The organism is Marinobacterium rhizophilum DSM 18822 (genome assembly GCF_000378045.1).
GTDB lineage: Bacteria > Pseudomonadota > Gammaproteobacteria > Pseudomonadales > Balneatricaceae > Marinobacterium_A > Marinobacterium_A rhizophilum.
This window is the reverse complement of record NZ_KB899118.1, coordinates 1-56881: the sequence shown is the minus strand read 5'-3', so window position 1 is coordinate 56881 and position 56881 is coordinate 1. Positions and strand designations below refer to the sequence as shown.

Genomic DNA, 56881 nt, shown 5'->3' with positions numbered 1-56881 from the left:
TTCCAGGCCACACCGGCGATATCCAGGTGAGCCCAGCGCAGGTTTTTGGTGAAACGGGACAGGAAGCAGGCCGCCGTAATGGTGCCGGCAGGCGGACCGCCAATGTTGGCGATGTCGGCAAAGTTGGAATCCAGCTGTTCCTGGTACTCATCCCACAGCGGCAGGCGCCAGGCACGGTCGGCGGCAAACTCGCCGGCTTCCAGCAGCTCGTTGGCCAGGTCGTCATCGTTGGCCAGCAGGCCCGAGGCGTGGTTGCCCAGTGCAACGATGCAGGCGCCGGTCAGGGTGGCGATATCCACCACGGTTTTGGGCTTGAAGCGCTCGGAGTAGGTCAGCGCATCGCACAGCACCAGGCGGCCTTCGGCGTCGGTGTTGAGCACCTCGACTGTCTGTCCCGACATGGTGGTGATGACGTCGCCCGGCTTGGTGGCACGCCCACTGGGCATGTTCTCGGCCGCGGCGATGATGCCGACCACGTTGATCGGCAGTGCCATCTCGGCCACCGCGTTCATGGTACCCAGCACGCTGGCAGCACCGCACATGTCGAATTTCATTTCATCCATGCCGGCGCCGGGTTTCAGGCTGATGCCGCCGGTGTCGAAGGTGATGCCCTTGCCCACCAGGGCGTAAGGCTGGGCGTCGGGATCGGCGGCGCCCTTGTATTCCATCACAATCAGCTTGGACGGCTGATCGCTGCCATGGCCGACCGACAGCAGCGAGTGCATGCCGAGCTTTTCCATTTCCGACTCGTCCAGCACCTGGGTGCTGACGCTGTCGTACTCGTCGCCCAGGCGAATGGCCTGCTGGGCCAGGTAGGTGGGGGTGCAGATATTGCCCGGCAGGTTGCCGACATCCCGTGCTACCGATACGCCATTGGCGATGGCGACGCCGTCGACCAGGGCATGTTCACCGGTCTCGACATCATCGTCGGCCAGCAGGATATGCAGGTGATCCAGTTGCAGCGGATCGGCCTTCTTGCTCTTGGTTTCGTCGTACTGGTAGAGCTCGGCGGTGCCCCATTCCACCAGTTGGCGGGTCTGGCGATACAGGTCGTTTTGTTGCGTGGCCGGGACATCCAGGGCGAACAGGACGCTGGTCGCGCGGATGCTCTTGATGCTGGCGAAGGCAGCCTTGACGAGCTTGCGGTAGCTGCGTTCGTTGCGCTCATCGCTCTTGCCCAGGCCCAGCAACAGCACGCGCTTGGCGGCAACACCCGGTACCCTGTGCAGCAACAGGCTTTCGGCCAGCTTGCCCTGGATATCGCCACCGCCAAGAATGTCGCTCAGGTAGCCGTTACTGGCGCTGTCCAGACTGGCAGCGGCAGGGGTCAGGACGTTGTCGGCTTCGACACCGACGATCAGCAGTTCCGTTTCCAGCGCCGCGATGGCGCCACTTACAATCTCGAAATCCATGATGGCTCCAAACAAGACTTTAAAGTCGTATTTATGGATAATGCCGCAGCACCCCAAAGTGCATTGCACTATAAACTATTTAAAACTATTTGAATTCATTGAACTTAGGAACCGCTGACTTATTCGCCGGCGGAGCCCGTCACGCCAACGGATCTGCCTGCGTCTGAACGCGCGACCCCTGGCTTGCATCGGACCCTGCGAATGCACCAGCCTTTCCTGTGACCGACAGGGTAAAGCGTCTTGATCGTTTTCCGATACCTGACCCGCGAAGTACTGATCAGCACCTCTGCGGTAAGCATAATCCTGCTGATGATCATCGTAAGCGGGCGCTTTATCAAGTACCTCGGCGATGCGGCGGCGGGCAAGCTGGCGCCTGAATTGCTGAGCCAGATGCTGCTTTATCGCCTGCCGGGCTTTCTGGAACTGATCCTGCCCCTGGGCCTCTTTCTGGGGGTGCTGCTGGCCTTTGGCCGCCTGTATCTGGAAAGCGAAATGGTGGTGTTGCGGGCCTGTGGCATCAGCCAGCGGCGACTGGTGCTCTATGCAATGGGGCCGGCGGCGCTGGTGGCGCTGGTGGTGGGGCTGCTGAGCACGCAGTTGTCGCCACTGGGCGCACAGCGCACGGCGGACCTGTACGTGCAGCGGGACAACGTCAACGCCTTCGATATCCTGGTGCCGGGGCGCTTCCAGCCGTTGCCGGGCGGTAACCGCGTCACCTATACCGAGTCGCTGAATGCGGCAGCCGGCGGTCTGGAGCGGCTGTTTATTTCCGACAGCACTGCAGGCGGAGCGCCGGTGGTGGTGCTGGCTGAACACGGCTATCGCTACGATTCCCCGGACAACGAGCGCTTCCTGGTGTTGCAGAATGGCGTGCGCTATGAAGGCGTGCCCGGGGATGCCAATTACCGTCGTATCGAGTACGGCGAGTACGGTGTGCGCCTGCCGGACACCGGTGCCCAGGGGCGCAAGTCCAATCTTGAGGCGACGTCGACGCTGGGGTTGCTGGCCGATGGCAGCAACGCGGCCATGGCCCAGTTCCACTGGAGACTGTCGCTGCCGGTGCTGGCGCTGGTGGTGACGTTGCTGGCGGTACCGATGAGCCGTACCAATCCGCGCCAGGGCCGCTTTGCCAAGCTGATTCCCTCCATCCTGCTGTATCTGCTGTATCTGACGCTGCTGGGAGCGGCCCGCGGCGCGGTGGAAGATGGCAAGGCACCGGGCATCAGTCTGTGGCTGGTGCACGGTGGCTTTCTGGCACTGGCCCTGAATCTGATTTTTGCCGAACACTTCTGGGAGCGGGTGGGACAACGCTTGCCGAGTCTGTCGAGTCTTACGCGGGGGCGCACATGAAAAAGCTCGACTGGTATATCGCCCAGCACGTGGTGGGCGCGATTATGGTGGTGATGCTGGTTGTGGTGGGGCTCGACCTGCTGTTCTCGCTGGTGGATGAGATGGACTCCTTTAACGAGCGCTACGATATGCTCGAGGCCCTCATTTACCTGGGCATGACGACACCGCGACGGATCTATGAATTTCTGCCGCTGAGTTGCCTGGTGGGCTGCCTGATCGGGCTGGGCATGCTGGCCTCCCACAGTGAGCTGACGGTCATGCGTGCCTCGGGTGTATCCACCGGTCGTATCGTTGGCACCGTGATGAAGCCGGTGCTGGTGCTGGTGCTGACGGCACTGCTGCTGGGCGAATATGTAGTACCCAAAACCGAGCAGATCGCCCAGAGCCGCAGGGCCCTGGTGCAGTCCGGTGGCGAGGCGCTGCAGTCGCGTTTCGGGGTCTGGCACCGCGAGGGTGACAGCTTCATCCATATCAACGCCGTACAGCCGGGTGGCGTGATCTTCGGTGTGACGCGCTACGGGCTGGACGGGAATCGCGACCTGGTCAGTGCCAGCTATGCGCGCCGCGGCGAGTTCATAGACAATGCCTGGCAGCTGGAAGACATCCGTGAAACCCGCTTTCTGGGTGACCATACCGAGGTGCAGGAGCGCGCGAGTGAAGTCTGGACCACCGGTCTGACGCCCACCCTGCTGTCGGTAATCGTGGTGGAACCGGTGGATCTCTCCATTACCGGCCTGAAGGCATTTTCGACCTACCTGAGCGAGCAGGGGCTGAGCAACGCGGACTATCAGCTGGCGTTCTGGAGCAAGGTGCTGCAGCCGCTGTCGATACTGGCACTGGTGCTGATCGGAATTTCGTTTATCTTCGGGCCGCTGCGCAGCGTGACGGTGGGTCAGCGCCTGATCGTGGGCATCCTGGTGGGCCTTACCTTCAAGTTCGCCCAGGATATGATGGGGCCGGCCAGCAGCGTGTACGGCTTTGCGCCCTGGCTGGCTGTCCTGGTGCCCATCCTGATATGCGCAGGGTTGGGCGGCTGGATGTTGCAGCGGGCAAAATAGATCTTCAGGTACAAGGTGAAAGGGGCAGGATGAAAAATGTCCTTTCACCTTTCACCTTTCACCTTGCTGCTTAATCTCTTTTACGTCTTCTTCAGCTTTTCCAGCTGTACCACGCGGGTGTCCGAGATGCGGTCATTCCAGCTGAGTTTTTCATCGTTCAGCAGTATCCACCAGTAACCGGCACCGAGCAGCAGTAAAGAGGGGATGGCAACCAGGAAGCGAATCAGCGCTTGGGTCCAGTTGATGCGCCCGCCGGCGGTGGTTTCGACGCGCAGGTTCCACGCCATCATGCCAAGGGTCTGGCCACTGCGGGTCCAGAAGTAGGCAAAGAACAGATAGCAGGAAACAAACAGCACCGAATTGAACAGCGGACCTTCTACCGCTTCGCCGTGATTGATTGCCACGGCGATGCCGCCCAATACCATCCAGAGTGCGATGACCAGCAGGCTGTCATACAGCATGGCCAGCAGCCGGCGTACCAGCGGCGCGGGCCGAATGGCCGTGCGGTTGTTGGAAAAGGGGATATGCATGACGTCTCCGGGAAAGTTCCTGCCGGCCGACACCGGGTCGCATCGCTGGGCAATGCGGCCTGATGCCGGACAGGAGCCTGGGGGCAGGTTACTTGAAAGGGCGCACGTACTGGTCGAGGTACTTCTCGGCCAGCGTCTTGGCGGCCTGGGTCTGTGTCTCGTCAAGTTTCATCAGCAGGCGTTTTTCGATGGCCGCAGCGGTGGCGTTGCCCAGCTGTGCGGAGTTGTGCATCCAGGCGTACGCAATCACGTTGGTATCGGTACTGTGATCCAGGCCGTGGTCGTTGGAGTACAGGGTGCCGAGAAAAAACATCGCATCCATGTGCCCCTGTTTGGCGGCTTCGCGATACCAGAGTTCTGCTTCGGTAAAGTTCTGCTCCACGCCGGTGCCGAAGTTGTAGCAGCGGCCGATGTTATGCTGCGCCGCCACCAGCTTCTGCTCGGCCGCACGCAGGTACCAGCTGTAGGCCATGCTGGGGTCGCGCTCAATGCCGTAACCGAACTCGTACATTTCGCCAAGGCGGTTCTGGGCAGTGGCGTCGCCGGCTTCGGCGTTTTTCTGCACGGTTTCCAGTTCCTTGCGGTATTCGAGGTTTTTCAGCCTGCGCAGGCCGTTCACGCTTTCCAGGTGACCCTGGTTGGCACCGCGCTTGAACAGGGCGGCGGCCTTGTCGAGATCCTTGTTCACGCCCCAGCCGTTTTCATACATCTGCCCAAGCATGTTCAGTGCGTCCGGCACACCTTCCTTGCTCAGGGGTTCCAGGGCGTCGAGCGCTGCACTGTAATCCTTGTTTTCAAAGGCGCGGCTGGCCTGGCCCAGGTCTGCCGCCAACAGTGGTGTGTTGTACAGGCCCAGTATCAGGCCGGCGGCTGCAAGGAGTGTTCGTTTACTCATTGGAAAGGGTGCTCCCTAGGATCGCTGGGGTACTTCAAAATTCAGAATGGCGGCCATTATAGCGGCGCACAGCCGTGGATAAAACGTGCACAGGCGAAGCTGGGTCAATGTCGCCAGCAATGAACCCTGAAACACGGAGGGGAAACAAGGTAAAAAGACCGGTGCACAGGGCTGCGCACCGGTGTTCGGTGGCTAGCGTTAGACGTTAGTCCAGGCGCTTGCGGTCCAGCAGCTCGATCATGTAGCCGTCCGGGTCCTTGACGAAGGCCAGTATGCTGTTGCCGCCTTTCATGGGGCCGGCTTCGCGTACCACCTGGCCACCCTTGGTCTTGATGCTGTCACAGGCCTCATAGACATCATCGACTTCAATGGCGATGTGACCGTAGGCGGTACCCAGCTCGTAGCTGGTGATGTCCCAGTTGTGCGTCAGCTCGAGTGCAGTCGTTTCGGATTCATCGCCGTAGCCGAGGAAGGCCAGGGTGAACTTGCCTTCCGGGTAGTCCTTGCGACGCAGCAGTCGCATGCCCATCAGCTCGGTATAGAAGGAGATTGACTTCTGCAGGTCGGTGACCCGCAACATGGTGTGTAATATACGCATAACCACTCCTGATTGGTCGGCTGGGTCTGACGCTAATGCCACACTGAGCTTGCCCAATGCCGATTCGAGTGCTGTATTATAGAGACTTGTGAGGATTCATCGTATTAATTCCTCAGCGAGCATCTTCCAGGCTTCCAGTATTATTGTTCCTGTCTCACATAGGGTGACCGTTATGTTTCAAGAATTTACCAAGCAATTCGGCTCGTCAATGGAACCGTTCAAGGATCTTGTCAATATCCAGACCAAAATGCTTGAGGAACTGACCCGCCAGCAGATGGAGTGCACCAAGTCCTGCATCGAGGCGACGATTCAGCAGACGCGGGAAATGCAGAAATGCCAGAACGCGACGGATCTGCTGGAACTGCAGAAAGCCTACGCCAAGGAACTGGAAGATACCCTGCGCAGCGTGGGCGAACAGAACCTCAAAGCGCTGCAGGAAGCACGCACCGCCATCGAAAAGATTACCCAGAGCAGCCTCGAGGCCTTTAACCAAAGCCAATCGAAGTAAGGCGCACTGTGCTCTGACCCTGTCGCAGCCCCTGGGCTGCGGCATCGCTGCTGTTGTTTTTCCCGCCTGTATTCTTGATCCGGATTTTGATGATTGCACCTATTGGGCTGTTCTACGGCTCCACGACGGGTAACACGGCGTCTGTTGCCGAGCGTATCGCGCAGCTTGCAGGCCCCGGCCTGATTGACCTGCACGATATTGCCGCTACGGCTCTGGCCGGGCTGGATGAATACGATTACCTGATTTTCGGTATTTCCACCTGGGACTTTGGCGAGCAGCAGCTGGACTGGCAAGAGTTTTGGCCCGAGCTGGACGCGCTTAATTTGCGCGGGCGTCACTGTGCGCTGTTCGGACTGGGAGACCAGCTGGGGTATTCGCAATGGTATCTCGATGCCATGGGCTTGCTGCATGAGCGGCTGCAGCGCTGCGGTGCCCGCTTTGTCGGCACCTGGCCCAATAGCGATGAGTACGACTTCGAGGCTTCGCTGGCGCTGAACGCCGATGGCCGCAGTTTTGTCGGGCTGGCGCTGGATGAAGACAGCCAGCGCAGCGAAACGGATGCCCGGCTTGCGACCTGGCTGCCTCAGGTGCTGGCCGAGTTTGGCTTGGCGGGCCTGTCCGTCTGAGGGCGCCACACGCCCAGGCCATACCAGAGCAGCCCCGCGGCTGGAATCAGGGCGGCGATGCCAAAGGCAACCCTGTAGGCCTCGGCCGGATACTGGCCGGCGTCATTTGCGGGCCACAGCTGAATAATGCCCCCCAGACCCCATTGCATGACAAAGGCGCAGATAAAAATGCCCAGGTTCAGGCTGGTGCTCACACGGCCGCTCTGGCTGGGTGGAAACTGCTGTGTCAGGCTCGCGAACATCAGGGTTCCGGAGGTTCCAAAAAAGCCCAGCAAGGTCCAGAGCAGCAGGTTGGGTGCGCCGCGATCAAACTGTATCAGCACCAGCAGGCATACAAAGGCGCCGATGCCACTGAGGCTCAGGTTGCGCGGCGTCACGCCGAGGTGCTGCAGGCGGTCGGCGATAAGCCCCAGCAGCAGGAAGCCTGCCACCATGCCGGCGGCACAGACAAAGAGCACGTCGGCAGTATCGTTGCTGGACAGCAGCATCACATCCCGCAGCCAGGCGCCGATCCAGAGTGACTGCAAGGCGATGAAGCTGGACTGGGCCAGTACGCTGGCAGGCGCCACGCGGTAGAAACGCGGGTCTAGCATGATCTGCCCTACGGATAGCCTGGCCGGCGCGGGCTGGGCTGAGTCCGGCGTGACTGGCCTTTTGGGTACCAGCAGCCAGAGCAGCGCGGACACCAGCAGGCATAGCAACGCCATGCCAAGAAAAAGCCCCCGCCAGCTGGTGTAGCCCAGCAACCATTCCACCGGTGAGGTCGCTGCCAGGGCGCCCAGCCCGCCACAGGCCAGTTGCAGGCCGTTGACCAGTGGCAGACGTGCCGGCGGCAGCCAGATGACATAAGCCTTGAACGCGGCCATCAGGCAGGCCGATACGCCGATGCCGATCAGGCCGCGTCCAATCAGCAGCTCAAGCGCCGAGTCCGCCCGGGCGAAAACCAGGCTGCCGGCCGCGGCAAAAAGCAGCAGTGCGGCGGCGAGCTTGCGCACTTCGATGCGATCGAGCAGCACGCCCAGGGGAACCTGGCAGGCGGCAAAGGTTAGAAAGTAACTGCTGGAAATCAGTCCCAGGGTGGCGGCATCCAGCTGCAGTTCTGCGGTCAGGGCCGGGGCCACGACGGCACTGATGACCCGGAACAGGTAGGACAGGAAATAGCCCAGGGCGAAGGGTACGAACAGCCGGACAAGTGTCTGCATCAGATGCCGCTTATCCACAGGTGACACAGCACGCTCAGGCCGTAGCCCAGGGCGATGGCCCAGCACCAGCGCAGGTGGCTCATGAAGGTATAGACGCCGTGGGCCTGACCCATCAGGGCAATGCCTGCGGCCGAGCCGATCGACAGCAGCGAACCGCCGACACCGGCGGTGAGGGTCACCAGCAGCCACTGGGCCAGGTCCATGTCCGGCGCCATGCGCAGTACCGCCAGCATGACCGGAATGTTGTCGATCACCGCCGAGAGTACCCCGACAGCAATATTGGCCAGCGTGGGCCCCAGGGTGCCATAGACATGCTCGGAGGCCAGGCTCAGGTAACCCAGTTGTGCCAGGCCACCCACGGCGAGCACCACGCCGTAGAAGAACATCAGTGTGTCCCAGGAGGCGCGCTCCACCACGTGGAAGATGTCAAAGCGGCGCACCACGTCGGTGTGATCGCCCTGCGAGGGTTCCATGCTGGCGATGTTTTCCGCCTGGTGCTGGCTCAGGTGGCCGGCATCGCGCAGCGCAGGCTCGCGCCGGGCCAGCCAGTAGCCGTAGAGTTTCAGGATGCCAAGACCGGTCATCATGCCCAGTGCTGGGCTCAGGTGCAGGCGGCTGTTGATCAGCACCGAGCTGATGATGGTGCACAGGAAGATGCCGATAATGGGCAGGGCGCCACGGCGCATATATGTATGGCCGTTCTGGTCGGAGGCCGGCGGTGCCTGTTCTACCACCCGGTACATGAGCAGCGCCGGCACCAGCCAGTTGACCAGCGAGGGCAGAAACAGCCGGCCAAATTCGTTGAACGGCACCAGGCCCTCCTGCCAGACCATCAGCGTCGTGATGTCGCCAAATGGGCTGAAGGCGCCGCCGGCATTGGCGGCAATCACGATGTTGATGCTGCCCACCGTCACGAATTGGCGATTGCCGTTGCCCACGGCCAGCACGACGGCGCCCATCAGCAGGGCGGTGGACAGGTTGTCGGCCACCGGTGAGAGTGCGAAGGCCAGGGCACCGGTAATCCAGTACACCTGGCGCAGGCTGAACTGGCGCACAATCAGCCAGGTGCGCAGTGCGCCGAAAACCTGGCGTTCCTCCAGCGTGGTGACAAAGGTCATCGCCGCCAGCAGGAAGAGAAACATCTCGGCGTATTCGAGAATGTTGTGCTGCAGCGCCGGGCCGGCTGTTTCGGTGTCGCCATGCACGGCATAGGCGACGCCTGTCAGCAGCCAGATCAGGCCGGCCGCGGCAATCATGGGCTTGGATTTGCGCAGCAGAAAAAACTCTTCGCCGATGACAAAGATGTAGGCCAGTACAAAGATCAGGATGGCCAGTACGCCGTACAGGCTGGTGGTGAGATCAGGCACCGCGCCCGCAGAAACGGTGGAGGCCAGCGCAGGCGCAGCACCCAGCAGGCTGCACAGGCCCACTAACCCCAGCAACAACCCCAGCGGCGTTGCCCGCAGGCTCGCCGGACCCGCTGACACCTGCGCAGAGGCGAAATCACGCGGGCGCAAGGCGGTGGTTTTTTTTGTGTTGCTCGGTTCCATCTGGCGCTCCCGTCCACTGGTACTGTCATTGCCGCGCTGTGTCGCAAGCCCGTGTCGCTCACATGGGTGGAAAGTATACTTCCAAAATAAGCAGTTAGCTGTGTTTAGACGTGCCGCAGATCCCGCTCGGGGCATCGCTTTAGGGGGCTGCCGCCCGAGAATATCCCACATCGCTATCGCGCTGCGGGACCCTTTTGAGGGCCAGATTGGCTGTGCGGTTGCCTGCGACCGTAAAGATCATTTAAAGCCACCGGCGGATCGGTTAAAATACCGCCCTTTTCTAATCTGCGAGTATCGAACGCAAGCGATGGAAATCAACCCGATCATCAACGCCCTGAAGGATATCGGCGAGCGCGCCGGCTCCCTGCGTGTATATCTCGACTATGACGTCAAGAAAGAACGTCTGGAAGAGGTGGAGCGCGAACTTGAATCTCCCTCTGTGTGGGATGATCCTGCCAACGCCCAGAAACTGGGCCGCGAGCGCGCGCAGCTCGAAGACGTGGTGCAGACCCTGGATGCGCTGAAAAGCGGCGCGGCCGATGCCCGCGAACTGCTGGACATGGCCGTAGAGGAAGACGACGAAGACACCGTCGCCGAGGTCGAGAAGGAAGTGGCTGCGCTGGTTGCGCGCCTGGAAACCCTCGAGTTCCGTCGCATGTTCTCCGGCGAAGCCGATATCAACAACGCGTTTCTGGATATCCAGTCCGGCTCCGGCGGCACCGAGGCGCAGGACTGGGCCAACATCATGCTGCGCATGTTCCTGCGCTGGGGTGAAGACAAGGGCTTCAAGACCGAGCTGGTCGAAGTCTCCGAAGGTGACGTGGCGGGTATCAAGAGTGCCACTATCCGTTTCGAGGGCGAGTACGCCTTTGGCTGGCTGCGTACCGAAACCGGCGTACACCGCCTGGTGCGCAAGTCGCCGTTCGATTCCGGCGGTCGCCGCCATACGTCCTTTGCGTCCGTTTTCGTGTCGCCTGAAATCGACGACAACGTCGAGATCGACATCAACCCGGCCGACCTGCGCGTGGATGTGTACCGTGCCTCGGGTGCCGGTGGTCAGCACGTCAACCGGACCGAGTCGGCGGTGCGTATCACCCATGTGCCGACCAACACGGTCGTGCAGTGCCAGAGCCAGCGCTCGCAGCACCAGAACAAGGATTTCTGTATGAAGCAGCTGCGCTCCAAGCTGTATGAGCTCGAAATGCTCAAACGCTCGGAAGCGGCGCAGGCGCTGGAAGACTCCAAGGCCGATATCGGCTGGGGCAGCCAGATCCGCTCCTACGTGCTGGATGACAGCCGCATCAAGGATCTGCGTACCGGTGTGCAAACATCGAACTGCGACCGTGTGCTGGATGGCGATCTGGACATGTTTATTGAAGCCAGCCTCAAGGCCGGTTTATAACGCAGGCCCAGGGCCCGCTCCCCGCGGGCCGGCCCGATAGACCCGTATTCAACGTTTTACAGACCAAGGTTCCCCGATGTCCGAGACTACCCCAGCCGCCGCGCAAGACGAAAACCGCCTGATTGCCGAGCGCCGCGAAAAACTCAATGGCCTGCGCGAACAGGGCAATGCCTTCCCCAACGACTTCCGCCGCGACAGCTATGCGCAGGACCTGCAGCAGGCCTACGGCGAGAAGACCAAGGAAGAGCTGGAAGCGCTGGGATATCGGGTGTCGGTTGCCGGGCGCGTGATGCTCAACCGCGGTGCCTTTATCGTGCTGCAGGACATGACCGGCCGCATCCAGCTGTACGTCAACAAGGCGGCACGGCCGTTTGCCAAAACGCTGGATCTGGGCGACATCGTTGCCATCAACGGCGTGTTGCACAAGTCCGGCAAGGGCGACCTGTTTGTCGACATGGAAAACTGCCAGCTGCTGACCAAGAGCCTGCGTCCGCTGCCCGACAAGCACAAGGGGCTGCAGGACACCGAAATGCGCTACCGTCAGCGCTATGTCGACCTGATCACCAACGAGCAGTCGCGCCGGGTGTTCGAAGTGCGCTCGGGCATCGTGTCCGGTATTCGCCGCTTCCTGACCGAGCGCCGCTTCCTGGAAGTCGAGACGCCGATGCTGCAGGCCATTCCCGGCGGCGCGTCGGCCCGTCCGTTCGTGACGCACCACAATGCACTGGATATCGGCATGTACCTGCGTATCGCGCCGGAGCTGTACCTCAAGCGGCTGGTGGTGGGCGGCTTCGAGCGGGTGTTCGAGATCAACCGCAACTTCCGCAACGAAGGGCTGTCCACGCGGCACAACCCCGAGTTCACCATGATCGAGTTCTACCAGGCCTATGCCGACTACAAGGACCTGATGGACCTGACCGAAGACATGCTGCGCAGCGTTGCGCAGGAAGTGCTCGGCACCACGACCCTGGTGAATACCGTACGCAACGAAGACGGCGAGGTGCTGGAGCGCTTCGAATACGACCTGTCCAAGCCGTTCACCCGGCTGTCGGTGTTCGACTCCATCCTGCACTACAACCCGGATATCACCGCTGCCGCCCTGGCCGATGACTTTGCCGCGCGCCAGATCGCGCAGCGTCTGGACATCAACGTCAAGGACAGCTGGGGTCTGGGCAAGGTGCAGATCGAGATCTTTGAAAAGACGGTCGAGCACCGCCTGGATCAGCCGACCTTCATTACCGAGTATCCGACCGAAGTCAGCCCGCTGGCGCGTCGCAACGATGCAAACCCCTTCGTCACCGACCGCTTCGAGTTCTTCGTCGGCGGCCGCGAGCTGGCCAACGGCTTCTCCGAGTTGAACGATGCGGAAGACCAGGCCGAGCGCTTCCGCGCCCAGGTGGCCGAGAAGGACGCCGGGGATGACGAAGCCATGCATTACGATGCCGACTACATCAATGCGCTGGAATACGGCCTGCCGCCGACCGCGGGCGAGGGCATCGGTATCGACCGCCTGGTGATGCTGTTCACCGATTCGCCGTCGATCCGCGATGTCATCCTGTTCCCGGCCATGCGCCCGCGTCTGTAAATACAGCCGCGTTTTCGCCTGAATATGGCTGCATCGAGCCTGCTGTTCCCGTCGCCCTCGCGCAGGGTGCCGGGCAAGCGCTACCTCAACATCGCGCTGCGCAGCCTGCACCTGGTGGGGGTTGCGGGCCTTGCGGGCCACTTCCTCTATCAGTTGCCAACAGCGCAATGGCTCGGCTTTCTATGGCTGGGCTTTGGTGCAGGGCTGGCCATGGTGCTGATCGAGCTCTACTGCGATGGCATCTGGCTGCTGCAGCTGCGGGGTCAGGCCATCATGCTGAAAGTGCTGCTGCTGGGGCTCGTACTGCCCTGGCCTGCACTGCTGGCGCCGGTGTTTGTGCTGGCCATTTTGATATCGGGCTTTTTCGCCCATGCCCCCGGTCATTTGCGTTACTACTCGATCTACCATGGTCGCGTGGTGAAGGCCTTGCGCGATGCCAATGGCGCCATCAAGGATAGTGGACAACTCTGATATGCCCATGCAATGGCTCACCCCCGACAACAGGCAGATGCAACTGTCGCTGCAGCCAGACTGGCAGGCATTGCTCGGCCCTGAGCTGGAAAAGCCCTACATGCAGGCGCTGCAGCGCTTTCTGCAGACTGAGCTGCAACAGGGGAAAGTTATCTATCCGGCGCCCGCGAACTGGCTGCATGCACTCCAGGCCACCTCGCTGGACCAGGTGAAAGTGGTGATTCTGGGGCAGGACCCCTACCATCAGCCGGGTCAGGCGCACGGCCTCAGTTTCTCAGTACAGCCCGGCGTGAAGCTGCCGCCGTCCCTGCGTAACATCTACAAGGAATTGCAGGCGGATCTTGGCATCACGCCGGCACAGCATGGCTGCCTCGAAAGCTGGGCACGCCAGGGCGTGCTGTTGCTCAATGCTGTACTCACGGTGGAGCAGGGGCTGGCGGCTTCCCATCAAGGCCGGGGCTGGGAGGTATTTACCGATCGGGTGATTCACGCCATCAATGAGCACTGCCGTGATGTGGTGTTCATGTTATGGGGTAGTTATGCCCAGAAGAAGGGTGCTTTTATCGATACCGAGCGTCACCTTGTGCTGAAGGCGCCGCACCCATCGCCGCTGGCGGCGCATCGGGGGTTCTTTGGCTGTCGGCATTTTAGCCAGGCCAACGCTTTCCTGAAGGCGCGGGGCCGTACGCCGATTAACTGGCAGCTACCCGAGTCAGACGCGGACTGAAACCGGCTTCTGTTCAGAGCCTGCTGGCAAAGCTGTGCGATAATGCAAAGCAGAGATTGTGTTACAGCATGATTCTCGGGCATTGTTGAATATTGTGTAGACTCATAATGTCACCGCTATCGTGCAATGACTGCCGGTGGCGTACTTGCTTCAAGACCTTTGAAAAGAGCCATGACCAAAACCAGCATTCGTAAAAATGATACCAAGCCCGGCGCAGACGCAGTATACGATCGTATCTGGTCTGCCATCATGGAGCGCAAGCTTCAGCCGGGTACCCGCCTCAAGGAAGAGGACCTGTGTGAGGTTTTCCAGACCAGTCGTGGCGGTATTCGTAAGGTGCTGCAGCGTCTTGCGCACCATAACCTGGTCAATCTGGTTCCCAACAGCGGGGCCTATGTCGCCAAGGCGACGGTGAAAGAGGCGCGGGAGGTTTTTCAGGCCCGGCGCCTGATTGAGACCGAGCTGGTGCGCGAGCTGGCGTTGAATTTCTCCAGCGACAAGCAGCGCGCCCTGGACGAGCATGTCGAGCTGGAAGAGCAGGCACACCGCGAGGGTAACCTGAATCGGCGTATTCGCCTGTCCGGCGAGTTCCACCTGAAGATCGGTGAGCTGGCAGACAAGCCCGTATTGAACCAGTTTTTGCGCGAAATCATTTCCCGAACCTCACTGATTATTGCCCAGTACCAGCGAGCCAGTGCCCGCCACGCTGAGCAGACCGCGGCCCATCCCTGCTGCGAGCACCGGGGCTTGATCGAGGCATTCGCCCAGCAGGATGCAGCGCGGGCGGTGGAGCTGATGATCGAGCACCTTGACCACCTGGAAGAGCAGCTCGACCTTACCTCCGGCAGCCACAGCGCTATCGACCTGCAAAGCATTTTCAGCTGATCCGTCTGCGCCACGTCTTGTGGCGTCTGCTGTTGTTTTGTCGTCTGCCGGTATGGGAATACTCGAAGGGGAAAGGCGCCAGGAGCAAGAGACTGAATCTCTCGCTCCTGAACGGGGTTTAACCCGTGAGTTTATGCGGTAACCACAGGGCGATTTCCGGAAAAATACTCACCAGAAGTGCGGCAACGCACATCAGCAAAAAGAACGGAATGGCGGAATAGGCAACACGGCCAATACGCTCCCCGGTCAATCCCTGCAGGACGAAGAGGTTGAAGCCAACCGGTGGTGTGATTTGGCCCAGTTCGACCATTATGACCAGGAAGACCCCGAACCATAGTGGATCAAAACCCCCCAGGATAACGATGGGCAGCGTGATCGGCAGGCTCATGACCGTAATCGATATACCATCCAGAAACAGTCCCAGCACAATATAGAACAGTGCCAGAGCCAGAAGCAGCATGGCGGGCGACAGCTCAAGGCTGGCGATATAGCTGGCCAGCTCGCGCGGCAGGTGCAGATATCCCATTGCGGTTGATAGCAACGCTGCGGCTACCAGAATACTGCACACCATGGTGGCACTCAGTACGGTACCCGCCAAGGCTTCGCGAAACATGTTCCAGCTGAGTTGCCGCTCACAGCCTAGCAATACCAGGGTCGCGGCCACACCCACCGCTGCCGCTTCCGACGGGGTGGCGACCCCGCTGTAGATGGATCCCATCACCAGCGCAATCAGCAGCAGTACCGGGCTAAGCAGCCACAGGCTTTGCAAAAACGTAGCCGTGACATCGACACTGCGAGGTGCCTTGTGCGGTTGCTTCAGGGTAATCGCCACGATGTAGCCGGAGTACAGCAGGGCGATCAGAATGCCAGGAAGTACGCCCGCCATGAACAACTGGCTGATAGAAACCTCTGCCTGCACCCCGTATACGATCATCACGATGGACGGCGGAATCAGCAGCCCCAAACTGCCGGCACCGGCCAGCGAGCCGATGGACAGGTTGCGATCATAGCCGCGTCGAGCCAGCTCCGTCGTTGTAATCTTCCCAATGGTGGCCGTCGTGGCGGCGCTTGAACCACTGACCGCTGCAAAGAGGGCGCAGCCCACAACATTGGTGTGCAAAATTCCGCCGGGCACTCGATTTGTCCAGGGTTCCAGCCCGCGAAACAGTCGCTCGGAAATATTGGAGCGAAAAATAAGTTCCCCCATAAAAATAAACAGTGGAATGGCCGACAGCTCCCACGAGCTGCCGGCGCGGAACAGAATACGGCTCAGAATCAGTCCGGCGCGATCCAGGCTGAAATCCCCGAGCCAGACAAGTGATCCCAGGGCAACAATGACCAGCCCTGCAAACACCCAGGTACCCAGCCCCAGTACAAGCAGGATCAGGCTTATAACCCCGACAGCAACCATCACGGTATCCATCAGTTCACTCCTGAATGGGTGGGCAGGGAGCGCTCCGTAACCAGGTGTAACGCGCGGGACAGCAGCGTGAGGCAAAGCAGCAGCATGCCTATCAGCACCATTCCCTCTGGAATCCAGAGGGGGGTTTCAGCGAGTGTTTCACTCATCGTTCCGCGTTGATAACTGCGCCAGACATTCTGACCCCAGAACCAGGCAAGCCAGGCAAAGGCCGCCAATGCCGCCAGGGTCGACGCCAGGTCCGGCAGCCAGTGCCACCGGACCGGCATGCGGTCCAGTAACACATTCACGCGTACCAGCGAGCCGCGCTCAAGTGCATACCCCAGCCCCAGGAACGTCATGGTCGCCACGGCATAACCGATGAACTCATCCAGCACAAAGGTCGAGGTGCCGAACAGGCGCATAACGATTTCGAGCAGGATGTGTCCGGTGATGTAGACAATCAGCAACATCGCCAGCAGTCCCGCCAGCCGGTTGACCGGGCGAATACAGCGACAGAGCCGGCGGATCATTGTGTGTTGCCGCTTTTCTCAAACTGGGTCAGGATGATTTGTCCGCGTTCACCGACCGCTTCCAGCCATTGGGCAATGGCAGGTTTGGCCGCGATTTTGAGCGATGCTGAAAGTTCGTCAGAGACCGGATTCTGGATCGTTACGCCATGCTCGTTGAGGTCCTTGTAGTTTTCGCTCACACGAGAACGCACCTCCAGCCAGTTATGTTCATCTGTTTGTTTGGCTGCTTGCAAAACGGCTTGCTGCTGCGCCTGATCGAGGGCGTCGAACTCGTCCTTGTTCATGTGCACCATATTGAGCGGTACGGCGTACTGAATGGCGCTGTAGTTGTTCAGATGTTCCCAAAAACTTCCATTAGCGCCGGCTTCTGCCGATGTCAGGACGGCTTCAATACCGCCTGTCGATAGCTGTGGCACCACATCGGCCCATGAAAGCTTAACCGGTGAAGCGCCTGCTTCACGCAGCGTAATGGTGCCGTTCTTGTCATAGGTGCGAATTTTCAGATTCTGCAAATCCGAGGGCGTGTTCACCTGTTTTTTGGCCCAGATACCGCTGGCAGGCCAAGGGGATGCGTAGAGCAATACCTGGTTGTTATCCGCAAACACCTGCTCGTAGTACGGACGCGCTATTTTATAGAGCGCTTCAGCTTCATCTTCGTTTTCCGCCAGGAATGGCAGTGAGGAGAGCAGGAAAATAGGGTCAATACCGCTGAGCGTTCCTGCCAGGGTGTCGGCAATCTGAATGGCATTGTCCGAGACGGCATAAAAGTGATCAGCAGACTTGAAACCCAGGGCTCCGCCGGTGTGGAGCGTAATGCTGACCTCGTCCTGGGTCAGTTCTTTCACCTGCTCAATAAAATACAGGTCGCCTTCAGCGTGAATGGAGCTGGCGTTGTATTCATTGGAGAAATCCATGCGGGTTTGTGCATGGGACGCGAGGGGCATCATGCTTGTGAGGGCGAAGAGGGCGGCGGCAACAGGCTTTAAATTCATGATCTTCCATCTCATTCCTTTAGGTAGATCAAGCAGTATCCTCTGCCAATGGAACGTGGCGCTGTTCAGGGAGCGACCTTGTGATAGTTTGCAACGACCGGTTTCTGCTATTTAGCGACATAAGGGGAACGGTGGTGCTGAATAGCGGTGAGAATGAAGCCGATCATTGATTCGAGCTTTCCCTGTGCCCTCGCGTATCACTGACCTGAAAAGCATTTTCAGCCGATTCTTCTGTACCAGACCCACAGCGCCCGTTACACCATTGAGGAGCCGGCGCTGGGGTTGTCGCTGTTGAGCCGGTGTCTGATGTTCGGAAGACGCTTCGTGTGCTTTTTGTTAACGCTTTAATTCACAGAATCATGAATTGTTTGCGTTGGAGGCGCCTGCCAGTCCTGGTGTTGCACTGCCTTGGCAAGAATGTTCGACGTACGGGATCTGATGGCCCATTCTTCTTATTTCGCGCAACATCCTCGATTTAGGTCTTATCGTACCGATATCTGTTTGATTCTACTGGACCCTCCCGTGCTGTAGCAGGGTGATCGGTCGTATGAAGCAGGTTCCGGCTATGAATAATTGTTAACAATTGTGTTCACAAATTTGTTTTAAAATGTTCTCGGTTGTGTTCTATTTGGATTGTAAATGTTTATGTTTGAAATCCTTTTGAGGCCGAATAGTCAAGGATGATGGCTTATTGGCACTGTGTCGGCATGGACTGGCCGGGCTGTTCATCAGCCCACAGACGCAGGTGCTGTTTCTAACAAGAACGGTGGAACACCATGCGCGAAAATCTAACAATTAAAAAAATCGATAGCAGTCTTCACAATGAGGACCTGGCCCCTATTCCGGTTGAAAAGCGGACCTGGGGCTGGTTCGAAATCTTCAATGTCTGGTCCAACGATATTCAGAGCCTGTTTGGCTATACGCTGGCCGCGTCGCTCTTTATTACCTACGGCCTGAATGGCTGGGCGGTGTTTGCCGCCATCATCCTGGCGGGCTTTATCGTCATGGGGCTGGTGAATCTTTCAGGCAAGCCCAGCGTACGCTATGGCATTCCCTATCCGGTGATGGCGCGCGCCAGCATGGGGGTTCGTGGTGCCAACTTTCCGGCGGTTATCCGCGGTATCGTCGCCATCTTCTGGTATGGCGTGCAGACCTACTTCGCGTCCACGGCCATTGCGCTGCTGATCAATACCCTTTTCACTATTGAAAGTACGGCGACTTTCCTCGGCATGACCGCCGTCGACTGGACCGCCTTTGTGCTGGTCTGGCTGTTCCAGATTGTCCTGTTCTGGCAGGGCATTGACTGGATTACCCGCTTCCTTAACTGGGCCGGCCCGCTGGTGTACCTGGTGATGTTCGCGCTGCTGGCCGTGATCTGGTACAAGGCGGGCGGCGGTCTGCTGGATGCCGTGGGCACTATCTTCAGTGGCGCTTCGGATTATACGGGCAGCAGCTTCTCTGCTTTTGTTGCCATTGTCGGCACCATGATTGCCTATTTCGCTGCGGTGGTGATTAATTTCGGCGACTTCTCGCGCTTTGTGCGCAGCGAGGCCGACATGAAGAAAGGCAACCTGCTGGGGCTGCCGGTCAGCCTGGCAGTGTTCTCCTTTATTGCGCTGTTTGTCACCGCCGGCACCGTGGTGCTGTTTGGTGAAGCGCTGACCAACCCGACCGATATCATTGCGCGGGTGGATAACACCTTCCTGACCGTAATCGCCGCCATCACCTTCTTTGCCGCGACTATCGGCATCAACCTGGTGGCCAACTTCGTACCGCCTGCCTATGACATTGCCAACCTGGCGCCGAGCAAGATCAACTTTCGTACCGGCGGTCTGATTGCCGCCGTGATCGCGTTCTTTATCGGCGGTCTCTGGGTGTCGGTGGTCAGCCAGATCGGCATCGCCGGCTTCGTCGATACCCTGGGTGCGGTGCTGGCACCGGTTTACGGCATCATGATTGTGGATTACTACCTTATTCGCGGCGGCAACCTGGATATCCAGGATCTGTTCTCGGCCGACCCCGAGGGTGCCTACTACTTTGACGGTGGCTGGAACAAGAAGGCCATCATGGGCTTCTCTGTCGCCGGTATCTTCTCTATCGGTACCGTCTGGGTACCTGCGCTTGAAGCGCTGTCTGGCTACGGCTGGGTGATCGGTGCGCTGCTCGGCGGTGTCATTCACTGGGTGCTGATGCGCGGCAGCGTTGTCGTGGTGCCGCAACAGGCCTGATACAAGGCTGCACAGTCTTCTTCCTCCTCTTGGGCCCGCCGTAATGCGGGCCCTTTTTTTTATGTACAGGATGTACGTATGCCGCGGGCGCAGGGATGCGCACGACTACATGGATGTAGGAGGTAGGGCGACGCAGGATGCCAAAGCCGAAGAGCGGCGAGGTACAGGACGTCAAAGCCGGAGTGCGGTTGGGTAGGTTGGGCGCAGCCCAACAATGGGTCGGTCGATTGATGGGCTTCGCTGCGCTGCGCCACATCCTACGTGTGGTGAATAAGAGCGGCGAGGTACAGGACGTCAAAGCCGGAGCGCGGCCGGGTAGGTACGGGGCAGCCCAACACTGGGTTGCTCGATTGATGGGCTTCACTGCGCTGCGCCACATCCTGCGTGTGGTGAGCAAGATCGACGCAGGATGCCAAAGCCGGAGTGCGGTTGGGTAGGTTGGGGGCAGCCCAACAATGGGTTGCTTGGTTGGTGGGCTTCGCTGCGCTGCGCCACATCCTACGTGTGGTGCACGACTACATGGATGTAGGAGGTAGGGCGACGCAGGATGCCAAAGCCGAAGCGCGGCTCTTAACCGGGACTCAAACGGGTGCAAAAATAACTCATAACTAAAAATATTGAATTATGAATTCAATAATGACAGTATCATTGAAAAACACCCGCTAAAGGGGCACCTATGAAAATCCTTTTGCTTAACCCCAATACATCTGAAGTCCTCACCACTCAGCTCACCGAAGTGGCAGCGCGTTATGCCGCGGCGGGCACCGAGATTATTCCTGCGACTGGCGCATACGGTGTGCCCTATATCGCCAACCGGGCCGAGGCGGTGATCGGCGCGAGCGCGGCGCTGGACATTCTTGCGCAGCAGCATGAACAGGTGGATGGAGCGATTCTTGCTGCATTTGGTGATCCCGGGCTCGGTGCGGCGCGGGAGCTGTTCGATATTCCCATCGTGGGTCTGGCCGAGGCGGGCATGCTGACCGCCTGCATGCTGGGCAAGAAATTCGCCATCGTGACCTTTTCCACCGCGCTGGGCGCCTGGTACCAGGAATGTGTGGAATGGAATCAGCTGCAGGATCGCTGCTGCGCCATTCGCATGCTGGATCAGCCATTCAAGTCGATTGGCGGGGTGCGCGAAGAGAAGGAAGACCTGCTGGCCGAATTGGCGCTGGCCGCAGTGCAGGAGGATGGCGCCGACGTGATCGTGCTGGCCGGTGCGCCGTTGTCGGGTTTGGCGGATCGCATCCGTCACCGCGTGCCGGTACCGATGATCGACTGCTGTGCCGCTGCCATCAAGCAGATCGAGGGGCTCGTCAGCCTTAACCTCAAGGCGCCGGAAACCGGTACCTATCGCCGTCCCGGCGCCAAGGATACTCGAGGGCTCAGTGCTGCGCTGGCGGCCCGCATCGAGCACCGCAGCTGATGAATGATTCCGGCCTGACAGGGGAGTGTCATGAGTAGATTGTCCGAAACCTTGCCGGCACTGGATGCAAAGAGCCTGGCTGACGCCGTGACGCGGCGCGAGCTGAGCCTGGCCGAGGTTGCCGAGGCCTTTATTGAGGCGGTGGAGGCACGCAACCCCGCCATCAATGCCTTGATTCGCTTCGATGTCGCTGCAGTGCGCCGCCAGGTGGCTGAGCTGGAAGCGTTGCAGCGTTCGGGCCGGGCGGCGCCACTGCTCGGCGTGCCTTTCAGCGTCAAGGACACCCTCTGGGTGCAGGGGCAAAGGGCCTGCCAGGGCTCTCGGCTGTTTGCCGACTTTGTCGCGCCTGCCGACGCCCTCGCGGTGCAACGGCTGCGCCAGGCGGGTGCGTTGATACTGGGTCACAGCAACAGTTCAGAGTTTGCCTGCAAGGGCGTGACCACCAACAGGCTCTACGGTCCGACCCGCAATCCCTGGAACCGTGACATGACGCCGGGGGGATCCTCCGGCGGCGCCGCGGCGGCGGTGGCCGCGGGGCTGGGCCCCTTTGCCCTGTGTACCGATGGCGGCGGCTCGACCCGCCGGCCGGCCTCCCACACCGGGGTAGTGGGCTTCAAGCCTTCAGCCGGTCTTATTCCACACCCCACCGGCTTTCAGGAGCCGCTGTTTGGCAACGGCGTGATTGGCCTGATGAGCCGTCGAGTTGCTGATCTCAACCTGTTGCTGCCGGTGCTGGCCGGCGGTGATGCGAGGGATCCCGATGCCCCCGTCGGGCTGCCTGGTTATGACGCGGTGGCGGCGCTTGCATCGGTCAGGGGGCTGCGTGTCGCGCTGAGCCCGCGCTTCGGGCTGGATGTACCGGTGGAGCCGGAGGTTGCCACGGCGATACGGCAGGTGGCGGCAGTGCTGCGCGATGCCGGCGCCATTGTTGAGGAGCGCGATCCCGTCTGGCCGCCCGGTGCCGGTGAGGCTGCCTTTGCAACCTTGCAGTTTGCAGGCCTTGCGGCGCTGTACGGCGAGCCGTGGCGGCAGAACCCCGAGCAGTTTGATGCCGATATCGGTGCCCAGATCGAACAGGGTATGACCTTGTCCGGCGCCGCGGTCGCGGCGGCCCATTTTGAGCGCGCGCAGCTGTACCGCTCCATGGCGGACCTGTTCGAGCACTGCGATGCGGTGCTCACGCCCACCACGCCCTGTACCGCCTGGCCGTTCACCCAACTGGGCCCTAAAACCATCGATAACCAGGCCGTGTCACCCCGTGGCCATGCGGTCTTTACGCCGATTATCAATCACAGCTTCCACGCCGCCATTTCGGTGCCCTGCGGCCTGGCCGCGAACGGCTTGCCGATGGGGGCGCAGATTATCGTGCCACGTTTTCAGGATGCCCGGGCTCTGGCGCTGGGCAATGTAATCGAAGCGGCATTCGGTCACGCCTTCGCCGCACCCAAATGGCCTTTCGGCTGATGTAAAAGCTCGATGGCTCATGCCATCTAAACTAAACGCAACAGGAGTAACACCATGAACGTAACTCTTAAACAGCAGAGCTCGAAACGCCAGGGTTTGAAATATTCAGGGCTGAAAAGCCTGCTGGCAGCTGCGGTGATGACCGCCGGTGCCCTTTGCGTCGCAGGTTCTGCCAGCGCCGATACCATTCGTCTGAGCACCACGGTGTCGGATTCGTCCAACTGGGTGAAGGCGGCCAACAAGTTCAAGCAACTGGTAGAAGAGCGCAGCGGTGCCAAGCACAAGGTTGAAGTCTATGCCAACGGCTCGCTGGTCAGCGGTAACGACCGCGTGGAGCTGGAAATGGCCCAGGCCGGTGCAGTCGATATCATCATGAAGTCGACCCCCTGGCTGAGCCAGCTCAATCCGGATTTTGTCGTGGTGTCCATGCCGTGGATTTTCCCCGATACCGATGCCGCCATGGCGGTGATGGATGGTCCCGTGGGCGACAAGCTGTCGGCCAAGCTGGAGTCCCAGGGTATCCGTGCCCTGGCCTGGGGATCGGGCAGCTTCTTTCAGCTCTATACCAACCCGGGCCCGATCGAGACCGTGGATGATATCAGTGGTGTGAAGATTCGTACGCCGGGGCTGGAGCTGTATCTCGATTCCTGGTCCGCCATCGGCTCGGTGCCGGTGGCCATGAGCTTTGCCGAGGTATTTACCGCGTTGCAGGCCGGCGCGATTGATGGCGGCATTTCTCCGATTCCACTGATCTACGCATCGCGCTTCTATGAGGTCAGCAAGAATATAGCCATGGTCAATTACTCCTTTGAAGCCATCGGCATGCTGGCCAGCAATGTGTTCTGGAACCGCCTGTCGGCGGAAGACCAGGCGCTGGTAGGACAGGCCGCCCGGGATGCCATGGTGTATCAGCGTGAGGTGGCCGCCAGTGAAGAGGCGGATCTGGCGAAGGTGATGCAGGAGGCCGGCGTTAATATCCAGACCCCGTCCGCCGAGGCGCTGGCGGGCTTCAAGGCCAAGGTGGCGCCGGTCTATGCAACTTTCAAAGACAAGGTTGGCGCAGACCTGGTGAGCGAAGTCGAGGCGCAGGTCAGCGCCATGAATTGAGGACCTGATGGCGGGCCGCGACCGGATGGTCGCGGTAGCGCACCAACTCAGGCAGTGCTGTGCGCCTTCAATGGAGACTGTTGATGAAATATGTCGCTGCAAAAGCCACCAGCTGGCTCGACAGGCTGGAAAAATTTATCGTCGTCACGCTTTGCGGATCCATTGTCGTGCTGATTTTCATGGGCGTCCTGTCGCGCTTCTTTTTCCACTACTCCATTGCCTGGTCCGAGGAGCTGGCCCGCTACATGTTTCTGCTCGGCGCACTGTTCGGTGCGGCGGCAGCCTGCAAGACCGGACAACATGGCGGCATTCCGCTGCTGGTGGACAAGTTGCCCGCGCCGCTGCAGCGCCTGACCGAGGTGATTGTCGGCATCTGCATGCTGGTGTTTATCGGCTTTCTCGCCTGGCTCAGCTATGGCACCACGATGCGCGCCCTGGCCAGTGGGCAGACCAGCATGACCACCGGCATTCCGGTCTGGGTCATCAACTGCGGCATGTTCATGGCGTTTACGCTGGCTTTCCTGCGAACCATTCAGGGGCTCATTCTGGGCGCTTATCGGATCGATAAGCCGCTCGTGGACGAGCACGAATGATCGCGCGCCCGGCAGACAACCCTAAGCCTTGCCGAGCGACAGGCCGCAGCTTACGAGTGATTGAATGATGCAGTTACTGACTAACCCGGCCATTATCGGCCTGATGGTGTTCTTTGGCTTTTTGGCCCTGAACGTCCCCGTATTTGTCTCCATCGGCCTTGCCGGTCTGATGGCGTTTGTCGTGTTTGAAATCGCACCGCTGAGTGTGGTGCCCTATGTGTTTTCCGGCTCGCTGGACTCCTTTCCGCTGCTGGCGACACCGCTGTTTATTATCGCCGGCAACCTGATTACTCGAACAGGCATTGCCATCAAGCTGGTGCGTCTGGCCGAGATGATGCTCGGGCCCTTGCCGGGCGGTCTTGCGCTGACGGTACTGGTGACCGGTGCCGTACTGGGCTCCATGTCGGGCTCCAATATTGCCACCGTGGCAGCGTTGAGTTTCCTGGTGGGTCCCATGGTGGAGCGTGGTTACGACCGTGGCTTTGCCGTGGCGGTGGTTGCCGCCGGCTGTACCTTTGGCGTGGTTATTCCGCCGAGCATCGGCTTTATTATCTATGGCGTCATTACCGAAACTTCCATTCCCAAGCTGTTCGCAGCCGGTGTTGGGCCCGGCCTGACGATGCTGCTGATTCTGGGCGGCTATGTACTGTTTATTTCCAAGAAGCGTGGCTACAGGGGCGCCGATGTCGAGGAGCGCAACCTGGCAACCTTCTTCGATGCCTTCAAGGATGCTTTCTGGGGGCTGATGGCGCCGGTGATTATTCTTGGCGGCATTTATACCGGCATCTTTACGGCGACGGAGGCGGCGGCCGTTGCCGTGGTGTATCTGTTTGTGATCGACCGGCTGGTGTACAAGCAGATTTCCTTTGCCCAGTTGCCGGATGTGATCTTCGAGTCCGGCCGCACCATCGGCGTGATTGTACTGCTGATTGCGACCTCGGCCGTGTATGGCTGGGTCATGCAGACCCAGGGCCTCGCCACCATGTTGAACAACTTCATTCTGGATATCAGTGGTGGCAACGCGATCCTGATCCTGCTGTTCTTCAACCTGGTACTGATCGTGTCCGGTGCCTTTCTGGAACCCATTGCGGCCATGTACCTGCTGGTGCCGCTGTTCAAGCCAACGCTGCTGGCGATCGGCTTCGACCTGGTGCATTTCGGTGCGGTACTGACGGTGAACCTGTCGATGGCGCACCTGACTCCGCCGGTGGGCGTGGGGCTCTTCCTGGCCTCGCAGCTGGGCAAGGTGCCCTTTGCCACCGCCGCACGCTACGCGATTCCGTTCGTGCTCTGCGAGGTGATCGTGATCCTGCTGGTGACCTACGTAAAGCCCATCTCCATGTTCCTGCCCTCCCTGATCGGTTAGCCGGTCGCAATTCCGGCCAGTTACCAACGGCAATCCACTTAACGCCCCCGGTTTCGTCCGGGGGCGTTTTTGTGCCTGGCTGCAGCCTGTTGCCCGAGGCGGGTTGAACTCTGTTCTGATCACGGCAAAGGCATCAGCCGTATGTGAAACCGGCGGGTTACTGCTCTGGATCTCTAACTCAAAAGAGTGGGCGCATGTGCGCGAACGTGGTGGATACTTTGCAGGGCAAGCGGTGGGGTTCGCATTGGGCCATCTTTTCAAGCAGCAGACTCAACGATGAGGCAGGGATAACCAGAATCAGAGTTTTTCCCTGAAAGCGGAGGACTCAACGCGAAAGGTGAAGGGTGGTCCGGTGCAAACGTCAGGTGATTAAGTTTGGCGCCCGGCAGCGCGCCTGGGCTGAGCCGGTGGCTCTGCTTTTGGGCAAGGTGGCTTTGGGGAAAGTGGCTTTGCGGGTGAAGGGGCGCTGGAGGCTGCTGAATAGCGGCTTTTACTGCCAGGCGCAGGTGAACGCACGACTGAGCGGGCGCTTGGTGTTCTGTCACTGCCTGTGCTGTGCTTTGCTGCTGTGCCAGGCCAGCGGACAGGCTTATGCCTGCCCGGCCTGGCGCTGCTGCATCATGTTGAGGATGGTGTCGCCGGTCTTGATGACATGGTCGAACAGAATGCGGCCGGCGCGCTTTGCGTCGCGGGCCAGCAAGGCCTCGACCAGGGCGTTGTGCTCATCAACCGATGCATCCCAGTGCGCATCGGACAGGGTGGAGAAGTAGCGGCCGCGACGGGTACGCCCGCTCAGCTGGGCGTGAATACGCTGCAGCTGGCGGTTGCCGGACATCTTGATGACCTGCTGGTGCACCTGCAGGTTAAGCGCGAAGTAGGTGCGCGGGTCGCGGGCCCGGTATTGCGCTTCCATTTCCAGGTTCAGCAGCCGGAAGGCTTCCAGCTCGGCGTCGCTGGCCCGCTGGGCTGCAAGTTCCGCGGCCAGGCGCTCCAGTCCACTGAGTACATCAAACAGTTGTTGCAGCTCGGCTTCGTCCACCGCCGCGACGCGAGCGCCCCTGTGGGGCTCGATACTGATCAGTCCTTCGCTTTGCAGCACCTTGAGCGCTTCGCGCAGCGGCGTGCGGGAGATTTCCAGCAAGGCACAGAGCTCCACTTCATCCACGCGGCTACCTTCGGGCAGGGTTTCTTCGGTGATCATGGTGCGCAGATGTTCGGCAACATCTTCATGCAACAGGCGTCGGCGAACGCTGTGTGATAGCCGGATGCTCTCATTCATGCGGTTGTTCCTTTCTTTATTAACCTGGCAGACAAACAGGCTCCCTACCTGTGTGTCCGTCACCCCACCGGCTTTTTAACCCAAAAGAATGGGCGCAAGTGCGTGCATGTGCTGAATTCTTCGAAGGGGAAGAGGTGGGCTTCATGCATTGACCCGCTGGATTAATAACGGCACGGGCTGCGGTCTGTTCAGGCCGGTTTGGCCTGCGGCCAGGCGCTGAAAATGACTGCCAGTCGCCCCCTTGTGTCAGGCCCTGCATCGCGTGCTGTCGCACAGGCCTTGCCGGAGCCATCATCAGCTGTCGTCGCTGAGTATCTGTGCCGGTTCTTGCCATCGGCTTTTGCAGTATCTGTAAAAAAGCGTGACGCTGGCCTTCGGCCATATCGAGCACGGCCCTATATAATTCATAATTATGTTTGATTTTAGTGGTGCCTTTTGGGTACGTCAATCAATCCGTGCGTCAATTGAGTGCGAAACCCTCCAGTTTTGCTTTTAATCCTTTAGAAACAATAAGTTATAAAAACATAAAGAATTAAATATATTAAATTATTAATTTTTAACGAAGGTTCAACCAGGTTTTGTGCCAGTTTTTGGTGCGCTGCCTGGGTGTTCATCAATGCAGGATCAGGGGCAGGAACACATTCGACTTCCGGCGAAACCGGTGGTGCAGGCCGTGGCCGGCACTCTTGTAGGATGCGGGGCATGCTTGTTGCTGTTCAACTGGGCCTGTGTGCTTTCTATCTGGATGCGGGGGTGAGTAAGGAAAGGCTGTTTAAAACAGCACAGCGGTTGTCATCACAAAAAGGCTGGTGTATATATTATCTGTAATTATGTGTTCATAATTATATATACAGATGTGCGATGGCCCGATCCGGGCACTCCCTTCAACTGGCAACGCTGGAACAGGGGGCTCCGATCAGGTGCGATTCGCGGCAATACGCTGGAAACCAAGAGGAAGTACGATGCGAAACAACAAGAAGATCTCATCCCGACTGGATACCCTGGCACGCACCTGTGTCCGCACGACACTGGCTACTGCGCTGGCGGCAACACTGTTCTCTGCCAGCGCCATGGCTGAAAAGAACCTGCGCCTGGCGGGCAATTTCGCCGCCACCCATTCCAGTAGCGTAGCCATGGAGCAGTTCAAGCAACGCCTGCCGGAACTGTCCGACGGTGCTCTGACGGTGGATGTATTCCCGGCCATGCAGCTCGGTGGTGCCAAGGAAAATATCGACCAGGTGCGCTCCGGCGTGTTGGAAATGACCTGGGTGGGGGCTTCCTACCTGTCCCGTATCGTGCCGGAACTGGAAGCGGTGAGCCTGCCGTTCGTCTATGCCAATCGCGGCGAGGCATTCAAGGTCGTCGACGGCCCGGTGGGTGACCTGCTGAATGAAAAGCTGGCCGACAAGGGTTTTGTGGCGCTGGGCTTCATGGAACTGGGCTCACGTCAGGTCACCAACAGCCAGCACCCGATCCGCACACTGGCGGATTTCGATGGCCTGAAGATTCGTCTGCAGCCCAATGAGACCCACCTGTCTACCTTCCGGGCCCTGGGTGCGAGCCCGGTCTCCATGGGCATCAACGAAGTCTATTCTGCGCTGCAGCAGGGCGTGATCGATGGCCAGGAAAACCCCTACAGCGTGATCGAGACGAACAAGTTCAACGAAGTGCAGACCTACCTGACGGATACCTCGCATTTCTTCGATTTCATCGTGGTGGTGGCCAACAAGCGCAAGTTCGACAAGCTCGAACCGGCCGAGCAGAAGGCGCTGCGTGACGCCATGGGGGAAGCGGTGACCTGGCAGCGTGCCAAGGCGGCCGAAGAGGATACGGCTGCGCGGGACAAGCTGGTTGCGGCCAACATGGAACTGGTTGAGGTTTCACCCGAGCTGCGTCAGCAGATGCGCGAGCGCACCGCGCCGGTGATCGACGCGCTGAAAGAGCGTATCGGCGCTGATGTGATTGATGCCGTACTGGCGGAAGTGCAGTAATGAACGACCGGGTTCTTGATGGAGCCCCGGTGGCGGAGGAGGTCGCAACGGCCTCTCCGCTGGTCCGGCGCTACCAGCAGATGCTCAAGGCCGTCGACGGCCTGTCGTATGGGCTCATCGCCCTGGCGATGACCCTGATGACCGGCCTGGTCACGGCGCAGGTGGTACTGCGCTATTTCTTCGGTGATTCCCTCGACTGGGCCGATGAAATGTCGCGTCTGGCATTTGTCTGGTCGATCTTTCTGGCATTGCCCCACGGGGTCAAGAAAGGCATACACGTTGGTATCGATATCCTGATCAACCAGTTTGGCTCGCACATTCGCGAAAGCCTGATGCGCCTGATGCTGGCACTCAGCAGTGCGCTGATGCTGCTGGTGATGTGGCAGGCGGTGCTGGTGGCGCAGGAGGCCTGGGGCGAAATGATGCCTACAGTCGAACTCAGCGTATCGGCCTTCTATATCGCGGTGATTATCTCAATGGCCCACGCCTTTTTACACCTGGCGTTTCTGGTCTGGCAGGGCACCCATGTCTGGGGGGATGAATAATGGTCATTGTATCCATTGGAGTCTTTTTCGTGCTGGCGCTGCTGGGCATGCCGCTGGCATTTGCGCTGGGTTTTTCGGCCTTGGGCGCTTTTGTCTTTGGTGACATTGACCTGGCCCTGATGCCGCAGAGCATGATGCATGCGGTCGATTCCTTCCCGTTGATGGCGATTCCGCTGTTCATGCTGGCAGGGGAGTTCATGGTGGGCGGCCAGATCATGCAGCGCGTGATCGACTTTGCCAACGCCGTGGTCGGCAGGGTGCAGGGCGGACTAGCCCATGTGACCATTCTGTCCGGGCTCGGTCTTGCCTCGGTGACCGGTGCGGCGGTGGCCGGCGCCAGTGCGCTGGGCACCACCATGATGCCATCGTTGCGCAAGCACTATGATAATGGCTTCGGCTCTGCGGTGGTGGCCTCGGCATCCAACCTGGGGCCGATTATTCCGCCCAGTGCCGCGATGATCGTGTACGCACTGATGGCCGGTTCCAGTGTGTCGGTCGGCGGGCTTTTTATGGCCGGCGTGGTGCCGGGCATTCTGCTCACTGTCGGCATGATGGGCCTGTGCACCTGGATGTCGTACCGCAGTGGCTATGAGCCCACCGGCGAGCCGTTCTGCTGGCGCAATGTGCTGCTGCAGTGCCGCCGTGCCGGCGTTATTCTGTTCATGCCGGTACTGGTCATCGGCGGTATCGTCGGCGGTATCTTCACGGCCACCGAAGGTGCGGCCATCGCCGTCATCTATTCGCTGCTGGTGGGCATGTTCGTGACCCGCAAGCTGAAGCTGTCGGCGATTCCGGGCTGCATGTACCGCGCCGCACTGACCTCGGCGGTGGTGGGAGCACTGATTGCCTTTGCCAAGCCGGTGACATTCGTGTTCACGCTGGACCTGCTGCCGCTGCACCTGTCGCAGTTTATCCAGGGCTTCACCGCCGATCCGATGGTGTTCCTGGCACTGGTCATGGGCATGTTGCTGGTGGTGGGCATGTTCCTGGAGTCGAACGCGGCTTACATCATGCTCGCGCCGCTGTTTGCGCCTATCGCACTGGCCTATGGCATCGACCCGCTGTATTTCGGTTTTCTGTTCGTCATGAACCTGGTGGTGGGCATGATGACGCCGCCGGTGGGTGTGCTGCTGTTCGTGATGTGCGGCATATCCAAGATCTCCATTGGCGAACTGCTTAAGTCGGTCTGGCCCTTCATTGTGCTGCAGTACGTGGTGCTCGGGCTGTGCTGGATTTTTCCCGATATCGTCACGGCGCTGCCCCGCGCCCTGGGCTATTGATGTGATCACAACTGGCGGGGTGCCCGGTGCACCCCGCAGGCTAGCTATATAAGGAAGGACACCAACATGACACAACGTACCTTGCTGGGCGTGCTGACGCCTTCATCCAACACGGTGCTGGAGCCGCTGACCGCCGAGATCCTGCACGGGGTGCCGGATGTCAGCGCCCACTTCGGCCGCCTGAGGGTGACCGAGATATCGCTGCGCGACCAGGCCCTGAGCCAGTTCGACAACGCGCCTTTCCTGCAGGCGGCGCACATGCTGGCCGATGCAAAGGTGCAGTCCATCACCTGGAGCGGCACCTCGTCGGGCTGGCGCGGATTCCAGGACGATATTGAGCTGTGTGACGTCATTCGCCAGGAGACCGGCATTGCTGCGACCACGTCGGTGCTGGCGCTGAACGAAATCTTCGAAAAGACCAAGGTCAGGAACTTCGCCCTGGTGACGCCCTACCTAGACGACGTGCAGGAAAAGATTATTGCCAACTACCGTGAGGCCGGCTTCAGCTGTGTGGCGGAACGGCACCTGGGGGACAAGGGCAATTTTTCCTTCTCCGAATACAGCGAAGAGACCATCGCCGAGATGGTGCGGGCCGTGGCGGCAGAACAGAAACCCGATGCCATCACCATCTTCTGCACCAACCTCAGGGGCACCCGCGTCGCGGCGGAGCTGGAAAAGGAACTGCAGATTCCGATCTACGACAGCATCGCCACCGGTGTCTGGAAGGGCATGAAACTGGCCGGCGCCGATACCCGCCGTATCAAGGGCTGGGGCTCGCTGTTCAGCGAGGTTGATTGAGCCGCGTCATAACCGATGAGTAGATGGGTAGGATGGGTGAAGCGGCGTAACCCGCTGGATTCAAACAGAATACTGCCAGGCCCGCACGCCGCGTAACCCATCAGGTTTACCGGGCGGTGGGTAATATCCGACAGGTCCCTGATGGGTTGCACCGCCATAACCCTCGGTGCAGGCCGATGACGTCTGTGCCGTTGGCGGCTTCACCCATCCTGCTTTTGCTGTGCAGACGAGTAGGATGGGTGGAGCGGCGTAACCCGCTGGATTCAAACAGAATACTGCGAGGCCCGCACGCCGCGTAACCCATCAGGCTTTCCCGGCGGTGGGTAATATCTGCCACGTCCTGATGGGTTGCACCGCCCTAAACCTCGGCGCCGGCCGATGACGTCTGTGCCATTGGTGGTTTCACCCATCCTGCTTTTGCTGTGCAGACGAGTAGGATGGGTGGAGTGGCGTAACCCGCTGGATTCAAACAGAATACTGCCAGGCCCGCACGCCGCGTAACCCATCAGGTTTTTCAAGCGATGGGTAATATCCGACAGGCCCCTGATGGGTTGCACCGCCCTAAATCTTCGTGCCGGCCGATGAGGCCTGTGCCATTGGCGGTTTCACCCATCCTGCTTTTGCTGTGCAGATGAGTAGAATGGGTAGAGCGGCGTAACCCGCTGGATTCAAACAGAATACTGCTAGGCCTGTACGCCGCGTAACCCATCAGGTTTTTCAAGCGATGGGTAATATCCGACAGGTCCCTGACGGGTTGCACCGCCCTAAACCTCGGTGCCGGCCGATGAGGCCTGTGCCATTGGCGGTTTCACCCATCCTACTTGTGCTGTGCAGACGAGTAGGATGATGGAGCGGCGTAACCCGCTGGATTCAAACAGAATACTGCCAGGCCTGTACGCCGCGTAACCCATCAGGTTTTCCCGATAGTTGGTAATATCAGACCCATCCCTGATGGGTTGCACCGCCCTAAACCTCGGTGCCGGCCGATGATGCCTGTGCCATTGGCGGTTTCACCCATCCTACTTTTGCTGTGCAGACGAGTAGGATGGGTGGAGTGGCGTAACCCGCTGGATTCAAACAGAATACTGCGAGGCCCGCACGCCGCGTAACCCATCAGGTTTTTCACGCGGTGGGTAATATCTGGCCCATCCCTGATGGGTTGCACCGCCCTAAACCTCGGTGCCGGCCGATGAGGCCTGTGGCGTTGGCGGTTTCACCCATCCTACTTTTGCTGTGCAGACGAGTAGGATGGGTGAAGCGGCGTAACCCGCTGGATTCAAACAGAATACTGCCAGGCCTGTACGCCGCGTAACCCATCAGGTTTTTCACGCGGTGGGTAATATCCGACAGGTCCCTGATGGGTTGCACCGCCCTAAGCCTCGGCGCCGGCCGATGATGGCTGTGCCATTGGCGGTTTCACCCATCCTACTGGTGCGAAGGAGTGTTGCGATGGTCTGGTTTCTGCCTGTCGGGTTGTGTCTGGCCATTGTCGCGGCGCTGCTGCTGCCTGGGCCCGGTGAGTCGATGAGTCAGCTGGGCCTGCCGGCGTTGCTGGTGGCGCTGATCTTCCTGATCAACGGCATGCAGACGCGGCTCTCGGGCCTCAGGCTTGAGCCGCGCTTTGGCGCCACCTTTGTGGCGGCGGCCCTGATCAGCCTGTTGCTGTCGCCGCTGCTGGGCTGGCTGATCGTGCAGGGCAGTGGCATCGATGCCAGTCTTGGCCTGGGCCTGCTGGTGATCGCCCTGGTGCCACCGACCCTGTCGTCCTGTATCGTGCTGACCCGGGTGGCCGGCGGCAAGGTGATCTGGTCGCTGTTCCTGACGCTGGGGCTTAATTTTCTCGGCATTCTCAGTATTCCGCTGCTGCTCAGTACCCTGGTGGGCAGCTCCATCGACATCTCCCCCTGGCCCTTGCTGTTCAAGCTGTTGCAGATCGTACTGCTGCCCTTTGTACTGGGGCTGCTTGTGCGGCCCCTGCTGGGGGGCATGGTGCAGGCACCCTGGCTCGGGGTGGTACCGACAATCAGCGTGATCCTGACGGTCTGGATCACGCTGTCCGCCAGCGAAGCGGCGCTGTATCAGCTCTCCCTGCCGGCGTTGGCGGGTGTCGCCGTGCTGGTGCTGGTGCTGCATGGGCTGCTGTTGCTGTTGAGCCTGCTGGCGGCAAGGCTGTTGAGCCTGGAGGCCGGCGAGCGCAGCGCGCTGCTGCTGACCGCTTCGCAGAAAACCCTGCCGGTGGCCGTCAGCGTGCTGGTGGGGCTGGGTTCGTCCACGGGCGTGGCCGTGATCAGCTGTATCCTGTTCCACTTCCTGCAGCTTCTGTTCGACTCCCTGCTGGCACCGCGGCTACGACGCTGAGGCCGCTGCATTTTTCCTGAGCGGCTTCGCTTTTCACCTGGGGGCTGACGCTTCCTGCTAGCGGCTCCCGCGGTGGGGCACGGCGCGCTGCAAGCCGCCGCCCATGACTCCTTTTGGGCCGCAATTCCTGCTCCATTTCTTATATTTTTTCTTTCTAAAGCATCGAATATCTCGGTTTTTTTGGCTGATTATCCCTTTGTAAACAAGGGGTTGAATCTTGTTTTTGCGCTGTCTTTTGGGTGAATAAAATATATTGCATTCATAATTATATCGGGGTTAGGATGGTTTATCGCTTAACGATGTGGATGCGCAACCGGCCGCTGAGCCGCTGGCTATTGCCAGTAACGGCCGCCTGGTGAGCCGCTCTCGAAAGAGGAATCAAAATGTCTGATCAGTCTTCGCCAATCCAGCCCCAGTTCGATATGGTCATCCGCAACGGCCAGGTCGTTACCGCCGCCGATACCTCCCACTGCGATATCGGCATTCGGGACGGGCGCATCGTGGCGCTGGGTGAAAACCTCGGCGCCGGCCGCGACGAAATCGATGCCAGCGGCAAGCTGGTGCTGCCGGGCGGGGTCGATGCCCACTGTCACCTGGATCAGCCCATGCCCGAGGGCATGAAGATGGCGGATGACTTTACCAGCGGTACAAGATCCGCGGCCTGTGGCGGCACCACCACCCTGATTCCCTTTGCCGCCCAGGAAAAGGGCCAGTCGCTGCGCGCCGCCGTGGAGGACTATCACCGCCGCGCCGAGGGCAAGGCGCTGGTGGATTACGCCTTTCACCTGATCGTTACCGACCCTACCGAAGCGGTGCTCAAGGACGAGCTGCCGCAGCTGATCCGCGAGGGCTGCACTTCGTTCAAGATCTACATGACCTACGATGATCTGAAGCTGGACGATGGCCAGATTCTGGATGTGCTCAGCGTGGCGCGCAACGAAGGCGCCATGGCCATGATCCACGCCGAAAACTCCGACTGCATCGGCTGGCTGACCAAGCGTCTGCTGGACGCAGGCCATACCGAGCCGCGCTATCACGCCGCCGCCCGGCCGATGCTGGTGGAGCGTGAAGCGACCCACCGTGTCATCGCCTACGCGGAGCTGGTGGATGTGCCGATCCTGATCGTGCATGTGTCCGGCCGCGAAGCGGTGGAGCAGATTCGCTGGGCGCGGGGCCAGGGCCTGAGCGTGTTTGCCGAAACCTGCCCGCAGTACCTGTTCCTCACCGCCGAGGATTTGGGCATCGACGGTTACGAGGGCGCCAAGTGCGTCTGCAGCCCGCCGCCGCGCGATGAAGCCAACCAGCAGGTGATCTGGGATGGCCTCAGCGATGGCCTGTTCACCATCTTCTCATCCGACCATGCCCCCTTTAACTACGACGACCCGCTGGGCAAGAAGCCGGGCGGCAAGGAAGTGGATTTCCACTACATCCCTAACGGCATTCCGGGGCTGGAAACGCGCCTGCCGCTGCTGTTTTCCGAAGGCGTGGGCAAGGGTCGCATCAGCATCAACCGCTTTGTCGAACTCACGTCCACCAACCCGGCCAAGCTGTACGGTCTTTACCCGCAAAAAGGCAGCATTGCCGTGGGCGCCGACGCCGACCTGGTGATCTGGGATGCGCAGCGCGAAGTCACCATCCGCAACGAACAGCTGCACCACGATGTGGACTACACCCCCTACGAGGGCATGCAGATCACCGGCTGGCCCGAAACCACCCTGTCCCGCGGGGAAGTGGTCTGGGGCCAGGGCGCGCCCAGCAATGCGGTGGGGCGTGGTCGCTTCCTGCCCTGCGGCCGGCCCGAGATGGCCAAGCCGCGGGTGCGTTAGCAGCCTGTCGGGCTTAACACTGATCTACTGCGGAAACGCCGATTTTGGCCACTTTTCGTGCTCTTTTTCGTTAAATAGAACCACTATTCGCCTTAAAAGAGCCCAAAAACTGACTCAAAACGGCCATTTCCTCGCTACGACCGGTCAAGCCCGACAGGCTGCTAGGCGGGGTGTAACACCGAGTTCATGAAGGCTGGAGCCCCCAGCCTGGCGCCTGTCATTGAGCACGCCGGTGCGCTGCCCAGGGCAACGCATCTTTTATAACAACAAGGAGATCGCGAATGACTTACCGAAGTGGCCGCCATTTTTTGCAGATTCCAGGGCCCAGCAATGTGCCTGATCGCATTCTGCGGGCGATGGACAAACCAACCATGGATCACCGCGGGCCGGAATTCGCCGAGCTTGGCAAAACGGTGCTGGCCGGCATGAAGCAGATTTTCAAAACAGATAATCCGGTGGTGATTTACCCGGCCTCCGGCACCGGTGCCTGGGAAGCGGCCCTGGTGAATACCCTGAGTGCGGGTGACCGGGTGCTGATGTGCGAAACGGGCCAGTTCGCCACCCTGTGGCACTCCATGGCGCAAAAGCTCGGGCTGCAAGCCGAGTTCATCGACGGTGACTGGCGCCACGGTGTGGATCCTGCCGCGGTGCAGCGTCACCTGAGCGAGGACCGCGATCACCAGATCAAGGCGGTTTGCGTGGTACACCACGAAACCTCCACCGGCGTGACCAGCGATGTGGCGGCCGTGCGCCGCGCCATCGATGCTGCCGGCCACCCGGCGCTGCTGCTGGTGGATACCATTTCGGGCCTGGGCTCGGTGGACTTTCGCACCGACGAGTGGGGCGTGGATGTGGCCATCACCTGCTCGCAGAAGGGCCTGATGATGCCGCCGGGGCTGAGTTTCAATACCATCAGCGCCAAGGCGCTGGCGGCCTCCAGGAATGCGGGCCTGCCGCGTTCGTACTGGGGCTGGGACGAGATGCTGCAGCACAACGCCAAGGGCTACTTTCCCTATTCGCCGGCCACCAACCTGCTGTACGGCCTGAAAGAAGCCATCGCCATGTTGCTGGAAGAAGGGCTGGACAATGTCTTTGCGCGCCATGCCCGTTACAGCGAAGCCACTCGCCGGGCGGTACGTGCCTGGGGCCTGGAAGTGCTGAGCCTGGTGCCCAGTGAGCACAGCAACGTACTGACCGCCGTGCTGATGCCTGAAGGCGAGAGCGCGGACCGCCTGCGCGCGGTGATCCTGGAGAACTTCGACATGTCGCTCGGTACGGGTCTGAACAAGCTGCAGGACCGGGTGTTCCGCATCGGCCACCTGGGCGACTTCAACGACCTCACCCTGATCGGCACCCTGGCGGGTGTGGAAATGGGCCTGGATGTCGCCGGCATTGCCCACAACAAGGGCGGTGTGCAGGCGGCGCTGGATTACCTGGCCGAAGCGGCCGCGGGAACCGGCGCCGCCGTGCGCGCCGCCTGACAACCGGAACGATCACACGGAATACGGCGGCCGGTGTGCCGGCCGCCAATCTTTGCCGCACGCGGCAATGCCTGAAACCAGTCAACCCGACTGTTTGATTATAAAAATAAGGAGCCACAGCATGAAAAAAACACTACTGGCCGCAGTACTGGGCGCCTGTGTCGTCGCCGCCCCGGCGATGGCACAGGATACGGTAAAGCTGAGGGTGGTGGGCCAGCCGCTGGCCACCGGCCTGATCCAGAAAAACAAGGAGCAGCCGTTCTTTGAAACCCTGCAGGCGAAAACCGGCCTGCCGATTGAAGTGAACTACAAGCCGCTGGATACCACCGGCATCAAGGATGTGGAGGAACTGCGCGTACTCAAGTCCGGCATGTTCGACCTGGTCTCGCTGCGCATGTCCCAGGTCTCCCGTGACGAACCCACCATTCTGGGTCTCGACCTGGTGGGCCTGAGCCCCGATTACAAGGCCGGCCGCGATGTGGCGGACAAGTACAGCGAAGTGGTCGACAAGCGGCTGCAGGAGCGCTTCAACACCAAACTGCTGGGCGTCTGGCCGTTCGGGCCCCAGGTGCTGTTCTGCAAGCATCCCATTACCAGCCTGAGCGATGTGAAAGGCCTGAAGGTGCGGGTGTATGACCAGAACCTGGCGCAGTTTGTCGAGTCCGTGGGTGGCATTCCGGTGCCGCTGGGCTTTGGCGACGTGCACCAGAGCCTGGCGCTGGGCGTGGTGGATTGCGCCATTACCGGCCCAAGCTCTGCCAACTCCGCCGGCTGGCCGGAAGTGACCACCCACGTGCTGCCGCTGGCCTTCCAGATGGCGCTCAATGGCTACGGCATCAACCTGGACACCTGGAACAAGTTCACACCTGAGCAGCAGGCGACGCTGCAGGGCGCCTTCGATGGTCTGGTGGACGAAATCTGGGCCTACTCCGAAGAGCTGTTCGACGATGCCGGGCGCTGCAATGTGGGTGCCACGCCGTGCAACACCGGTACCAGCTTCACCCTGACCGAAGTGCCGGTCAGCGACAACGATATGGCGCTGCTGCGCAACGGCGTGAAGGAAGTCTCCTACCCGACCTGGTCGGAAGTCTGCGACAAGACCAACCCGCAGTGCTCGGCTGACTGGAAAAAGGTTCTCGGTGAGTCTGTTGGGCTCTAACCGCTGAGTAACACGGGCCGGGGTGGCGACAGCCCTTCGGCCCGTTTTTCCTACCAGAGTGAGGTGTCTTGATGAAACGTATAGAGACGATTGCCAGCATGGTGTTCGGCACGGTGTTTGTGCTGCTGTCCGTACTGGTCTCGGTCGAAACGGTTCTGCGCAAATTTTTCAGCATGTCGTTGCAGGGCGCCGACGAACTCGGCGGCTATGCCCTGGCCATCGGCGGCACCCTGGCGTTTTCGCTGGCGCTGCTGGGCCGTACCCATATTCGTATCGACCTGTTCCACGATCTGCTGCCGCGTAGGCTGCAGACCCTGCTTAACTGGCTGTCGGCGGTGCTGATGGCGGCCTTTGCGGCCACCCTGTGCTGGACCACCTACAAGGTGATCGGCGAAACCCGGGATTATGGCAGCACGGCGGCAACGCCCTGGGCCACGCCGCTGATTTATCCACAGGGCGTCTGGTTTGCCAGCATCGCGACCTTTGCCGTGGTGTCCGCGGGCTTTGCCGTGCGTGCCACCTGGCTGCTGTTCAGCGGCAGTCACGACACCCTGAACACCGAGTTCCATCCCAAGGGCGTGTCCGAGGAAGTCAAAGAGGAACTCGAGGACTTTGAGCACCGCTCGCATTCACAGGATGGGGCGCAGGACGCAAACCGGCCTCAGGAGCCGATGTCGGCTGTTACCGTAACGGGCACCGCGGGGGCTGTAAAATGAGTGTATCCATCGTATTTCTGACCTTTTTTGCCATGCTGGGCATGCTGTTGCTGGGCCTGCCCATTGCCGTCACCATGGCACTGGTGGGCATGGTCGGTGGCGGCATCGTGTTCGGCTGGCCGTTCCTGGAATCCACCGGTTCCGTGATCTGGAGCGTGCACAACGAGAACATCCTCACCGCCATTCCGCTGTTCGTGCTGCTGGGTGAGCTGATGCTGCGCAGCGGCATCGCCGATCGCATGTACGTGGCCATGGCGGCCTGGCTCGGGCGCCTGCCGGGCGGGCTTATCCACACCAATATCGGCTGCTGCGCGCTCTTTGCCGCCACCTCGGGCTCGTCGGTTGCCACCGCAGCCACCATCGGCACCGTGGCGCTGCCGACCCTGGGGGATCGCAAGTACTCGATGAAACAGGCGCTGGGCAGCCTCGCGGCCGGCGGCACCCTGGGGATTCTGATTCCGCCCAGCGTCAACATGCTGATCTACGGCTCGCTGACCAACAACTCCATCGGCAAGCTGTTCATGGCAGGCCTCCTGCCGGGCATTCTGCTCAGCCTGCTGTTCATGGGCTATATCGCCGTGACCAACTGGGGCCCCGAGGGCAAGCGGGAGGAAACGGTCTCGCTGAAGGACAAGCTGCGCCTGTCGGTCAACCTGATTCCGCCGGCGGTCATCTTCGGCATCGTCATGGGCAGTATCTACCTGGGCATCGCCACAGCGACCGAGTCCGCCGCACTTGGCGTGATGGCGGCACTGTTCTTCGGCTGGAGATCCGGCCGGCTGAATCTTGAGTTCTTCAAGAACTGCTTCGTGCAGACGGCGCGCATCACCGGCATGATCCTGCTGATCATCACCGCCGCCTTTATACTGAACCTCACCATCAGCCTGACCGGCGTGGTGGATGATCTCACCGCCTGGGTGACCTCCTTCGGGCTGTCGACCACCGGGCTGCTGCTGGTGCTGATCCTGTTCTACCTGTGCCTTGGCATGTTCATGGATGTGCTGTCCATGCAGGTGGTGACGATTCCCATTACCTATCCCATCATGATGGCCATGGGTGTGGACCCGATCTGGTTTGGTGTCTTCATCGTGCTGATGTGCGAACTGGGCATGATCACGCCGCCGGTGGGCATGAACTTGTTCGTGGTGCAGAGCGTGCGCAAGGATGGCGGTAACATTCAGGAAGTCATGTGGGGCGTATTGCCGTATATGCTGATGATGCTGGCCTTTACCCTGGCGCTGATGATCTTCCCGCAGATCGCGCTCTGGCTGCCCAACCTGATGCTCTAACAACGAATGACTGAAATGATGGAGAACGTGATGGCAGGCGAGCCTGATGTGAAAGCCGATTCGCACGCCGGGTCCGACGCGGCCCCGCAGGCCCTCTGGTCCCTGAGTGCGGCACAGCTGAGTGCCGCCTATGCCGGCGGCGCGCTGACGCCGGTGCAGGTACTGGCGGCAATCGAACAGCGCATTGCGGCCCTGAACCCGCAGCTCAATGCCATCGTGACCGCCAATCCGGCGGTCGCGAAGGCGGCACAGGCGAGCGGCGAGCGCTGGGCGGCGGGTGCGCCGCTGAGCGCGCTGGACGGCGTGCCGGTGACGGTGAAGGACAATATCCAGGTGCAGGATCTGGTCTGCAGTTGGGGCTCGAAGCTGTTTGCCGACTATGTGCCGAATGTCGACGAGCTGCCGGTGGCGCGCATGCGCGCCGCCGGCATGTTGATTCTCGGCAAGACCAACGTGCCGGAATTCACATTGGAGGGCTACACCGACAATCCGCTGTTCGGCGTTACGCGCAACCCCTGGAACCCGGACCTGACCCCCGGCGGCTCCAGTGGTGGCGCGGTGGCGGCCGTGGCGGCGGGCTTTGGCCCGCTGGCCATCGGTACTGACGGCGGCGGCTCCATTCGCCGCCCGGCCTCCCACACCGGCCTTGTGGGGTTCAAGCCCTCCATCGGTGCGGTGGCGCGCTGTAACGGCCTGCCGCCGATTCTGCTGGATTTCGAGGTCATCGGCCCCATTGCCCGCACCGTGGCCGATACGCGGCTGCTGTTTGAGCTGATCGCGGGGCCCGATGACCGCGATCGCAAGTCGCTGTTTGCCTCAGGTGCCGCCACTGCTGAATCCGAAAGGGCGGCAGCCGAGCCCGGGACTCAAAAGCCGCTGCGCATTCTCTATGTGAATGATTTCGGCGGCAATGCGCTGGACCCGGAGATCGCCGCCAGCGTGGCCGGTGCTTGCGACAGGCTGCGCGCCCTCGGTCACCAGGTTAGCGAAGGACCGCTGCCGTTCAGCCTCGATTTCGTCAATGCATTCTGGCCGGTGCTGGGGCAGGTGGGTGTTGCCTCCCTGTTTGAGCGTTATCCACAGGCCCGGGAACTTGCCTCCGAGCGCTTTGCGGGCATGGCAGAGGCGGGCGCGGCGGTGGGTGCACCGGCGTATCTGCGGGCGCTGGAAAGTATCGATGCGTTCCGTGCCCAGGTGACGGCGGCCTATGGCGACATCGACATCATCATGACGCCCTCGGCCGCGGCACTGCCCTGGCCGGCAGCGACACCGTACCCCGACCATATCGACGGCCGCGAGGTCGGCCCGCGCGGCCACGCCATCTATACCGGCTGGGTCAATGCCTGCGGCCACCCGGCCATCAACCTGCCGTCGGCGCCATCGCGCACCGGCCTGCCGATCGGCTTTCAGCTGGTGGGCCGCTTTGGCAGCGACCGGTCGCTGTTCGACCTGGCCGAGCAGTACGAAGCCAAGGCCCGCGCCGATCTTGGAGAACCGCACTGGCCGGCGTAGCCGTCGGTCGCTGGTTATGTCATTGGCGGGATAGGCTAGCTAGCCGAAGCACTCCCAGTGACTTGCAGCTACCACCCCGAATCCCGTTAGGAGCCGACGAGCACTGGGACTATTTTTCGATAAGACCCGGCAGGGGCGAGGCATGGATGCCGAGCTGCCGATGCGGCACAGGGACGTGACGTCAGCGGCATCCGAAAAATCGTTTCAGCGCGCAGTAGTTGAGGCTGCTTCGGGCGTGCTTTCTTTGGATACTTTCTTTGCACGAGCAAAGAAAGTATCGCGCCAGCAAAGCGCAATGGAAGTAACAAATAGCCACCGGGCAAGCAGCCACGCCCGAAATATGGGACGGCAGGGATTCGCCAACAGCAAACTTCCCGAATTCCCATTAAAACACGATGACGATTTTTAGCTTTACCTCTTTCATGATTCCAACCCTATACAGGAGACAGCCATGTCACTAACCCAAACCCAGGTGGAACAGGCCGCCGAACTCTTTCTGCAGGCCTACAACAGCGGCCAGCAGATCGAGCAGCTGCCGCAGGCGCTGGAACCCCAGAGCAAGGACGATGCCTACGCCATCCAGGCCATAGTGACTGAAGCTCGTTGCCCCGAGGGCATCCGCACCTGGAAGGTCGGTGCTCCCAATATCGAAACCGAACCCTATGCCGCGCCCATCTTCGAGTCGGTGGTGAGCGCGTCGCCGACGGTGATTCCGGCCGACAGCCTGCACATGATCGGTATCGAGGTTGAGCTGTGCTATCGCTTCAACTCAGACCTGCCGCCGCGGGATCAGGCCTATAGCGCCGAGGAAGTCGCCGCCGCGATCGAGGGCGTTTACGTGGCGATCGAGGTGGTCGATACACGCCTCAAACCCTGGAAAACCTGCGCCGAGCTGTGGAAGCTGGCCGACAACCAGATCAACGCCGCACTGATCGTCGGCAGCGGCACCCAGGACTGGCGCACGCTGGACCCGGCCAAGCTTGCCGGTGAGCTGATCGTTGATGGCGAAGTGCGGGTGCGCGGCCAGGGCGCCCATTCGGTGGGCGATCCCATGCTTCTGGTGCACTGGACGGCAAATCATCTGACCGGTCGCAGCGGTGGGCTGAAAAAGGGCGATTTGGTGACGACCGGTACCTGGACGGGGATGGTGTTTGTTGAGCCGGGGGCCGAGGTGGTGGGGCGGTTTGAGGGGCTGGGAGAGGCGAGGGTGTCGTTTCCGGTTTGAGGTTGGCTGTTAGCGTGTTTACCTTTAACGGCTAATGCCTGAGAGAACAGCTCGTTATTGGTGAGGACTGTTGGAATTTATGGTGAGGTGGTTGTCGGGGGCCGTGTTTTGCGCCTTGCTGGCGCGTTACTTTCTTTGCACGCGCAAAGAAAGTAACCAAGGCTTTTTACCTTAAAGATTGCGCCCCGATGAAGCCTTTTCGCTGCGCTCTGATGCCATTTTGCGGGCGCCGGCCTCCAAGGTTAAGAGCCGGCACATCCATGTGCTAATCAGCGTCGATACAGTCCCTGTATCGCCCCTGCGGGCCTGTTCGCAGAATGACCTTAGCGCTCGCCGGCTTCACAAGGGGGATGACGGCCGTTCTGATCGCTCTGTACGTCCCTGCTGAAACTTACGGTGGTCGTATGAAGTCGCGTCCCGCGACGAAGCCTTTTCGCTGCGCTCTGAGCGCATTTTGCCGGCTCTGATCGTTCTGTAGTGATTTAACAATACCGGCGCAGCCTAATTCCCTGCCGAAGCTTGTGGTGTTTGTAGGAGTCGCGTCCCGCGACGAAGCCTTTTCTCTGAGCTCTGAGCGCATTTCGCCGGCTCTGATCGTTCTGTAGTGATTTAACAATACCGGCGAAGCCTGATTCCCTGCTGAAGCGTGCGGCAGTCGTATGAAGTCGCGTCCCGCGACGAAGCCTTTTGTCTGTGTTCTGAAGCCATTTCGCCATTTCGCCAGCTCGACAGTTCCTGGCTCGCCCCGCCTGGCCAATGCGCAAAAAAGTCGTTTTTTCTTTGAAATTCGGGAGTATCCACATGGAATCGAGTGAAGCGGTGCAAGACAGGACAGTGTCGGTGACTGCGCGTAATGACCTGATCCTGCTGAGCCTGGCGCTGGCGTTGTCCCAGACCGGGGTGATGCTGTACCTCACGGTGGCGGCGCTCACCGGGTTCGGGCTGGCGGATAACAAGTCACTGGCCACACTGCCGCTGGCGCTGCAGTTCGTCAGCATGGCGGCGGGGGCCTTCGTGGTGGCGCTGGCGATGCGCCGCTATGGCCGCAGGCCGGTGTTCTTGCTGGGCCAACTGATCGGCGCGCTGTCGGCACTGCTGGCGGCCGTCTGTGCGTTGCAGGGCAGCTTCACGGGGTTTTGCATCGCGACGCTGGGCTTGGGAATACACAATGCGACCTGGCAGCACTATCGCTTTGCCGCCATCGAACAGGCACCGCCGGTCTGGCGCAGCCGTGCCATCGGACTGGTGCTCAGCGGGGGCGTACTGGCCGCGCTGATCGGTGGCCCGCTGGCCAACTGGAGCCAGGGACTGCTGCTTAAGCTCTACGCTGGCACCTACCTGACCGTTGCCGCCCTCTGCCTGCTGACGGCCCTGTTGCTGCTCAAATCCCGCCTGCGTGTTCGCCGGTCACCTGCCAGGGGCGCACAGCGCTCGCTGCGCCAGATCGCGGCCCAGCCGGGTTTTGCCCTGGCGGTGTGGGTGGGTGCCATCGGCTTTGCGGCGATGGCCTTCATCATGAACTCCACACCGTTGGCCATGCGCCTGTACGGGTTTGCCAGCAGTGATTCCAACTGGGTGATTCAGCTGCATACGCTGGGCATGTTCGCGCCGAGCTTTGTCACCGGCCGCCTGGTGCGCCGGTTCGGCAGCCGCAGCACCGCAGCGCTGGGTATCGTCTGCTTCCTGGTGGCGGTGAGTATCAATCTGGCCGGTGTCGACAAGCTGAACTTTGCCGCCGCCCTGTTGCTGCTGGGCGTTGGCTGGAATCTGATGTTCGTCAGCGCGACCGATATGCTGGCAGACAGCTACCGGCCCGAGGACGCCGAGCGGGCCCAGGCACTGAACGATACGCTGTTGTTCAGCGTGGTGGCGGGCTCGAATTTACTCGCCGGGTTCTTGCTGGAGCTGCACGGCTGGCAGTGGGTAAACCTGATGGTGGTGGGGCCGATGCTGCTGACATTGGTGTTTGTCTTGTGGCGGCGGGAGAGGGTGGTGGTTTTGGGGGAAAGGGGCTAACGGTGGGAGCCAGTTGGCTAGCTGGTTACTTTATTGAAAGGTGGTAAACGGGACTATTTCTGGCGTTGTTTGGGTGCGTATTGCGCCTTGCTGGCGCGTTACTTTCTTTGCACGCGCAAAGAAAGTATCCAAAGAAAAGCGCCACCCATCAGCCGGCCTTCGGCTGCACTGCGCGCCGGAATGATGCTCCGGACGCCGCTAAGGGGACATCCATGTCCCCAATCGGCGGCTCGACAGTCCCTGTCTCGCCCCTTCGGGTCTGATCGGAGCATAATCCCGGTGCTCGTCGGCTGCTGAGGGGGGAGGGAGCCGTTCTGATAGTTCGTAGTGATTCAATGATACCGGCGTAGCCTGATTGACTGCTGAAGCTTGCGGCGGTCGTAGGAGTCGCGTCCCGCGACGAAGCCTTTTCGCTGTGCTCTGCGGCCATTTTGGGGGCGCCCTGCCGTCAAGGTGAAGAGCCGGCACATTCATGCTCCTAATCTGCGGCTCGGCAGTCCCGGTATCGCCCCTTCGGGCCAATTCGCAAAATGACCACAGTGCTCGCCGGCTTCATAAGGGGGAGGGGGCCGTTCTGAGGTTTGGGTGCCAAAACTCGTTAAAGTGTCAAAAGGCAAGACCTGACCACCGTCGGCTAATGGGTGACCCTCGAATCGCCTACAGAGACTTGCCGAACGTTTAGAGTATCCCAAGCGGCCTGTTCAAGCTGCTAACGACTCTCCCGACTACAAGACCGTAATGCTGATGGCATCGGTTACTCTTAATGTTATATTGATATATGCACTTTTACGAATAACTGGCTAACTATATTAACAAGTATATACTTAAAGAGATGGCAATATCATGGCTATTAATGATAGTGGCTTGAAGTTTCCTTGCTCGCTTATTTACGAGAAGATGTATCGCCTTGGGGTGATAATTCTAATCATCGCTATATTATTGCGTTTATTATGGGAATTTTATTATATTTTATGGGCTATAGATTGGTCTTTGTTGTTGGTTTTGTTATCAGGAGCATTATTATCTATTGCAACATTGATTGAATACGCTTATGTCGTAATGAAAATATATTCAAGTGTTTTATTTAGATTTGTTTTGGCTGGTTTGGCGCTATTTGCTTATAAGCTTTCTGAGATTTTTGCTAATGATTTTGTAAATGAATTTGTAGGGGTTGATCCAAGTTATTTCCCTTTTGCTACTAGTGTTATATCTTTTTTGTTTGTCCCGGCGTCTTGGTTTCTTATCGTTTTTTTTGTTATTTTTATATTGATTTCAATTTACTGGATTATTATCTTCTTTGAAAAGAGAAGGGATGGGGAAACATTAAAATTTATTAATGTGTTGGCGCGATTTTTAGGTCTCTTTTCTTTGCTAATGTTAATATCGTTTTCTTTTGAATATGTTGAAGAAGCGGAAAATTTTTATGACCAGATTTCAGGTGAGATTCTGTTAGAAACAGAGTATTTTTCAAAAACGCATTGTAAAAATGTAAACTCTGGTGAACTTTCTGCTACGTTAGATAGAGGTTATGTATCGGTTTATAATAAAAAGGAGAAAACTTTTATCACAAAAGAATGTCAGATTTGATAGTTTTTATTTTTTGGTAGATAAAATATAACAGTTATCGTCTGAAACAGAACTCTGAACGCTCTCTTTGAGTTAGTAATTTTTATTTGTCTAGTATAGCTCGTAGCTTAAACCCGTTTCATCAAGAACGGCTTTGAATTCATCATTATTTTTCAAGTATTTTACTGACTCAAAGTCCATAAATTGTACGCAGATCATGATAAGCCTGAGTTGAGCGAAATCTGTAAAGTTTAATAATGTTAAAAAATGTGAATTTCTATCTTCCAAATTAAAGCCATGGGAGTCACTCAACTTCTCTGAAATCATCTTCACCATTATGTAGAAAGTTCGGGTAATCCCAAATATTTGATCGAAAGCGTCAAGGTTATCAAGATATTCTTGAACAATATTATCATTAGGATTATTTTCTCTTCTTGCTTCTATTGCGTTTTCAATTTCAATAACTGCTTCAACGCCAGTCCTTGTCACATATTCTTCGTCTATACTGACTTCAATTCGAAATGTGTCAAATAAATATTTTTGTGAATTAATCATATTAAAAAATATAGATTCGAAAGATTTTAATTTTTCTGTTTTCTCGTTGTTTTTTATTTCTCTTCTAAGATCCAAGTTGGCCTGATTTTGAAGGGTTAATGATTTAATTAATAGAACAATCGAAATGAAACTTAGAATAGGATTGAGGATACCTCCTGCATAATCGCCGAGTTGTGCCCAAATGGCAGAGTCATTAGATATCTTATAGCCAAGAATCATATAAAAATGTATAAAATATGATAAAAAAACTACGGCTATAGTGACTGCAGCTGCAATTATATATCTATTGGTCATTTGTAATTCTCTTGACGATATACTTGACCACTTTTCCATCTTTTAAAGTTATAGGTGAGGCACTAATTTTTAGGTATTTCCAATCTTCACTCTTTAGACCGTTGTTATAGTTTAAATTTTCTGAAAATAGTTTCTTGGCTCTTATTTTTACTTCGCTGTAATTTACGCCGAAGCCAAAGGCTACTGTATCGTTTTGCCCTTTAATTAGGAACCGACCATTTCCAGTGTTGATATTTAAACGGGTAATGCTAACAGTTAAGTCTATAATATCTTTTGATTCTTTTGCTTCAAGAACTTTAGCCGTCGAACTATCGAACTTTGCAATTACTTCTTACTCCAGTCTGTTTTTTCTATATCTAATTTTAATGTCATGATCAAAATAAACTGAAATTTTATGGATGTTCTCTAATGAGGACTTACGCAGTTGTTTTACTACCTTATCGGCCGAATCGCCTAGACTATCCAGCACTTTTTGGGCTTTATCAGATAGTTGTACTGAGTCTTTGTATAAAGCCTCGCTTATGAAATATGTAATTAATTCAACGAAGGTTTCTTTTCCAATGAGATTAAATCTTGATTTTAACTTTTCGTCATGAATATCTAGGCTGAAGATCTGGCCGTACGAGCCTTTGAACCTTCTTTTTAAAGCAGTTCTAACCTTTCCCTTATGTGACAGTCTCTGTGGTGTATTTCCAGTCAGTATAGCTTCCGAAATGCAACGAGTTGCATCCGATACACCTTGTAAAGATTCTAGCCCGGCCTTCATGTCGACCGAGTCTTCTGGGGTTTCGATTACAACATCAAAATTAATGGTCATACTGTCCCTGTTTATACTCTATAAGCACGCTAGTTGGAAAAATCAAGCTAAAAGCTAATATGGGATTTTAGTTTAATCTAATGTGATAGAGTCTAGAGTTCTCAATTTAGGAGGAAATTATATCATCTAATTGGTGCTTCATGGCTATCACCAAGACCGACAGCGGCTGGAAGTTCGATATCCATATCGGACACTCCTGCCCCCGATACCGCAAGACGTTCAAGACCAAGGCCGAGGGCAAGCGCTGGGAGGCCTGGTTAAGGGCACAGCATGCCCAGGGCCCGGACTGGGAGCCGAAGAAGGCCGACCGGCGGCGTCTGTCCCAGCTGATCGACGAGTGGTTCAAGCTGCATGGCAGCCATCTGAAGGACGGAGAGCGGCGCAGGGACGTCCTGAATCGCGTCTGTGAGGCGTTGGGCAATCCTGTCGGGTCCGAACATACCGGGATCCGGTGAAAACTCAGGATTCAACCACGTTGTCCAATTCAAACTTGAACGGCTCAGCAGCGTTGCCAGGCCCACCACCGGTAACAACAATATCGGCAGACTTAATTCCCAATAAAGATATTTCAGAAGGTTTCGAAGAAACGGCCGCAGATTCTATAGCGTCACCTTCCTGAATATGCGAAACAGCACTTATGCAAATTACAGGATCTAATTCAAATGTGACTTTTTGGTCTGGAGCCAAACTGGGGCTTGAGTTGAATAACTTTCCATCTTTGTAAATCTTCGCTTTTATGGAGCCTTGCTCAAGGCGGTTTTCGACCTTGAATGCATTCCCATAATTTCCTGTCCCTAGATGTTTTATCACGTCACCCGTTTGGTCCTTGACCATGGCAAAAAGGTCTCCCGGGTTCGCCTTCAACTGTGGCGTGTAATTTCCATAGTTGTCTTCGACAGAAACGGAAAAATTGCTTGGGTATACAAATTGGTGAGTGTCACCTGTACCAAGATTTCGAATCACCTTCCAGGCAACTGAGCTGTAATCAGAGCCGCCGAAAGTATTCTTGGAAAATATTACAAATTCAGAGTTGTTTTGATCATTGGATTTATTGATGAAGTTTAGCGTTATGTCCGACATTCTATCCTCCTTATGGCAGAAACATCGTGAGTCATACGGTCAGGTCTTGTCTTTTGCCTTCTGACACAATAATAGGGTCAGATCACGCATCACCACTTGCCATCAGATCGAAAAGCCACGCTACCGCCCGCCCTGTGACGGAATGCGAGTGGTGGTGTGTGCAGGTCAGGGGAATATAGAAGGGATAGAGGGGGTGAGGTCACCCAGACTGGCTTCCATGCTCAGCTGACGATTGTCGGTGGTACGTTTGCCTGGGCGCCTGTCTCTTGGCTCTTTTTTCTTGCAGCAAGGTGCGCCGGGCGGTGTTTGGTTGCAGGGCGCATCCGCTGCGATGCCTGCTTGGCCCGTCTGCTGTTTATCAACTAAATGCTGACAGGCTAATGAAAGGTACAACGGGGTAAGGCTTCTGTACAGGCAATTGAGCCCAGACCATCAGATTGGCAACCAAATTTCAGCGCGGCTCCGGTCCCCCTTATGAAGCCGGCGAGGGCAGAGCGCAGCGAAAGGCTTCGTCGCGGGGCGCGACTCCTACGGGCACCATGGCATCGCACTACAGAACTATCAGGGCGGCCTTCCGCGGGGCGGCCCTCCGTGGGGCGGCCTTCCGCGATCCATGGCCATAAGCCGGCGGGCAAGCAGCCAATCCGTCATTGCGTTTTATCTGTCTGAGCCGGTAGATCTGGATGCGTTACGCGTCCAAACCGACGGGTTGTGTTTGTTCACGGTCAGTATTTGCAGGTGGGGATCAGCACACATTCGGCGCCTGACGCCGCTTCGCATCCGGTGAGCCATTGGATGCGGGTGAACATGATGTGGCTGCAGTTGCTGTGGTACCTTTACGCCGGATGTGGATGAAAACCTCATCCGGCAGCGCCGAGCCTGCCCAATACACATTGAACACCGAGAAGCCGGGGGATCGACGTGAGTTCGCTGCATACAGCAGGTCCTGCAGGGGCCGCATCGCACCAGGCACCGCAAGCGCGCGCGCAGGGCTATGAGCAGATCGTCGAAGAGGCCGTGAGCCGGGCCATCGATCGCTATATGGCCGCCCGGGAAAACCGGGTCGGGCGCTTCGTGCGGCATCATTATTCCATCAGGGGGAGTCTCAGGCTGCATGCCCATGCGCTTGGCTGGGATCTGGTCCGGGTGCCGCTGAACATCATCTGGTCGGTTGCACGGCTGGTGCTCTTTTTGCTGGGGCAACTGGCCGGGCTGGCGGGGTTTGCCGGTGTGGCGGCGGCCCTGAACAGGGTACCCTGCGGCCTGACCACCAACCTGGATCGCCAGGTCGGCTGGCTGGTGGTGACGGAGCTGCTGGAGCTGCCGCATCGGGACGGCGTGCGTGAAAGCCGCAAGGATGCCCTGATGGACGAAATTCTCAAGGACCCGGCGCTGGCCGGTCTTATCGACGCCAGGCTGCACGCTGCTGCGGGGCGACAGCAGAACCCGGCCTTTCGGCGTCAGCTTGAGCTGAAACTGGCCGAGTACGGCGCTTCGCGTACCGGTACGGCAGAGTTCGCCGGCAATGTCGTGGTGCTGCTGTCCAGCCAGCTGGCGCTGGGGCAGGCCTCTTTCGGCAGTCTCAGTGCCGGCAGCGCTATTGCCGCCTCGGTGGCCAAGTACGCCGCGGTATCGAGTTTCTGGCTGGGGCCCGTGGCCGGGTCCTACTTTTATGCGCTGGTGCCGGTGACCCCGTCGTTGCCGACGCTGCTGGCCGTTATCGCCGCCATGGTGGTGGTAATGGCGTTCGTGTCCACCTTCATCGGTATCCTGACCGATCCGCTGCAGGCCCGCTTCGGCGTGCACCGGCGCCGTCTGCGCAAGCTGCTGCAGGCCATCCGGCAGGACCTGAAGCAGGATCATGGCGCCGAGTTCCAGCTGCGGGAGAAGTATGTCGGCCGCGTGTTCGACGTGCTCGATTACCTGACGCTGCTGGGGCGCTCCGGCTGAACGCCCGCTCGATAGGGCCCCGATACCCGGCGCCCGTTGGCCCTGTGAGCCCGGGCATTCGCTACGGGCTCAGGTCCGCAGCGTTTCGACATGCTGCGTGCGGCTGGCCGTTTCGTGAGACGAGGGCTCGAACGTCCTGGCGTGCGGGCGGTGCTAAAAAAACGGCGCCCTGGTAGGCGCCGTTTCGAGCGCAGTCTGACTGCGTTCAGTGGCTGATGACACCGTGCGGATAGCTGTGCATGACCTTCTCGAACGAGGACTTGTCCAGGCGAATCAGGTCGGTATGGTCACCGCATTCGAAATAGCAGTCTTCTTCCTGTGCCAGCGCATCGTCCCAGATGACCGGCATGTTGTAGGCCTGTCCCAGTGACGGGACCGCGCCCTGGTTGCAGTCACGAAAGAGGATCTTGACGTCCTGTTGCGATGCGGGTTCGAGCAGCCGGTTCATGCTGCGATTGATGGCGTCGATATCCACCATGCGATCCGACGGAACCACTGCCATCACGAAACCTTCATCGTCCTTGAGTACGACGCCCTTGGCGACCTGGCGCGCAGGCAGCTGCGCGGCGATGGCCGACCTCATCATGGTTTCCGCATAGGCATGATGCAGCGTGTGGTAGGGGACATGCTGGCGATCCAGATATATCTGCACGGTCGGTGAAATGGACATAGTGCTAACCTCCCCCGAATAATCGGACTCGGATTGCCGCAGGTTTATCTGCATTTCTCAGCATAGTCCATCGGCATCCGCCCGGCGCCCTGGCGCGCAATTATGCGGGCGGGTGCAGCGCATCGAGCAGTGCCAGCACTTCGGCATCTTCTACCTGGCCGAACTCCTCGTAGTAGGCACCGACTGCGCCACGGTAGAGCAGCGGGGCATCAAGGGCGACCACGTCGTCGACGTCGGCCTTGAGGGACTCGAAGGTTTCCCACGGCACGACCGGTATGGCGACGACGATGCGGCTGGCGCCGCGGTGACGGATATCGTGGATGGCTGCCTGCATGGTCAGGCCGGTGGCGATGCCGTCATCGACCAGTATCGCGATCCGGCCATCCAGCGGTTGCGGCGGCCGGCCGCGCATGTAGTGCTCACGCCTGCGTACGGCTTCGCGGTGTTCGCTGTCGACCTGTTCTCGCAGCCACTGCGGGTCCACATTGTCGGCTTCTGCCGAATTGCAGATCAGCTCGCCATCCTCGGCGAGGGCGCAGATCGCGTACTCGGGATTGCCTGGGTGTCCGATCTTGCGCGGTACGATCAGGTCGAGCGGCAGGGACAGCGCGCGGGCGACTTCCACACCGAGCGTGACGCCGCCCCGGGGCAGGGGAAAGACGACGGCGTCCTGGCCCCTGTATTTCTCCAGAGCCTTCGCCAGTTGCCGGCCGGCATCCTGGCGGTTCTTGAACATCATGGGGTTGCCTCCGCGTTTTCGGGTTCATTTTCAGCATAGCCCCGTACGGCCCAATGTCGATTGATGGCCGACCCATGGGGGAATAAAGAAACGGCAGAATCAGCGGGTGGCCAGCGAACCCACTACCTTGCGCAAAGCCGCGACCTCGACCCCGCTGCGGGGCATGTTGACCTCGTTCGGCCGTTCATCCATCGATAACTTTCGATCCTGCTCCCGTACTCTCAGCATGCGGGCTTCACAGGTGCGCAGGCCCGTGGAAGCTGAGCGGTCGGTAATCCTTGACGGCCGGGGTGCTGCCATGCGCCTTCTCCGGAAAGCGGGAGTAACGACGCTCAGGCCCGGTCCGGCCCGGCCCGAGCGGGCGAGGCGGGGCTGTCGCGCCGCCAAATGCGGTCAGAGCCCAGCGGAAAGGCTTCGTCGCGGGGCGCGACTTCATACGACCGCCGCAAGCTTCAACCGTGAATCAGGCTACGCCGTACAGAACAATCAGAACGGCCTTCATTTATCTGCGAGCACCTTCGAGCAGAAGCTGGGCGGAACCGGTGCGATCCAATAACCTCATTCCGGGCCGTTTACAGCCATTCATTCAACAGCATCCGGACCCTGCCCAGTGAACCAATCCCCCCCGTGCCCCCGTATAGCCCCCCCATGAAACCCGTAATTTTTTATGATGGCAGCTGCGGCCTCTGTCGCCGCGAGATTGCGCACTACCGGCGGCTCGATACTCGTCAGCTGATCGAGTGGGTGGACATTGTTGCGGATTCGAACAGGCTGGCGTCGGTGGGTGTGGATTACCTGGATGCCATGGCGGTGCTGCACGGCCTGGACGAGGACGGACGTCTGGTTACGGGGGCGGCCAACTTCATGATGATCTGGCAGCGGCTGCCGGGCTATCGATGGCTGGCGAAACTGGTGGGTTTTTTATGTCTGCTGCCAGCGCTGCAATGGGCCTATCTGCATTTTGCCCGCTGGCGTTTCAGGCGCCGCATGAACAAGGGCTGTCAACTACCGTAGGGCGGGTTATGGAACATCGATTCAGTGTGGTCTCGGCGCTCAAGGCGTTCAATCGCATTACGCAGCGCGGCGAGAAAGGCGCAGAGGGTCACGTGCTGGATGGCGTGACGGCGCGGGCCGAATACGATGGCTATACGGTCTCCATGACGGACGGCCGGGTGACGCTATATATCTATTTCCACAACAAGTACAAGTTTGATTTTGAACGCAGTGCTGACCTGGACAGGTTTATGGAAACCTTAGAGCGCTTGAGTGAGTGACGTCTTTCTGCGGCTAAGCCCGGCGCGGCGTTACCTGGTGCGTATGGTCATGCGGCAGCCTGGTGAACTGTCCGTTTGCGCCACTTCAGGCCACTTCTATGAGCCTGCCTTGCGGGCGAATATTACGCCTGGGAAGGGGCCAGTAGGGGTACGAAAATTGCTTCGAAAACGAGGACAGAAAGTGGTTTTTTTACTGGCTAGAATATTTTTGCGCTCTTTGCAACTATTTCTGTTTTCGGCTATTGACGCACTGCACAAAAACTCTATAATCGCGCGCCTCAACTCGTGACACGCCTCGCTCCAGACGGCATTTGCCACCCCCAGTTCGTAGCTCCGACCTTCTTAAATTTAACTGTAACCGACAGGACTAAAAGGCCTCATGGCACACATGCAGCACCCATTTCACTTGGATATCGAACTCGTGGAAAAGCTTATTTACGGTGCAACTCTTATTACGTTTGGCATGATGCTGGTTCGCTGAAAGGCACTACCTTCGTGAAGCTGTACCTCTGAGTCTTCCTCGGTGTATCCCCTTGACGCTAGCTAGCTGCTGATATCGCTTGCCGCTGTCTGTTCTGCCGCTGTTCGCGTTTTGCCTGTCTGTTGCCTGTGCCTATCCGTGTTTTGCCATTGCGTTTCGCCCACGGTTGGTGAATGCTTGCTGCGGTTGCTGGTAATTCGTGATTGGTTATTGGTTAACAGGCTTGCGCATGCAAGCCTGTTCAAGCATGAAGCTTCCCTGCTTCATCTATTGGGTCGTAATAATCAACCCGCTATCTGATTAATAGGCGCCGGCGCCGTAGATCAGTTCATAGCTGTGGCTGTATATCTCCAGAATGTTTCCAAACGGATCTTCCATATAGATCATGCGGTAGGGCTTTTCGCCGGGGTAGTAGTAGCGCGGCTTTTCCATGCGTTTTTTGCCGCCAGCGGCGACTATGCGCTCGGCCAGTTCTTCGACGTTCGGGTCCTGCACACAGAAGTGGAATATGCCGGTCTTCCAGTATTCAAAATTGTTTTCAGGGTTAACCTGACCCTTGAATTCGAACAGCTCCACGCCTATGCGATCACCGGTTGAAAGGTGGGCGATGCGGAATCTGTCCCAGTTGCTGCCGAACACATCGGTGCACATCTCGCCGATGGGGCTGTCGTCTTCAACGATTTCGGTGGGCTTCATAATCAGATACCAGCCCATCACCTGGGTATAAAACTCGACGGCTTTTTCGAGGTCCGGTACGGATATGCCGATATGGGAGAAATTGCGCGGGTATAGATTACTCATGGGGTGCTTCCTGTATTGGGTTGCAGCACAGGTTACAAATCACGGCTGATTATGTAAAATTATCAAATATTATAATTTGAGTATTTTTTGTAATGATTAATCCCGTCTGGCTTAACAGTTTCTGCCGGTTGGTTGAGATCGGGCATTTCACCCGCACGGCCGATCAGCTGCACATGACGCAGTCGGGCGTGAGCCAGCATGTGCGCAAGCTCGAAGAGCAGCTGGGGCGCCCGCTGCTGCTGCGCCAGGGCAAGCAGTTCACCCTGACCGACGAAGGAGTGCGGCTCTACCACGAAGGGCGCAGTATTATTCGTTCGCTGTTCGATCTGGAAGAACTGGTCTGTGCTGATTCCGCGCACGAGGGGCTGGTGAAGCTCATATCGCCGGGCAGCGTGGGGCTCAAGCTCTATCCCCATTTGCTTGAGTTGCAGCGCCGCCACCCTGGGCTATCCATCGATTATCGCTTCGGGCCCAACTCCGGCGTTGAGGCGGCCATCGCGGGCTTTGAGGTGCATATAGGTTTTATGACACGGCCATCCTTCCTGGGGGAGGTCAGCAGTACCGCCGTTGGGCGCGAAGCCCTGCTGCTGGTTACACCCGCCGAGATCGAGGTACCCAGCTGGGATGCATTGCTGGCGCTGGGGTTTATTGACCATCCCGATGGCGCCCATCACGCCGGTTTGCTGCTGGGTGCCAACTACCCCGAGTTTCAGCACACCGAACAATTCCGCCAGAGCGGCTTTTCAAATCAAATCAACCTGATCCTGGAGCCGGTGTGCCTGGGGCTGGGCTTTACCGTACTGCCAGCCCATGCGGTGGACGCTTTCCAAAAGCCCGAGCAGATTCGGGTGCACCCGCTCGCCAATCCGGTAAATGAAACCCTCTACCTGTGTTATCACCGCAAAAAGCCAATCCCCAACCGCGCCAAAACCGTGATAGCCGAAGCAGAGAGATGGATTTAATAGCCGAGTTTCACCGGCCGCACAATTACCTGATAGGGGTCGGAGAGGCTTAGGCCTCCCCGCCCTCCGAACCGTGCATGCGGTTCTCCCGCACACGGCTCTCCAGTCGGTGGTTTCAACATCGTGATTGGCTCGCCTTCTGCCAAGCTTCGGATAAGGTGAAAAGCCCGGCAGCAGCGAAGTACTTATTAGGCCAGCGGCGATGGTCGGCATAACACCGACCCATCCCCGGGCGTTTCGCTTGCTTGCGCAGTAACGCTCTCAATCGACGTCGGATAAACTTGTCGATCCGACTGAAGGTCCAGGATCGGGC

The 56881-nt window shown here is 58.7% G+C and carries 52 protein-coding genes (1 of these 52 cut by a window edge); 35 read left to right on the top strand and 17 right to left on the bottom strand.

The window, feature by feature from the left end:
* A protein-coding gene (locus tag F451_RS0122630; RefSeq protein WP_020683705.1) for a leucyl aminopeptidase crosses the window boundary here: on the bottom strand, positions 1–1412 show its 5' portion. It extends 97 nt beyond the left edge of the window; only the first 1412 of its 1509 coding nucleotides appear in the window; the start codon lies at positions 1410–1412; its stop codon lies beyond the left edge, outside the window.
* 240 nt (positions 1413–1652) lie between these two features.
* On the opposite strand from F451_RS0122630, the gene lptF reads away from it, so the two are divergent.
* Together lptF and lptG are read left to right on the top strand one after the other, a co-directional pair.
* Positions 1653–2762: an LPS export ABC transporter permease LptF gene (lptF, locus tag F451_RS0122625; RefSeq protein ID WP_020683704.1), complete on the top strand. Its 1110-nt coding sequence runs from the start codon at positions 1653–1655 to the stop codon at positions 2760–2762.
* Positions 2759–3820 (top strand): LPS export ABC transporter permease LptG, encoded by a 1062-nt coding sequence (gene lptG, locus F451_RS0122620; RefSeq protein ID WP_020683703.1) that lies wholly within the window; start codon positions 2759–2761, stop codon positions 3818–3820. Before lptF ends, lptG begins: the two co-directional genes overlap by 4 nt.
* A gap of 80 nt (positions 3821–3900) precedes the next feature.
* Here lptG and F451_RS0122615 read toward each other — a convergent pair whose 3' ends face one another.
* The 3 genes from F451_RS0122615 to gloA form a co-directional block, all read right to left on the bottom strand.
* On the bottom strand, positions 3901–4350 hold the full coding sequence (locus F451_RS0122615) for an RDD family protein (protein ID WP_020683702.1): 450 nt from the start codon (positions 4348–4350) through the stop codon (positions 3901–3903).
* 88 nt (positions 4351–4438) lie between these two features.
* Positions 4439–5245, bottom strand: a complete 807-nt coding sequence (locus F451_RS0122610) for a tetratricopeptide repeat protein (protein WP_020683701.1) — start codon at positions 5243–5245, stop codon at positions 4439–4441.
* Between the two features lie 205 nt (positions 5246–5450).
* Complete coding sequence (gene gloA / locus F451_RS0122605) at positions 5451–5843, bottom strand: lactoylglutathione lyase (protein WP_020683700.1); 393 nt, start codon at positions 5841–5843, stop codon at positions 5451–5453.
* Between the two features lie 172 nt (positions 5844–6015).
* On the opposite strand from gloA, the gene F451_RS0122600 reads away from it, so the two are divergent.
* Both F451_RS0122600 and fldB read left to right on the top strand, forming a co-directional pair.
* Complete coding sequence (locus F451_RS0122600; RefSeq protein WP_020683699.1) at positions 6016–6351, top strand: phasin family protein; 336 nt, start codon at positions 6016–6018, stop codon at positions 6349–6351.
* An 89-nt stretch (positions 6352–6440) separates the two neighbouring features.
* Positions 6441–6977: a flavodoxin FldB gene (gene fldB / locus F451_RS0122595; RefSeq protein ID WP_020683698.1), complete on the top strand. Its 537-nt coding sequence runs from the start codon at positions 6441–6443 to the stop codon at positions 6975–6977.
* On the opposite strand, the gene F451_RS26340 is transcribed toward fldB, so the two are convergent.
* Complete coding sequence (locus tag F451_RS26340; RefSeq protein ID WP_020683697.1) at positions 6935–8179, bottom strand: MFS transporter; 1245 nt, start codon at positions 8177–8179, stop codon at positions 6935–6937. The genes fldB and F451_RS26340 overlap by 43 nt on opposite strands.
* Entirely contained in the window at positions 8179–9729 is a 1551-nt protein-coding gene (gene nhaD, locus F451_RS0122585; protein WP_020683696.1) for a sodium:proton antiporter NhaD, read from the bottom strand. Before nhaD ends, F451_RS26340 begins: the two co-directional genes overlap by 1 nt.
* A gap of 307 nt (positions 9730–10036) precedes the next feature.
* Between nhaD and prfB the strand changes: the two genes are divergently transcribed.
* From prfB to F451_RS0122560, 5 genes are all read left to right on the top strand, one after another.
* Positions 10037–11131, top strand: coding sequence for a peptide chain release factor 2 (prfB, locus tag F451_RS0122580; RefSeq protein ID WP_020683695.1), 1095 nt, complete (start codon positions 10037–10039; stop codon positions 11129–11131).
* A gap of 76 nt (positions 11132–11207) precedes the next feature.
* Positions 11208–12716 (top strand): lysine--tRNA ligase, encoded by a 1509-nt coding sequence (gene lysS, locus F451_RS0122575; protein ID WP_020683694.1) that lies wholly within the window; start codon positions 11208–11210, stop codon positions 12714–12716.
* Positions 12717–12740: 24 nt separating this feature from the next.
* A complete protein-coding gene (locus tag F451_RS0122570; RefSeq protein WP_020683693.1) occupies positions 12741–13187 on the top strand; it encodes a hypothetical protein in 447 nt (148 codons plus the stop codon).
* A 37-nt stretch (positions 13188–13224) separates the two neighbouring features.
* A complete protein-coding gene (gene ung, locus F451_RS0122565) occupies positions 13225–13914 on the top strand; it encodes a uracil-DNA glycosylase (protein ID WP_026291990.1) in 690 nt (229 codons plus the stop codon).
* 171 nt (positions 13915–14085) lie between these two features.
* A complete protein-coding gene (locus tag F451_RS0122560) occupies positions 14086–14799 on the top strand; it encodes a GntR family transcriptional regulator (RefSeq protein WP_020683691.1) in 714 nt (237 codons plus the stop codon).
* A 118-nt stretch (positions 14800–14917) separates the two neighbouring features.
* Here F451_RS0122560 and F451_RS0122555 read toward each other — a convergent pair whose 3' ends face one another.
* Genes F451_RS0122555 through F451_RS0122545 form a run of 3 tightly spaced genes read right to left on the bottom strand, consistent with a single transcriptional unit; the run spans position 14918 to position 17723 of the window.
* Positions 14918–16222, bottom strand: coding sequence for a TRAP transporter large permease (locus F451_RS0122555; RefSeq protein WP_020683690.1), 1305 nt, complete (start codon positions 16220–16222; stop codon positions 14918–14920).
* Positions 16222–16731 carry a TRAP transporter small permease subunit gene (locus tag F451_RS26335; RefSeq protein ID WP_020683689.1) on the bottom strand — a complete coding sequence of 170 codons (510 nt, stop codon included), beginning with the start codon at positions 16729–16731 and terminating at the stop codon, positions 16222–16224. The genes F451_RS0122555 and F451_RS26335 overlap by 1 nt, the downstream gene beginning before the upstream one ends.
* Positions 16728–17723: a TRAP transporter substrate-binding protein gene (locus F451_RS0122545; RefSeq protein ID WP_020683688.1), complete on the bottom strand. Its 996-nt coding sequence runs from the start codon at positions 17721–17723 to the stop codon at positions 16728–16730. The genes F451_RS26335 and F451_RS0122545 overlap by 4 nt, the downstream gene beginning before the upstream one ends.
* A gap of 776 nt (positions 17724–18499) precedes the next feature.
* On the opposite strand from F451_RS0122545, the gene F451_RS0122540 reads away from it, so the two are divergent.
* The 6 genes from F451_RS0122540 (at position 18500) to F451_RS0122505 (ending at position 25904) form a co-directional block, all read left to right on the top strand.
* Positions 18500–19951 carry an NCS1 family nucleobase:cation symporter-1 gene (locus F451_RS0122540; RefSeq protein WP_020683687.1) on the top strand — a complete coding sequence of 484 codons (1452 nt, stop codon included), beginning with the start codon at positions 18500–18502 and terminating at the stop codon, positions 19949–19951.
* Positions 19952–20627: 676 nt separating this feature from the next.
* On the top strand, positions 20628–21374 hold the full coding sequence (locus tag F451_RS0122525; RefSeq protein ID WP_020683684.1) for an aspartate/glutamate racemase family protein: 747 nt from the start codon (positions 20628–20630) through the stop codon (positions 21372–21374).
* A 30-nt stretch (positions 21375–21404) separates the two neighbouring features.
* On the top strand, positions 21405–22838 hold the full coding sequence (locus F451_RS0122520; RefSeq protein ID WP_020683683.1) for an amidase: 1434 nt from the start codon (positions 21405–21407) through the stop codon (positions 22836–22838).
* 54 nt (positions 22839–22892) lie between these two features.
* The gene (locus tag F451_RS0122515) at positions 22893–23945 is read left to right on the top strand and encodes a TRAP transporter substrate-binding protein (protein ID WP_020683682.1); all 1053 of its coding nucleotides are present in this window, start codon (positions 22893–22895) and stop codon (positions 23943–23945) included.
* Between the two features lie 83 nt (positions 23946–24028).
* Complete coding sequence (locus F451_RS0122510; protein WP_020683681.1) at positions 24029–24538, top strand: TRAP transporter small permease; 510 nt, start codon at positions 24029–24031, stop codon at positions 24536–24538.
* 64 nt (positions 24539–24602) lie between these two features.
* Complete coding sequence (locus tag F451_RS0122505; protein ID WP_020683680.1) at positions 24603–25904, top strand: TRAP transporter large permease; 1302 nt, start codon at positions 24603–24605, stop codon at positions 25902–25904.
* 589 nt (positions 25905–26493) lie between these two features.
* Here the strand turns inward: F451_RS0122505 and F451_RS0122500 are convergent.
* Positions 26494–27183 (bottom strand): GntR family transcriptional regulator, encoded by a 690-nt coding sequence (locus F451_RS0122500; protein WP_020683679.1) that lies wholly within the window; start codon positions 27181–27183, stop codon positions 26494–26496.
* Between the two features lie 962 nt (positions 27184–28145).
* Between F451_RS0122500 and F451_RS0122495 the strand changes: the two genes are divergently transcribed.
* From F451_RS0122495 to F451_RS0122425, 15 genes are all read left to right on the top strand, one after another.
* Positions 28146–29174: a TRAP transporter substrate-binding protein gene (locus F451_RS0122495; RefSeq protein ID WP_020683678.1), complete on the top strand. Its 1029-nt coding sequence runs from the start codon at positions 28146–28148 to the stop codon at positions 29172–29174.
* Positions 29174–29719 (top strand): TRAP transporter small permease, encoded by a 546-nt coding sequence (locus F451_RS0122490; protein WP_020683677.1) that lies wholly within the window; start codon positions 29174–29176, stop codon positions 29717–29719. Before F451_RS0122495 ends, F451_RS0122490 begins: the two co-directional genes overlap by 1 nt.
* Complete coding sequence (locus F451_RS0122485) at positions 29719–30999, top strand: TRAP transporter large permease (protein ID WP_020683676.1); 1281 nt, start codon at positions 29719–29721, stop codon at positions 30997–30999. The genes F451_RS0122490 and F451_RS0122485 overlap by 1 nt, the downstream gene beginning before the upstream one ends.
* Positions 31000–31065: 66 nt before the next feature.
* Positions 31066–31797, top strand: coding sequence for a maleate cis-trans isomerase family protein (locus F451_RS0122480; protein WP_020683675.1), 732 nt, complete (start codon positions 31066–31068; stop codon positions 31795–31797).
* Positions 31798–33246: 1449 nt separating this feature from the next.
* The gene (locus tag F451_RS0122475; RefSeq protein ID WP_020683674.1) at positions 33247–34155 is read left to right on the top strand and encodes a bile acid:sodium symporter; all 909 of its coding nucleotides are present in this window, start codon (positions 33247–33249) and stop codon (positions 34153–34155) included.
* 383 nt (positions 34156–34538) lie between these two features.
* Positions 34539–35981 carry a dihydropyrimidinase gene (gene hydA, locus F451_RS0122470; protein ID WP_020683673.1) on the top strand — a complete coding sequence of 481 codons (1443 nt, stop codon included), beginning with the start codon at positions 34539–34541 and terminating at the stop codon, positions 35979–35981.
* 281 nt (positions 35982–36262) lie between these two features.
* On the top strand, positions 36263–37462 hold the full coding sequence (locus tag F451_RS0122465) for a pyridoxal-phosphate-dependent aminotransferase family protein (RefSeq protein WP_020683672.1): 1200 nt from the start codon (positions 36263–36265) through the stop codon (positions 37460–37462).
* A 121-nt stretch (positions 37463–37583) separates the two neighbouring features.
* On the top strand, positions 37584–38621 hold the full coding sequence (locus tag F451_RS0122460; protein ID WP_020683671.1) for a TRAP transporter substrate-binding protein: 1038 nt from the start codon (positions 37584–37586) through the stop codon (positions 38619–38621).
* Positions 38622–38692: 71 nt separating this feature from the next.
* The gene (locus F451_RS0122455) at positions 38693–39337 is read left to right on the top strand and encodes a TRAP transporter small permease (RefSeq protein ID WP_020683670.1); all 645 of its coding nucleotides are present in this window, start codon (positions 38693–38695) and stop codon (positions 39335–39337) included.
* Positions 39334–40626, top strand: coding sequence for a TRAP transporter large permease (locus F451_RS0122450; protein WP_020683669.1), 1293 nt, complete (start codon positions 39334–39336; stop codon positions 40624–40626). Before F451_RS0122455 ends, F451_RS0122450 begins: the two co-directional genes overlap by 4 nt.
* A 15-nt stretch (positions 40627–40641) precedes the next feature.
* A complete protein-coding gene (locus F451_RS0122445; protein ID WP_205624058.1) occupies positions 40642–42138 on the top strand; it encodes an amidase in 1497 nt (498 codons plus the stop codon).
* A 142-nt stretch (positions 42139–42280) separates the two neighbouring features.
* The gene (locus F451_RS0122440; protein ID WP_020683667.1) at positions 42281–42547 is read left to right on the top strand and encodes a hypothetical protein; all 267 of its coding nucleotides are present in this window, start codon (positions 42281–42283) and stop codon (positions 42545–42547) included.
* A gap of 42 nt (positions 42548–42589) precedes the next feature.
* Positions 42590–43363, top strand: a complete 774-nt coding sequence (locus F451_RS26330; protein WP_020683666.1) for a 2-keto-4-pentenoate hydratase — start codon at positions 42590–42592, stop codon at positions 43361–43363.
* A gap of 801 nt (positions 43364–44164) precedes the next feature.
* The gene (locus F451_RS0122430; RefSeq protein WP_020683665.1) at positions 44165–45379 is read left to right on the top strand and encodes an MFS transporter; all 1215 of its coding nucleotides are present in this window, start codon (positions 44165–44167) and stop codon (positions 45377–45379) included.
* Between the two features lie 843 nt (positions 45380–46222).
* Complete coding sequence (locus F451_RS0122425; RefSeq protein WP_020683664.1) at positions 46223–46966, top strand: hypothetical protein; 744 nt, start codon at positions 46223–46225, stop codon at positions 46964–46966.
* Positions 46967–47056: 90 nt separating this feature from the next.
* Here F451_RS0122425 and F451_RS0122420 read toward each other — a convergent pair whose 3' ends face one another.
* Positions 47057–47794 carry a hypothetical protein gene (locus F451_RS0122420; RefSeq protein ID WP_020683663.1) on the bottom strand — a complete coding sequence of 246 codons (738 nt, stop codon included), beginning with the start codon at positions 47792–47794 and terminating at the stop codon, positions 47057–47059.
* 331 nt (positions 47795–48125) lie between these two features.
* Entirely contained in the window at positions 48126–48611 is a 486-nt protein-coding gene (locus F451_RS28240; RefSeq protein ID WP_020683662.1) for a hypothetical protein, read from the bottom strand.
* 140 nt (positions 48612–48751) lie between these two features.
* Here F451_RS28240 and F451_RS0122410 point away from each other — a divergent pair, with 140 nt between their 5' ends.
* Positions 48752–49066, top strand: coding sequence for a phage integrase (locus F451_RS0122410; protein WP_020683661.1), 315 nt, complete (start codon positions 48752–48754; stop codon positions 49064–49066).
* A 4-nt stretch (positions 49067–49070) separates the two neighbouring features.
* Here the strand turns inward: F451_RS0122410 and F451_RS0122405 are convergent, their stop codons facing one another.
* Positions 49071–49691: a hypothetical protein gene (locus F451_RS0122405; RefSeq protein WP_020683660.1), complete on the bottom strand. Its 621-nt coding sequence runs from the start codon at positions 49689–49691 to the stop codon at positions 49071–49073.
* A gap of 921 nt (positions 49692–50612) precedes the next feature.
* Between F451_RS0122405 and F451_RS0122400 the strand changes: the two genes are divergently transcribed.
* Positions 50613–51641, top strand: coding sequence for a DUF6635 family protein (locus tag F451_RS0122400; RefSeq protein ID WP_020683659.1), 1029 nt, complete (start codon positions 50613–50615; stop codon positions 51639–51641).
* A gap of 205 nt (positions 51642–51846) precedes the next feature.
* Here the strand turns inward: F451_RS0122400 and F451_RS0122395 are convergent, their stop codons facing one another.
* The 3 genes from F451_RS0122395 to F451_RS27905 form a co-directional block, all read right to left on the bottom strand.
* Positions 51847–52311, bottom strand: coding sequence for an aminoacyl-tRNA deacylase (locus tag F451_RS0122395; RefSeq protein WP_026291985.1), 465 nt, complete (start codon positions 52309–52311; stop codon positions 51847–51849).
* Positions 52312–52411: 100 nt separating this feature from the next.
* Complete coding sequence (locus F451_RS0122390) at positions 52412–53050, bottom strand: phosphoribosyltransferase (protein ID WP_020683657.1); 639 nt, start codon at positions 53048–53050, stop codon at positions 52412–52414.
* Positions 53051–53149: 99 nt separating this feature from the next.
* Positions 53150–53350 (bottom strand): hypothetical protein, encoded by a 201-nt coding sequence (locus F451_RS27905; protein ID WP_156826598.1) that lies wholly within the window; start codon positions 53348–53350, stop codon positions 53150–53152.
* Between the two features lie 348 nt (positions 53351–53698).
* Here F451_RS27905 and F451_RS0122380 point away from each other — a divergent pair, with 348 nt between their 5' ends.
* Both F451_RS0122380 and F451_RS0122375 read left to right on the top strand, forming a co-directional pair.
* Complete coding sequence (locus F451_RS0122380) at positions 53699–54064, top strand: thiol-disulfide oxidoreductase DCC family protein (RefSeq protein ID WP_020683655.1); 366 nt, start codon at positions 53699–53701, stop codon at positions 54062–54064.
* Between the two features lie 8 nt (positions 54065–54072).
* On the top strand, positions 54073–54324 hold the full coding sequence (locus tag F451_RS0122375; RefSeq protein ID WP_020683654.1) for a DUF3081 family protein: 252 nt from the start codon (positions 54073–54075) through the stop codon (positions 54322–54324).
* Positions 54325–55105: 781 nt separating this feature from the next.
* Here the strand turns inward: F451_RS0122375 and F451_RS0122365 are convergent.
* On the bottom strand, positions 55106–55606 hold the full coding sequence (locus tag F451_RS0122365) for a lactoylglutathione lyase family protein (protein WP_020683652.1): 501 nt from the start codon (positions 55604–55606) through the stop codon (positions 55106–55108).
* Positions 55607–55698: 92 nt separating this feature from the next.
* Between F451_RS0122365 and F451_RS0122360 the strand changes: the two genes are divergently transcribed.
* Entirely contained in the window at positions 55699–56568 is an 870-nt protein-coding gene (locus F451_RS0122360) for a LysR family transcriptional regulator (RefSeq protein ID WP_020683651.1), read from the top strand.
* Positions 56569–56881 lie beyond the last annotated feature (313 nt).

Excerpts from the sequence above, each read along its gene's own strand:
- lptG (WP_020683703.1), top strand. The coding sequence starts at position 2,759 with ATGAAAAAGCTCGACTGGTATATCGCCCAGCACGTGGTGGGCGCGATT.
- F451_RS0122615 (WP_020683702.1), bottom strand. The coding sequence starts at position 4,350 with ATGCATATCCCCTTTTCCAACAACCGCACGGCCATTCGGCCCGCGCCG.
- F451_RS0122610 (WP_020683701.1), bottom strand. The coding sequence starts at position 5,245 with ATGAGTAAACGAACACTCCTTGCAGCCGCCGGCCTGATACTGGGCCTG.
- gloA (WP_020683700.1), bottom strand. The coding sequence starts at position 5,843 with ATGCGTATATTACACACCATGTTGCGGGTCACCGACCTGCAGAAGTCA.
- F451_RS0122600 (WP_020683699.1), top strand. The coding sequence starts at position 6,016 with ATGTTTCAAGAATTTACCAAGCAATTCGGCTCGTCAATGGAACCGTTC.
- fldB (WP_020683698.1), top strand. The coding sequence starts at position 6,441 with ATGATTGCACCTATTGGGCTGTTCTACGGCTCCACGACGGGTAACACG.
- F451_RS26340 (WP_020683697.1), bottom strand. The coding sequence starts at position 8,179 with ATGCAGACACTTGTCCGGCTGTTCGTACCCTTCGCCCTGGGCTATTTC.
- nhaD (WP_020683696.1), bottom strand. The coding sequence starts at position 9,729 with ATGGAACCGAGCAACACAAAAAAAACCACCGCCTTGCGCCCGCGTGAT.
- prfB (WP_020683695.1), top strand. The coding sequence starts at position 10,037 with ATGGAAATCAACCCGATCATCAACGCCCTGAAGGATATCGGCGAGCGC.
- lysS (WP_020683694.1), top strand. The coding sequence starts at position 11,208 with ATGTCCGAGACTACCCCAGCCGCCGCGCAAGACGAAAACCGCCTGATT.
- F451_RS0122570 (WP_020683693.1), top strand. The coding sequence starts at position 12,741 with ATGGCTGCATCGAGCCTGCTGTTCCCGTCGCCCTCGCGCAGGGTGCCG.
- ung (WP_026291990.1), top strand. The coding sequence starts at position 13,225 with ATGCAACTGTCGCTGCAGCCAGACTGGCAGGCATTGCTCGGCCCTGAG.
- F451_RS0122560 (WP_020683691.1), top strand. The coding sequence starts at position 14,086 with ATGACCAAAACCAGCATTCGTAAAAATGATACCAAGCCCGGCGCAGAC.
- F451_RS0122555 (WP_020683690.1), bottom strand. The coding sequence starts at position 16,222 with ATGGATACCGTGATGGTTGCTGTCGGGGTTATAAGCCTGATCCTGCTT.
- F451_RS26335 (WP_020683689.1), bottom strand. The coding sequence starts at position 16,731 with ATGATCCGCCGGCTCTGTCGCTGTATTCGCCCGGTCAACCGGCTGGCG.
- F451_RS0122545 (WP_020683688.1), bottom strand. The coding sequence starts at position 17,723 with ATGAATTTAAAGCCTGTTGCCGCCGCCCTCTTCGCCCTCACAAGCATG.
- F451_RS0122540 (WP_020683687.1), top strand. The coding sequence starts at position 18,500 with ATGCGCGAAAATCTAACAATTAAAAAAATCGATAGCAGTCTTCACAAT.
- F451_RS0122525 (WP_020683684.1), top strand. The coding sequence starts at position 20,628 with ATGAAAATCCTTTTGCTTAACCCCAATACATCTGAAGTCCTCACCACT.
- F451_RS0122520 (WP_020683683.1), top strand. The coding sequence starts at position 21,405 with ATGAGTAGATTGTCCGAAACCTTGCCGGCACTGGATGCAAAGAGCCTG.
- F451_RS0122515 (WP_020683682.1), top strand. The coding sequence starts at position 22,893 with ATGAACGTAACTCTTAAACAGCAGAGCTCGAAACGCCAGGGTTTGAAA.
- F451_RS0122510 (WP_020683681.1), top strand. The coding sequence starts at position 24,029 with ATGAAATATGTCGCTGCAAAAGCCACCAGCTGGCTCGACAGGCTGGAA.
- F451_RS0122505 (WP_020683680.1), top strand. The coding sequence starts at position 24,603 with ATGATGCAGTTACTGACTAACCCGGCCATTATCGGCCTGATGGTGTTC.
- F451_RS0122500 (WP_020683679.1), bottom strand. The coding sequence starts at position 27,183 with ATGAATGAGAGCATCCGGCTATCACACAGCGTTCGCCGACGCCTGTTG.
- F451_RS0122495 (WP_020683678.1), top strand. The coding sequence starts at position 28,146 with ATGCGAAACAACAAGAAGATCTCATCCCGACTGGATACCCTGGCACGC.
- F451_RS0122490 (WP_020683677.1), top strand. The coding sequence starts at position 29,174 with ATGAACGACCGGGTTCTTGATGGAGCCCCGGTGGCGGAGGAGGTCGCA.
- F451_RS0122485 (WP_020683676.1), top strand. The coding sequence starts at position 29,719 with ATGGTCATTGTATCCATTGGAGTCTTTTTCGTGCTGGCGCTGCTGGGC.
- F451_RS0122480 (WP_020683675.1), top strand. The coding sequence starts at position 31,066 with ATGACACAACGTACCTTGCTGGGCGTGCTGACGCCTTCATCCAACACG.
- F451_RS0122475 (WP_020683674.1), top strand. The coding sequence starts at position 33,247 with ATGGTCTGGTTTCTGCCTGTCGGGTTGTGTCTGGCCATTGTCGCGGCG.
- hydA (WP_020683673.1), top strand. The coding sequence starts at position 34,539 with ATGTCTGATCAGTCTTCGCCAATCCAGCCCCAGTTCGATATGGTCATC.
- F451_RS0122465 (WP_020683672.1), top strand. The coding sequence starts at position 36,263 with ATGACTTACCGAAGTGGCCGCCATTTTTTGCAGATTCCAGGGCCCAGC.
- F451_RS0122460 (WP_020683671.1), top strand. The coding sequence starts at position 37,584 with ATGAAAAAAACACTACTGGCCGCAGTACTGGGCGCCTGTGTCGTCGCC.
- F451_RS0122455 (WP_020683670.1), top strand. The coding sequence starts at position 38,693 with ATGAAACGTATAGAGACGATTGCCAGCATGGTGTTCGGCACGGTGTTT.
- F451_RS0122450 (WP_020683669.1), top strand. The coding sequence starts at position 39,334 with ATGAGTGTATCCATCGTATTTCTGACCTTTTTTGCCATGCTGGGCATG.
- F451_RS0122445 (WP_205624058.1), top strand. The coding sequence starts at position 40,642 with ATGATGGAGAACGTGATGGCAGGCGAGCCTGATGTGAAAGCCGATTCG.
- F451_RS0122440 (WP_020683667.1), top strand. The coding sequence starts at position 42,281 with ATGGATGCCGAGCTGCCGATGCGGCACAGGGACGTGACGTCAGCGGCA.
- F451_RS26330 (WP_020683666.1), top strand. The coding sequence starts at position 42,590 with ATGTCACTAACCCAAACCCAGGTGGAACAGGCCGCCGAACTCTTTCTG.
- F451_RS0122430 (WP_020683665.1), top strand. The coding sequence starts at position 44,165 with ATGGAATCGAGTGAAGCGGTGCAAGACAGGACAGTGTCGGTGACTGCG.
- F451_RS0122425 (WP_020683664.1), top strand. The coding sequence starts at position 46,223 with ATGGCTATTAATGATAGTGGCTTGAAGTTTCCTTGCTCGCTTATTTAC.
- F451_RS0122420 (WP_020683663.1), bottom strand. The coding sequence starts at position 47,794 with ATGACCAATAGATATATAATTGCAGCTGCAGTCACTATAGCCGTAGTT.
- F451_RS28240 (WP_020683662.1), bottom strand. The coding sequence starts at position 48,611 with ATGACCATTAATTTTGATGTTGTAATCGAAACCCCAGAAGACTCGGTC.
- F451_RS0122410 (WP_020683661.1), top strand. The coding sequence starts at position 48,752 with ATGGCTATCACCAAGACCGACAGCGGCTGGAAGTTCGATATCCATATC.
- F451_RS0122405 (WP_020683660.1), bottom strand. The coding sequence starts at position 49,691 with ATGTCGGACATAACGCTAAACTTCATCAATAAATCCAATGATCAAAAC.
- F451_RS0122395 (WP_026291985.1), bottom strand. The coding sequence starts at position 52,311 with ATGTCCATTTCACCGACCGTGCAGATATATCTGGATCGCCAGCATGTC.
- F451_RS0122390 (WP_020683657.1), bottom strand. The coding sequence starts at position 53,050 with ATGATGTTCAAGAACCGCCAGGATGCCGGCCGGCAACTGGCGAAGGCT.
- F451_RS27905 (WP_156826598.1), bottom strand. The coding sequence starts at position 53,350 with ATGGCAGCACCCCGGCCGTCAAGGATTACCGACCGCTCAGCTTCCACG.
- F451_RS0122380 (WP_020683655.1), top strand. The coding sequence starts at position 53,699 with ATGAAACCCGTAATTTTTTATGATGGCAGCTGCGGCCTCTGTCGCCGC.
- F451_RS0122375 (WP_020683654.1), top strand. The coding sequence starts at position 54,073 with ATGGAACATCGATTCAGTGTGGTCTCGGCGCTCAAGGCGTTCAATCGC.
- F451_RS0122365 (WP_020683652.1), bottom strand. The coding sequence starts at position 55,606 with ATGAGTAATCTATACCCGCGCAATTTCTCCCATATCGGCATATCCGTA.
- F451_RS0122360 (WP_020683651.1), top strand. The coding sequence starts at position 55,699 with ATGATTAATCCCGTCTGGCTTAACAGTTTCTGCCGGTTGGTTGAGATC.